At 67.0% G+C, this 57671-nt stretch carries 51 protein-coding genes, 2 tRNA genes and 1 pseudogene (2 of these 54 running past the window's edge); 34 read left to right on the plus strand and 20 right to left on the minus strand.

The window, feature by feature from the left end; all coding sequences use genetic code 11:
• A protein-coding gene (locus DFQ14_RS11625; protein WP_246195794.1) for a GAF and ANTAR domain-containing protein crosses the window boundary here: on the plus strand, nucleotides 1-673 show its 3' portion. It extends 29 nt beyond the left edge of the window; only the last 673 of its 702 coding nucleotides appear in the window; its start codon lies beyond the left edge, outside the window; its stop codon occupies nucleotides 671-673.
• A 308-nt stretch (nucleotides 674-981) separates the two neighbouring features.
• Here the strand turns inward: DFQ14_RS11625 and DFQ14_RS11630 are convergent, their stop codons facing one another.
• The 3 genes from DFQ14_RS11630 to DFQ14_RS22645 form a co-directional block, all read right to left on the minus strand.
• A complete protein-coding gene (locus DFQ14_RS11630; RefSeq protein WP_114453245.1) occupies nucleotides 982-1221 on the minus strand; it encodes a PIN domain-containing protein in 240 nt (79 codons plus the stop codon).
• Nucleotides 1218-1466 (minus strand): FitA-like ribbon-helix-helix domain-containing protein, encoded by a 249-nt coding sequence (locus tag DFQ14_RS11635; protein ID WP_114453246.1) that lies wholly within the window; start codon nucleotides 1464-1466, stop codon nucleotides 1218-1220. The genes DFQ14_RS11630 and DFQ14_RS11635 overlap by 4 nt, the downstream gene beginning before the upstream one ends.
• A gap of 488 nt (nucleotides 1467-1954) precedes the next feature.
• The gene (locus DFQ14_RS22645; RefSeq protein ID WP_114453247.1) at nucleotides 1955-2206 is read right to left on the minus strand and encodes a YDG/SRA domain-containing protein; all 252 of its coding nucleotides are present in this window, start codon (nucleotides 2204-2206) and stop codon (nucleotides 1955-1957) included.
• 754 nt (nucleotides 2207-2960) lie between these two features.
• Here DFQ14_RS22645 and DFQ14_RS11645 point away from each other — a divergent pair.
• The 3 genes from DFQ14_RS11645 to DFQ14_RS11655 all read left to right on the plus strand — a co-directional run bounded on the left by DFQ14_RS11645 (nucleotide 2961) and on the right by DFQ14_RS11655 (nucleotide 7292).
• A complete protein-coding gene (locus DFQ14_RS11645; protein WP_114453248.1) occupies nucleotides 2961-5279 on the plus strand; it encodes a glycosyltransferase in 2319 nt (772 codons plus the stop codon).
• Nucleotides 5280-5561: 282 nt separating this feature from the next.
• On the plus strand, nucleotides 5562-5960 hold the full coding sequence (locus DFQ14_RS11650) for a hypothetical protein (RefSeq protein ID WP_141921392.1): 399 nt from the start codon (nucleotides 5562-5564) through the stop codon (nucleotides 5958-5960).
• 222 nt (nucleotides 5961-6182) lie between these two features.
• Nucleotides 6183-7292 carry a hypothetical protein gene (locus tag DFQ14_RS11655; protein WP_114453250.1) on the plus strand — a complete coding sequence of 370 codons (1110 nt, stop codon included), beginning with the start codon at nucleotides 6183-6185 and terminating at the stop codon, nucleotides 7290-7292.
• An 822-nt stretch (nucleotides 7293-8114) separates the two neighbouring features.
• Here DFQ14_RS11655 and DFQ14_RS11660 read toward each other — a convergent pair.
• The 3 genes from DFQ14_RS11660 to bluB all read right to left on the minus strand — a co-directional run bounded on the left by DFQ14_RS11660 (nucleotide 8115) and on the right by bluB (nucleotide 10561).
• A tRNA-Arg gene (locus tag DFQ14_RS11660) sits at nucleotides 8115-8187 on the minus strand.
• Between the two features lie 98 nt (nucleotides 8188-8285).
• Nucleotides 8286-9794: a GGDEF domain-containing protein gene (locus tag DFQ14_RS11665; protein WP_114453251.1), complete on the minus strand. Its 1509-nt coding sequence runs from the start codon at nucleotides 9792-9794 to the stop codon at nucleotides 8286-8288.
• An 86-nt stretch (nucleotides 9795-9880) separates the two neighbouring features.
• A complete protein-coding gene (gene bluB / locus DFQ14_RS11670) occupies nucleotides 9881-10561 on the minus strand; it encodes a 5,6-dimethylbenzimidazole synthase (RefSeq protein WP_114453252.1) in 681 nt (226 codons plus the stop codon).
• Nucleotides 10562-10685: 124 nt separating this feature from the next.
• On the opposite strand from bluB, the gene DFQ14_RS11675 reads away from it, so the two are divergent.
• The 7 genes from DFQ14_RS11675 (at nucleotide 10686) to DFQ14_RS11705 (ending at nucleotide 17398) form a co-directional block, all read left to right on the plus strand.
• The gene (locus DFQ14_RS11675; protein WP_114453253.1) at nucleotides 10686-11378 is read left to right on the plus strand and encodes a response regulator transcription factor; all 693 of its coding nucleotides are present in this window, start codon (nucleotides 10686-10688) and stop codon (nucleotides 11376-11378) included.
• Nucleotides 11375-12799 carry a sensor histidine kinase gene (locus tag DFQ14_RS11680; protein WP_114453254.1) on the plus strand — a complete coding sequence of 475 codons (1425 nt, stop codon included), beginning with the start codon at nucleotides 11375-11377 and terminating at the stop codon, nucleotides 12797-12799. The genes DFQ14_RS11675 and DFQ14_RS11680 overlap by 4 nt, the downstream gene beginning before the upstream one ends.
• Nucleotides 12800-12927: 128 nt before the next feature.
• Nucleotides 12928-13743, plus strand: a complete 816-nt coding sequence (locus DFQ14_RS11685) for a DeoR/GlpR family DNA-binding transcription regulator (RefSeq protein WP_114453255.1) — start codon at nucleotides 12928-12930, stop codon at nucleotides 13741-13743.
• Entirely contained in the window at nucleotides 13740-14822 is a 1083-nt protein-coding gene (galT, locus tag DFQ14_RS11690; RefSeq protein ID WP_114453256.1) for a galactose-1-phosphate uridylyltransferase, read from the plus strand. The genes DFQ14_RS11685 and galT overlap by 4 nt, the downstream gene beginning before the upstream one ends.
• A gap of 120 nt (nucleotides 14823-14942) precedes the next feature.
• Nucleotides 14943-16433 carry a S1C family serine protease gene (locus DFQ14_RS11695; protein ID WP_170206386.1) on the plus strand — a complete coding sequence of 497 codons (1491 nt, stop codon included), beginning with the start codon at nucleotides 14943-14945 and terminating at the stop codon, nucleotides 16431-16433.
• A gap of 197 nt (nucleotides 16434-16630) precedes the next feature.
• A complete protein-coding gene (locus DFQ14_RS11700; protein ID WP_114453257.1) occupies nucleotides 16631-17131 on the plus strand; it encodes a MogA/MoaB family molybdenum cofactor biosynthesis protein in 501 nt (166 codons plus the stop codon).
• Nucleotides 17132-17209: 78 nt separating this feature from the next.
• Nucleotides 17210-17398, plus strand: coding sequence for a hypothetical protein (locus DFQ14_RS11705; RefSeq protein WP_114453328.1), 189 nt, complete (start codon nucleotides 17210-17212; stop codon nucleotides 17396-17398).
• A 24-nt stretch (nucleotides 17399-17422) separates the two neighbouring features.
• Here the strand turns inward: DFQ14_RS11705 and DFQ14_RS11710 are convergent, their stop codons facing one another.
• The 3 genes from DFQ14_RS11710 to DFQ14_RS11720 all read right to left on the minus strand — a co-directional run bounded on the left by DFQ14_RS11710 (nucleotide 17423) and on the right by DFQ14_RS11720 (nucleotide 19381).
• Nucleotides 17423-18109: an SAF domain-containing protein gene (locus DFQ14_RS11710; RefSeq protein ID WP_246195793.1), complete on the minus strand. Its 687-nt coding sequence runs from the start codon at nucleotides 18107-18109 to the stop codon at nucleotides 17423-17425.
• A 144-nt stretch (nucleotides 18110-18253) separates the two neighbouring features.
• Nucleotides 18254-18649 carry an FmdB family zinc ribbon protein gene (locus DFQ14_RS11715; protein ID WP_114453258.1) on the minus strand — a complete coding sequence of 132 codons (396 nt, stop codon included), beginning with the start codon at nucleotides 18647-18649 and terminating at the stop codon, nucleotides 18254-18256.
• Nucleotides 18650-18784: 135 nt separating this feature from the next.
• Nucleotides 18785-19381 (minus strand): 5-formyltetrahydrofolate cyclo-ligase, encoded by a 597-nt coding sequence (locus tag DFQ14_RS11720; RefSeq protein ID WP_114453259.1) that lies wholly within the window; start codon nucleotides 19379-19381, stop codon nucleotides 18785-18787.
• Nucleotides 19382-19420: 39 nt separating this feature from the next.
• On the opposite strand from DFQ14_RS11720, the gene DFQ14_RS11725 reads away from it, so the two are divergent.
• From DFQ14_RS11725 to DFQ14_RS11745, 5 genes are all read left to right on the plus strand, one after another.
• Nucleotides 19421-20359, plus strand: coding sequence for a UTP--glucose-1-phosphate uridylyltransferase (locus DFQ14_RS11725; protein WP_179951552.1), 939 nt, complete (start codon nucleotides 19421-19423; stop codon nucleotides 20357-20359).
• Between the two features lie 58 nt (nucleotides 20360-20417).
• Nucleotides 20418-21641, plus strand: a complete 1224-nt coding sequence (gene glp / locus DFQ14_RS11730) for a molybdotransferase-like divisome protein Glp (RefSeq protein ID WP_114453261.1) — start codon at nucleotides 20418-20420, stop codon at nucleotides 21639-21641.
• 39 nt (nucleotides 21642-21680) lie between these two features.
• A complete protein-coding gene (locus DFQ14_RS11735) occupies nucleotides 21681-22340 on the plus strand; it encodes a GNAT family N-acetyltransferase (RefSeq protein ID WP_114453262.1) in 660 nt (219 codons plus the stop codon).
• Between the two features lie 221 nt (nucleotides 22341-22561).
• Nucleotides 22562-23392, plus strand: coding sequence for a divisome protein SepX/GlpR (gene sepX, locus DFQ14_RS11740; protein WP_114453263.1), 831 nt, complete (start codon nucleotides 22562-22564; stop codon nucleotides 23390-23392).
• 142 nt (nucleotides 23393-23534) lie between these two features.
• A tRNA-Ala gene (locus DFQ14_RS11745) sits at nucleotides 23535-23607 on the plus strand.
• A gap of 499 nt (nucleotides 23608-24106) precedes the next feature.
• On the opposite strand, the gene DFQ14_RS11750 is transcribed toward DFQ14_RS11745, so the two are convergent.
• Complete coding sequence (locus tag DFQ14_RS11750) at nucleotides 24107-26173, minus strand: neutral/alkaline ceramidase (protein ID WP_114453330.1); 2067 nt, start codon at nucleotides 26171-26173, stop codon at nucleotides 24107-24109.
• A gap of 243 nt (nucleotides 26174-26416) precedes the next feature.
• On the minus strand, nucleotides 26417-27928 hold the full coding sequence (locus DFQ14_RS11755) for an acetyl-CoA hydrolase/transferase family protein (RefSeq protein ID WP_114453264.1): 1512 nt from the start codon (nucleotides 27926-27928) through the stop codon (nucleotides 26417-26419).
• A 756-nt stretch (nucleotides 27929-28684) separates the two neighbouring features.
• On the opposite strand from DFQ14_RS11755, the pseudogene DFQ14_RS11760 reads away from it, so the two are divergent.
• Nucleotides 28685-29554 (plus strand): annotated as a pseudogene (locus DFQ14_RS11760) (glycine/sarcosine N-methyltransferase); the annotation flags it as partial.
• Between the two features lie 145 nt (nucleotides 29555-29699).
• On the opposite strand, the gene DFQ14_RS11765 reads toward DFQ14_RS11760, so the two are convergent.
• The gene (locus DFQ14_RS11765; RefSeq protein WP_114453265.1) at nucleotides 29700-30485 is read right to left on the minus strand and encodes an IclR family transcriptional regulator domain-containing protein; all 786 of its coding nucleotides are present in this window, start codon (nucleotides 30483-30485) and stop codon (nucleotides 29700-29702) included.
• A 255-nt stretch (nucleotides 30486-30740) separates the two neighbouring features.
• Here DFQ14_RS11765 and lat point away from each other — a divergent pair, with 255 nt between their 5' ends.
• Nucleotides 30741-32126, plus strand: coding sequence for an L-lysine 6-transaminase (gene lat, locus DFQ14_RS11770; RefSeq protein WP_114453266.1), 1386 nt, complete (start codon nucleotides 30741-30743; stop codon nucleotides 32124-32126).
• Nucleotides 32127-32208: 82 nt separating this feature from the next.
• On the opposite strand, the gene DFQ14_RS11775 is transcribed toward lat, so the two are convergent.
• A complete protein-coding gene (locus tag DFQ14_RS11775; RefSeq protein ID WP_179951553.1) occupies nucleotides 32209-32811 on the minus strand; it encodes a response regulator transcription factor in 603 nt (200 codons plus the stop codon).
• Nucleotides 32808-34001 (minus strand): sensor histidine kinase, encoded by a 1194-nt coding sequence (locus tag DFQ14_RS11780; protein WP_246195792.1) that lies wholly within the window; start codon nucleotides 33999-34001, stop codon nucleotides 32808-32810. The genes DFQ14_RS11775 and DFQ14_RS11780 overlap by 4 nt, the downstream gene beginning before the upstream one ends.
• Nucleotides 34002-34146: 145 nt before the next feature.
• On the opposite strand from DFQ14_RS11780, the gene DFQ14_RS11785 reads away from it, so the two are divergent.
• Both DFQ14_RS11785 and DFQ14_RS11790 read left to right on the plus strand, forming a co-directional pair.
• Nucleotides 34147-35115: an ABC transporter ATP-binding protein gene (locus DFQ14_RS11785; protein ID WP_114453267.1), complete on the plus strand. Its 969-nt coding sequence runs from the start codon at nucleotides 34147-34149 to the stop codon at nucleotides 35113-35115.
• Nucleotides 35115-35843: an ABC transporter permease gene (locus DFQ14_RS11790; RefSeq protein WP_114453268.1), complete on the plus strand. Its 729-nt coding sequence runs from the start codon at nucleotides 35115-35117 to the stop codon at nucleotides 35841-35843. The genes DFQ14_RS11785 and DFQ14_RS11790 overlap by 1 nt, the downstream gene beginning before the upstream one ends.
• 72 nt (nucleotides 35844-35915) lie before the next feature.
• On the opposite strand, the gene DFQ14_RS11795 is transcribed toward DFQ14_RS11790, so the two are convergent.
• Nucleotides 35916-37496: a dolichyl-phosphate-mannose--protein mannosyltransferase gene (locus DFQ14_RS11795; protein WP_179951554.1), complete on the minus strand. Its 1581-nt coding sequence runs from the start codon at nucleotides 37494-37496 to the stop codon at nucleotides 35916-35918.
• Between the two features lie 23 nt (nucleotides 37497-37519).
• Between DFQ14_RS11795 and rsmI the strand changes: the two genes are divergently transcribed.
• From rsmI to DFQ14_RS11825, 6 genes are all read left to right on the plus strand, one after another.
• Complete coding sequence (gene rsmI / locus DFQ14_RS11800) at nucleotides 37520-38368, plus strand: 16S rRNA (cytidine(1402)-2'-O)-methyltransferase (protein WP_114453335.1); 849 nt, start codon at nucleotides 37520-37522, stop codon at nucleotides 38366-38368.
• 86 nt (nucleotides 38369-38454) lie between these two features.
• Entirely contained in the window at nucleotides 38455-39078 is a 624-nt protein-coding gene (upp, locus tag DFQ14_RS11805) for a uracil phosphoribosyltransferase (RefSeq protein WP_114453269.1), read from the plus strand.
• Between the two features lie 92 nt (nucleotides 39079-39170).
• Nucleotides 39171-40025 (plus strand): tryptophan 2,3-dioxygenase, encoded by an 855-nt coding sequence (locus DFQ14_RS11810; protein WP_114453270.1) that lies wholly within the window; start codon nucleotides 39171-39173, stop codon nucleotides 40023-40025.
• Nucleotides 40022-41083 (plus strand): amidohydrolase family protein, encoded by a 1062-nt coding sequence (locus DFQ14_RS11815; protein ID WP_114453271.1) that lies wholly within the window; start codon nucleotides 40022-40024, stop codon nucleotides 41081-41083. The genes DFQ14_RS11810 and DFQ14_RS11815 overlap by 4 nt, the downstream gene beginning before the upstream one ends.
• Nucleotides 41080-42309, plus strand: coding sequence for a kynureninase (locus DFQ14_RS11820; RefSeq protein WP_114453272.1), 1230 nt, complete (start codon nucleotides 41080-41082; stop codon nucleotides 42307-42309). The genes DFQ14_RS11815 and DFQ14_RS11820 overlap by 4 nt, the downstream gene beginning before the upstream one ends.
• Nucleotides 42310-42458: 149 nt before the next feature.
• Nucleotides 42459-43619, plus strand: coding sequence for a glycosyltransferase family 2 protein (locus DFQ14_RS11825; protein ID WP_246195791.1), 1161 nt, complete (start codon nucleotides 42459-42461; stop codon nucleotides 43617-43619).
• Nucleotides 43620-43677: 58 nt separating this feature from the next.
• Here DFQ14_RS11825 and DFQ14_RS11830 read toward each other — a convergent pair whose 3' ends face one another.
• The 5 genes from DFQ14_RS11830 to DFQ14_RS11850 form a co-directional block, all read right to left on the minus strand.
• Nucleotides 43678-44016 (minus strand): hypothetical protein, encoded by a 339-nt coding sequence (locus tag DFQ14_RS11830; RefSeq protein ID WP_114453273.1) that lies wholly within the window; start codon nucleotides 44014-44016, stop codon nucleotides 43678-43680.
• Between the two features lie 217 nt (nucleotides 44017-44233).
• The gene (locus tag DFQ14_RS11835; RefSeq protein ID WP_114453337.1) at nucleotides 44234-44686 is read right to left on the minus strand and encodes a flavodoxin family protein; all 453 of its coding nucleotides are present in this window, start codon (nucleotides 44684-44686) and stop codon (nucleotides 44234-44236) included.
• 11 nt (nucleotides 44687-44697) lie between these two features.
• Nucleotides 44698-46458: a phospho-sugar mutase gene (locus DFQ14_RS11840; RefSeq protein ID WP_114453274.1), complete on the minus strand. Its 1761-nt coding sequence runs from the start codon at nucleotides 46456-46458 to the stop codon at nucleotides 44698-44700.
• Between the two features lie 79 nt (nucleotides 46459-46537).
• On the minus strand, nucleotides 46538-47353 hold the full coding sequence (locus DFQ14_RS11845; RefSeq protein WP_114453275.1) for a purine-nucleoside phosphorylase: 816 nt from the start codon (nucleotides 47351-47353) through the stop codon (nucleotides 46538-46540).
• Between the two features lie 28 nt (nucleotides 47354-47381).
• Nucleotides 47382-49100, minus strand: a complete 1719-nt coding sequence (locus tag DFQ14_RS11850) for a serine/threonine-protein kinase (protein WP_476702819.1) — start codon at nucleotides 49098-49100, stop codon at nucleotides 47382-47384.
• Nucleotides 49101-49815: 715 nt separating this feature from the next.
• Between DFQ14_RS11850 and mbhE the strand changes: the two genes are divergently transcribed.
• The 8 genes from mbhE to DFQ14_RS11895 form a co-directional block, all read left to right on the plus strand.
• On the plus strand, nucleotides 49816-52251 hold the full coding sequence (gene mbhE / locus DFQ14_RS11860) for a hydrogen gas-evolving membrane-bound hydrogenase subunit E (protein WP_114453339.1): 2436 nt from the start codon (nucleotides 49816-49818) through the stop codon (nucleotides 52249-52251).
• Nucleotides 52248-52799 carry an MnhB domain-containing protein gene (locus DFQ14_RS11865; RefSeq protein ID WP_114453277.1) on the plus strand — a complete coding sequence of 184 codons (552 nt, stop codon included), beginning with the start codon at nucleotides 52248-52250 and terminating at the stop codon, nucleotides 52797-52799. Before mbhE ends, DFQ14_RS11865 begins: the two co-directional genes overlap by 4 nt.
• A gap of 23 nt (nucleotides 52800-52822) precedes the next feature.
• Entirely contained in the window at nucleotides 52823-53218 is a 396-nt protein-coding gene (locus tag DFQ14_RS11870; RefSeq protein WP_114453340.1) for a Na(+)/H(+) antiporter subunit C, read from the plus strand.
• The gene (locus DFQ14_RS11875; RefSeq protein ID WP_114453278.1) at nucleotides 53215-54750 is read left to right on the plus strand and encodes a Na+/H+ antiporter subunit D; all 1536 of its coding nucleotides are present in this window, start codon (nucleotides 53215-53217) and stop codon (nucleotides 54748-54750) included. Before DFQ14_RS11870 ends, DFQ14_RS11875 begins: the two co-directional genes overlap by 4 nt.
• Nucleotides 54743-55366 (plus strand): Na+/H+ antiporter subunit E, encoded by a 624-nt coding sequence (locus tag DFQ14_RS11880; RefSeq protein WP_246195788.1) that lies wholly within the window; start codon nucleotides 54743-54745, stop codon nucleotides 55364-55366. Before DFQ14_RS11875 ends, DFQ14_RS11880 begins: the two co-directional genes overlap by 8 nt.
• Nucleotides 55363-55629, plus strand: a complete 267-nt coding sequence (locus DFQ14_RS11885; RefSeq protein WP_114453279.1) for an MrpF/PhaF family protein — start codon at nucleotides 55363-55365, stop codon at nucleotides 55627-55629. Before DFQ14_RS11880 ends, DFQ14_RS11885 begins: the two co-directional genes overlap by 4 nt.
• Nucleotides 55626-55985, plus strand: coding sequence for a monovalent cation/H(+) antiporter subunit G (gene mnhG / locus DFQ14_RS11890; RefSeq protein WP_246195787.1), 360 nt, complete (start codon nucleotides 55626-55628; stop codon nucleotides 55983-55985). Before DFQ14_RS11885 ends, mnhG begins: the two co-directional genes overlap by 4 nt.
• Nucleotides 55986-56234: 249 nt before the next feature.
• Nucleotides 56235-57671, plus strand: partial view of a BCCT family transporter gene (locus DFQ14_RS11895; RefSeq protein WP_246195786.1) — the 5' portion only. The gene runs 210 nt beyond the window's last position; the window shows 1437 of its 1647 coding nt (coding positions 1-1437); its start codon is at nucleotides 56235-56237; its stop codon lies beyond the right edge, outside the window.

Here is a 57671-nt window from a genome sequence, read left to right on the forward strand (position 1 = left end):
GGCGACCTCGTTTGCGCATATGGCTCGTCATCTGCTCGCACAGGATTCGGTGGGCAGCACGTTGGATCGGATCGCCGCCCATGCGACGCTGCGGATCGATGGATGTCAGGAAGCCAGCATTGTGGTGTTGGACGCCAATCGGCAGCTGAGCACTGTGGCATCGACCGGTGATCTGGGCCGGGAGTCGGATCGGATTCAGGCCGAGCTGGGCGAGGGGCCGCATTTCGAGGTGGCCGAGAACTACCAAGAGGTTTACCGGATCGCCGACATGGGCGGCAGTGGGGATCGCTGGCCGCGCTACGCACCGAAGGCTCGTGCTCTCGGCATCGGCAGCATGATGGGGTTCCTGCTGTTCACCGCGTGGGACCGCCTCGGTACTCTGAATCTCTACTCCTCGCGCCCCAACGCGTTCACCAAGCGTTCCGAACAGGTGGGGTGGATTTTCGCCTCGCACGCCGCGGTGGCGTTCGCCGCTGCCCGCAACGACGCGCAACTGCACGAGGCGATCGCGACCCGTCAGGGCATCGGTGAGGCGATGGGCATCATCATGAATCGCCACAAGACTTCCGAGGAGCAGGCGTTCGAAGTGCTGAAGAAGAGCTCGCAGGAGCACCACGTCAAGCTCCGCGACATCGCCCGCCAGGTGACCGAAACCGGTGAGATCCCGGAGTGAGTGGCGCGCCCTTCGCCTCTCTCGGCGGCCCCGGAGGGGGCGCCCTTGACGGAGAGAAGAAACTCTGCACCCGCGCACTCAGCCGATGAGGGCAGGTTCAACCGGTCATCGCAACTCGCTCAGCCTCGTCGAGGACGACACCAGCCACGCTGACCGAATGCTCGGACGTCTGCGACATACCGTTCTCCGCAGTGCTGCCACCGGATGACGGCGATGGCTTTGTCATCGTGGTGCTTCGAGCGGGGAAGAGCTTGGCCGTTCGGGTCCTGTTCGGTCAGAACCGGCTCGTGAGCATTGTGATCGTGGAGTTACTCGCCGCTGACGGCGCGCCCTTGGAAGTCTTCGTTGATCAGTGCTCGGACTGCTTCGGTCAGGAGAGTTTTCCTGCGCCCGTCGGACAGGCGGGTCACGCCGTGGAGTAGCTCCGCTGCGGTGATCGCTGTCGTGGCCACCTCGTCGGTGGGCAGAGCGTCCAGCCACGACAGCACGTTCGTGTCAGGAGTCTGCCGGGTCAACTCCGAGAGAACGCTGGTGTCGAGAACGATCATGCGTCGAAGGCCGCCGCGCGGGGTGCCTCGCTGCGCGAGGGCAGATCGAGTTCGGCATCCTCGATGGTCGCGAACCGGGCGTGAATGCGACTGCCCAGTCCCCAGGCAGGCAGCGGAGAAGAAGACAGCTGATCCTGCAGGATCGCCCGAACCTCGGCCTCCATGGAGCGCCCATGTTGGGCAGCGCGGACACGCAGTCGTGCGTGGAGCTCGTCGTCGAGCCCGCGAATCGTCAGTGTCGCCACTGCGTTCACCTCTTTCCGCTGCCGTTGACAGCAATGCTGGCAAATGTCTTACCGGGGTCGAAGCTGATCAGCAGCACGTGCGGTCAAACCTCCGGCTGCCCGAGAGCGGGCGAGGTCTTCGGGGCACGGTCGCTGGTGATCGTGTGGGGACGTGCGATCCGTTCGATGGTGCAAGGTCGCCGTCCGGCGGCAGGTGGTAACAGCTTTGGATCACCGGAGTGCGTGGCCGTGTCCGCGCATTGCCCGCGAGTACCTGTAGGTAGCTGGGTGCTGATGGGCAAGAGGTCATCAGCAATGATGAGGGCTCCTGCGTTGAACAGGACGTGGCAGTTCGGGCATAGGCACAAGACGTTGGTGGATATCGGGACCCTCGTGGGGACGTCCAAGTGCCTGGATGTGGGCGTCTTCGGAGTAGCCGCAGTTGCCGACAGTGAGGCGTACGTGGCATGTCTGGGAGGTGTGGTCGTGGAGGTCCTTCACGTGGTTAGCTACCACGGTCGACCGTACGAGCCGTTGTGTCGTTGCGGTACGTCGGGTGGAGGAGTGGTTGCCATCTGGTCGACTCGTGGTCTCGCGAGCGGTGGACGGTTCTCTGGGCTGAGTACCGTGGTGTCGAGCTGTGTCAGCCGGTAACGGCAGACTTGAAAGCCGCTTCGGCCGGCTTCGCGCCATGCGCTCTCGACTCGGAATAAACCGCCGTAGCGGTAGCCGGTGGCTGGTGCGTGTGGCGGCTTGATCACCGTATCCGCCCCTTGATTTTATTCAGCTTGTCACGCAGCAGGAGCGCCGCTATGTAGCCGATGTCTTTGAGTGGTTGATAACGTCTCCTTCCTGTTGAGGTAGCTTGATCCCGCTTTTCCGGACGTGGATGTTTCGCTCGCATCTCTTCGATTCTCCGTTCGTATTCGGCTTGGGTGTGTTTTTCCACAGGACCGTGTCGAAGACAGTCATTGGCGACAAGGTGGGACATGCACTATCATTGATCGTTCTATGGACGTAGTCGAGTTGCCGGCGCGGTTGCCGACACGTCGATCAGTCGTTGGCATGGAAAACCGCACCTAACTCCTAGTCCAGTACACGCATCGTGACTCAGCCCGGGGTGGCCTCACGAATGTTCACCGATACGAGTCAACCAGAGCGAACGGAAGGAACACTCCGTGGCATCCTTACGGCTCGCCGAATGGAGAAGCAATCCAGCGTCTCGCCGACCCGAGGTCACGAAGGAGTTATATCATACGTTTGAGCGGAGATCACCCTCGTCGAGATGTACAAACGTGCACGTTAGCTGGGTGGTGCGGAGATTGTTAACAGCAACCAGATCGTGACTATTCCCATGTTGATTTGTAATCCTATCGAAATCTTCGGAGTTGGTTGCCACCCCGGCCAATCCGTAGGGCCCAGCAGTGCGATCCTGGGGACGGTCTGATTTGATGAGTATCCGGTTGTGCCGTGCGGCGATGCACACGTCTTACCGCCGCAGCGAGAGGAGTAAAAATGGGGCCGCTGTCTGACCAATTGACGCAGAAGAGCATGAACGCCTGGTATTTCTCCTTTGAGTTTCCGCCCGAGTTTGGTGGCGGCCTGAGCAGCTACATGGGCGTGGTGGCAGAAGCATACGGCCGGCGTAACGACGGATTCTTGGTAGTCTTCACGTTGTCGTTCGACCAGTCCGGTCTCATGACAACCCGATACCTTCACGACAACGTTCTGTTGGTTTCCCTGAATCCCCGGCGCTCACTGGAAGCTAACAGCTTGGGCTGGTGGGTCAACGTCTCCCGTCTGTTCGAGCGCTTTGCTGACCTGCTGATGGTACAGGTCGAATCTGGAGCTCTAAATATACCCCGGCCAAATTATATCGAATTCGCTGACGGATTTGGTATTGGTACGCTCACCGTTCAGCAGAAACTCTGCGGGAACTCACGATTCGCTCAGATTCCTATTGTTGTCAACGCCCATACGCCGACGTACATCATCAATCGGATGAATCAGGTCCCCGTCTATCGGTTGCCGAACTACTGGACCGGGAAGATGGAGCTGCAAGCCCTCGCTGGTGCTGACCTTGTGATTGGCCCGTCACAGGCGATCCTCGATGTGCTCCAAGATGAACTCCAAGAGACCGGGGCCCGATTCCGTCGCGCAGAGGTCCTCCACAATCCGTTCTTCGTCGAAGAGTATGAGTCCGAGGAGCAGCCAGCAGATTTCGACCACTTCTACATGGCGTCTCGCTTGACCCACTGGAAGGGGCCGGAGCAAGCCATCCAAGCTATGCAGGTCCTGTGGTCCGCAGGAGTCGAGGTTCCTCTCCTGGTCTACGGTGAGGACAAGTACTTCGAACCTGCGGACTCGATGTACAGCGCGTACATCGAGAAACAGTACAAGCGGTGGGTCGACAGGGGACTGATCCAACTGATGGGTAAGGTGCCGCGCGAGGAAATCAAGGCACGCGCCAGAACAGCCTTCGCGCAACTTCACCCATCGCACTTCGACAACTTTCCCTACAGCGTCGTCGAGGCAATGAGTGAGGGACAAGTCTGCATCGCAGGTGTTGACGGCGGTATCAAGGAGATCGCGACCGACGGATACAACATCATTCTCGCCGATGTGAACGACCCGAAGTCGTTCTCTTCCGCACTGGAACGAGCCATGGGCTTGAACTCCGAAGAGCGTGCAAAGTTCGCGGAGAACGCCATGCAGACTGTTCGTAGCAGTTGCGATCCCGATTTCTACCTCACTAAGAAAGAGAAGATCGTCAGCGAGTTGGAGCACACAGAGGTCGATGGTGGGCCGTCCCAGGCCAATGACGGAGGTCTTCCTGAAAGCTTTCCTTTCCTATCACCGCCTGACGAGGCATGTGTTTTTCCGGTAGCTGAATCTGACGAGGGCCCTGCGTTGTCGGTGGTGATCCCATATTTCAACATGGGCGAGTTCGTAGACGAGACAATCGAAAGCGTTACCTCCTGCACCATCCAGAATCTTGAGATCGTTCTCGTGAACGACGGGAGCAATGACCCGGCGTCGATTGCCCGTCTTGACGAATTACACAAGACCCACGGCCTCGATGAACAACGGCTACGGATCGTGAACATTCCCAACGGAGGAGTCGCGAACGCGCGCAATACGGGAGTCAGGGAAGCCCGGGCGCCCTTGGTCACGCTGCTGGATCCCGATGATCTTGTTGCCTCGCGCTATTACGAGAAAGCGATACGGATTCTCCGCCACTACGCGAACGTGTCTTTCGTGGGCGCCTGGATCGAGGACTACAACCAGGAAGGTCGGATTCGTAACTGGGCGACCTGGAATGCTGAGCCACCGATCCAGCTGCTCATGAATCAAACCAATTGCCAGTCACTCGTGTACAAGCGAGAGGCGTTCTTGCAGGATGGCGAACATGACTCGGATCTTCGCATGTTTCTGGACGATTGGGAGGGCGTAATCTCGTTGTTGGCTGGTGGCCACCGCGGAGTAATGATTCCAGAGCCCCTGTTCCGGTACCGAATTCGCGGTGATTCGATTTTCCGGACGAAGACCGGCTTGTGGAGCCTGAACAATGAAAAGATAGTTTCGAAGCATCGTCATCTGTACAATACATGGGGGGCCGAGATTGCGGCGTTTCTCAACGCGAACGGCCCCAACAATTTTTACCACGTTGCTGGCAAGCAGAGTCAATTGCCGCCAATGAGAGCCGAAAGGGATCGTCTCGCTGCGTCCGTCAGGAAACTCAAGAAGACGATTGATACTATGCGAGCTTCGGAAACGTGGCGAGTGGGAACCGCGATCACGCGACCATTGGCGGTTCTCACTCGGAGGCGGTGACCAGTGTTTTGGTCCCTTCGCGATAGTATTAGGTGCGTTGCGCTGGGCTGACAGTGCGATTGGATGAGTTGATCGACAGTGAAAAGAAGAACCTCTGGCAGAGAAGTGTCGAATCGGACTTCCGTAAGTCTTGGTAAGCATGTGACAAGTACTGCGGACCCACAGTTCGAAGAGTGGCATACTAATCCCCATGTGTCGACACAGCCGTTCCATTTGGGAGGCATGCTTTGGGTTGGGTCCGCCTTGGGTCAGGGCACTGTACGTGTGTCCACGGTAAAACCGGTGGATGACAATCCTTTCTACCGAATTACGCCCGTAGGAATGGGAGCGATACACTGGTTGGCGATAGAGCAAGAACTCGATGTGTCTAATGTGCGCGCCCTCGGCGAGATAACTTCGGTACTGGATGCTGCGGCGCCCCAGTCCGCGTCGCTGTTCGCTCTGCTGCGACTCGGTCTTCCCGCGGGTGGGCATGTCGACGCGAGTTCGGGCCAGATCGAGCTGCGCGGAGAGCGATGCTGTGAATCGCTTCCGATAGACCTGCACGACCTTCCTCAGGGGGCGCTGGGGAAGGCCACCTCTGCCAAGCTTATCCTCCTCTTCGAGGCACGCGACGTGGACATTGACTTCTATGGCCTCGAAGTGCGGGGAATCGTCCGGTCGAATCAGGCGATCACCTAGGAGGGAAGGATGCGGTCGGCGGCGTGGACACATGGTGGCTCCTTCGATCATGGGGTAGGCCACAGATAGCGTCCGGCGCTTGCTTCGCCACACTGAGGTACCGGGCTCGAAAGTTGGAATACTATACCAGATAGGTTCGGAGTTATAGGATGTACGCTCTCGTGTGTGTTCGGTCAACATACGGCGCTGTCCTCAAGTGACTGACAGAAGAGGTGAGTTCCGATGAAGCTTCTCCTGCACATTGGACTCGGGAAGACCGGAACTACGGCGTTTCAGCGGTTCTGTGAGGTCAATGAGGACGTGTTGCGTAAAAGTGGCTACCTGTACGGGGGGACACTTCTGGAGAACGTCGTGCAGCCCGGGCTATTGGAGGATCTCGGTCAGGTGCAGCGACCGCAGGAATTATCCTGCACGCTGCAGCGTCTTGACAGCGTCCTGCGGGACCATCCGAGCGAGGCTAGGACACTGATATGGTCGAACGAAGCCTTCTCGATGGCCCATGACCCCTTGGTGGTCATCCGAAATCTCGATGAGTATGTACGAGAGTCGCGGGTTTTCGATAGCTGGGAGGTCTTCGTTGTATTCCGCCGGCAGGACCAATGGTTGGAGTCGGCTTACAAGCAGTGGGCGTTAAAACATAAGACGTACCGAGGGCGCCGGATCATGTCAGCGAGAGAGTACGTGGACTCGGTCGACTACTTACTCGACTACCACGAACTGGTCTCGAAGTGGCGGGACTCGTCCGCCATCGTGCATGCGTGCTCGTACGATAGCGCTATGCAGGCGGGTGGAATCGTTGACTACCTCGTGCAACGTATGGGCCTACGCCTGCCCAGCGACCAGCTCATAAACCCTGGACAGGTGCATGGATCGCTCGACCACGACCTCAGCATGCTGATGGCGATGTACAACCAAAACTTCGAGACACCTCAGGACCCGCAGGACTTCCTGTGGGTCCTGAGGGACAATGGTCTCACCAAGAACCTGCATCCCTCGAACTCGTGCTTTGTTTCGACAGAGCTACGTCAGGAGGTCCTGGATCGCTGCTCGGACAGCAATGGGCGACTGGAGGCGGAGCATTTCGAAGTCGGTGAGGCATTCACACGGGATCCTGTCGCCGATAAGCCGCTGTACGAGGCTGACCCGGTGCAACTGATTTCCCGGGCCCTGCCAATCCTGGTGAACCAGCAGCGCCGGCTTGAGCGCCAGAATCAGAGGATCAAGGCTCTCGAGCGCCGACCGGGAATTCCGAAGGTTGTCCTCAAAACCGTTCAGAAGCTTTTTCGAACAGCGAAGCAGCACCACACACTCCGTCGTCGACCGTCTCGATAAGGCGCCCGACCCGAAGTCAGGCCAGCTTACCCTGGCAGACAACGGATGGCTGCGTGTGTGTCCGCCTCATTGCAAGAACGGGTGGACACTGGCCTGCCTGCGTTCACGGTGGTTCGTCCTGGATCAGGAGCGCTCACCGTCGCAGCAATCATGATCTGGCTTCGTGACACCATCCAAAAGCCACCAGAAGCACCCTAGTGCCAGGTGTGCGCCCTTGACACGGCCTGATTGTCCTGGAGGAGGCCTGACGGGATGAGGACACCCGGCAACGCCCGCCACCGCACCGATCTCATCTCCCCTCCATCCAGATGATCAGCCCGTCCGACGAGGACATCTCTTCTGCCGGTGGCTGGTAGCGCGGTCTGATCGGCTGGTGCGTGACTTTCACGGCCTGATGCTCGCCGCTCGTTCGGACATACGGTGACCGATGTCCTTCTGGGGCAAGGCTCTGGTCAGCGCGGCTCGCCCTGCGAGCCCCGGTGTCCATGGCCGCGGCAGCGGATCGCCCGGCCTCGCGGCTTCCCGGGTGACCACCTCGGCGATCCTTCCTCGGTGCGCAACGTGCTCGACTTCTACTCGGCGGCCCCGGAGGGGCCGCCGCCCTCGGTGAAGCCGGCCTGTCCGCGTGCGAGATCGCCGACTATCTCGGGCACGAGCGGGTGAGCATGACCCAGGACGTGTACATGAACCGCAAGACCGTGGGCACCTCGGCAGCCCAAGCCCTGGCCGAGCTGGAAACCGGGCAATGAGATCAAGTGTGGGGATAAAGTGGGGATCGATCTTGCTCGAGATCGCTCTCCACTGCTGTGCCCTGGGATGATGCGCCCCCGGCAGGATTCGAACCTGCGACACCCGCTTTAGGAGAGCGGTGCTCTATCCCCTGAGCTACGGGGGCATGTGCCGGTAACGGCCACTCGCTACGGCTGTGCCTTGCACAGTACCGGGCGAGGAAACAGCGCCGACACCCGGCCGGGCACGTCGCCGTGTGCCGTGTCAGGTGGTTGCCTGCCGCCCCGGATCGAGTGGCTGCCGGTCGACCTCGACACGGTTGCGCCCCGCTTGCTTCGCGCGGTACAGCGCGATATCGGCCGCCGCGAACAGGTGATCCAGCGATGTGGGGCCGGCGGCGGCGCCGATGCTCGTGGTCGGCGGTTGAGGCGTGTGGCCGAGAACGAGCTGCCAGTCGTGATCGTCGACGGTGCTGCGGATTCGTTCCGCGACGATCGGCCCTGCTTCCTGCGATTCCTCGGACGTGTCCACCAACAGGACCACGAACTCGTCTCCCGCCCACCGGCAGACCAGGTCGTCGGTGCGGCACGCCTGGCGCAGCAACTGCGAGATCTCCTGGAGGACGATGTCACCGGCGGTGTGCCCGGCATCGTCGTTGACGTCTTTGAACCAGTCCACATCGATGAGCAGCAGCCACGGAACCCGCCCCTGGGCGAGGGTCTGCTCGAGCAGAGCCGGAGCCTGGCGTTCCAGCCCGAAGCGGTTGGTCAAACCGGTCAGCGAGTCCCGGAACGCCGCCGCCCGCGCGGCGGTGGCCGACCGCTGGGCCTGTACCGCGATACGCCGTTGCTCCAGGGCCTGCCCCAGTCCCTCCTGCAGCAGCCGGACCGCCGAGCGGCTCGCGGCCAGTGATCGCCGCAGGGCCGCGGCCTCGCCGACGGGATCGCCGAGCTGCTCGCAGATCGTCGCCAGGTCCAGCCCGAGCCGCGTCATCAACAGCCTGTCCCGGATCTTCTCCGCGCAGTCCAGTGCGCGGCTGCCGAATGTCCGGGCCTCTTCCAGTTCCCCCTGCTGGTGCCGGATCCCGGACAGCACCCACATGGCCAGTGCGGCACTCGACCAGTCCTCGGCCTCGTAACTGAGCTGCAGTGCTTCCGTCGCCCGATTCTCGGCTCGCGCGGTCACCCCGAGCCCGGCCAGTGACCGTGCTCCACCCGAGAGCAGGCCTCGGCGGATCAGGCCGGAATCGGCCAGGGACAGGCCTTCCTCGTACAGCTTCACCGCGGCCGAGAACTGCTCGTGCACATCGGTTTCCTCGGGGCGCGCGACCGCCCAGAACAGCAACGCGTGGGCGTGGCGGAGCAAGCAGTGCGCGAGTGTGCCGGGGTCGTCGGCCTCGCGAGCCACCGCCACCGCCCGCGACATGAGTTCCAGCGCCGAGGAACGATGCCCGATCGTGTCCAGCAGAGAGCCGACCATGCTGATCGCCTGGGCCGCTGCCGTTCCGGACGGCCGGTCGATGTCGAGTTCGCTCCAGCCTTCGGCAGCCAGCTCCAGCGCGGTGGGGATCCGTCCGAGCCGCCAGGCGTTCAGGGCGCGGTGCACCAGTACCGTGGCGCGATTCCACGCGCCTTCCACCGCGTTCGGTGCGGTGGCTGTCACCTGGTCGAACAGCTCGGCGGCTTCCTCGAAGCGAGCTGAGTCCAGCAGGAGTCGCACCTCGCGGTCCTGCTGGGGGATCCACCCCGCCAATATCTGAGCATCTTGCAGCACGGCACCTCGCAGTGGCTTGTCATGGCGGCCGTTCCGGAACCCCGTACGGCCGGTTACGGGGAAGCCACGGATTGTCCAGGTACAGGCTACCGGCTGAAGTCGTGTCTGTACTTCTCGTCGTGCACGACGTCATCGAGTCGGAGGCGTTTGCGCCAGCCGTGGCGCTCCAGATCCGGCGTGTCGGCCAGGGAGCGCACGGGCCCGAGGCACAGCCAGGCGACCGGACGCACACCGGTGGGGATGTCCAGCAGCCGCCGCAGGAACTCCTCCCGGTAGAAGCTGACCCAGCCCACTCCGAGCCCTTCGGCGGTGGCGGACAGCCACAGGTTCTGGATCGCCAGACAGACCGAGTAGAGCCCGGCGTCGGCGATGGCATGCCGTCCGAGTACCGCCGGGGCCCCGCGCTGCGGATCGTAGGTGACGACGATGCCGAGTGAGGACTCGACGACACCTTCGACCTTGATCTTGGAAAACGTCTCGGCGCGTTCGCCGCTGAGCTGTGCCGCGAAGACACTGCGCTCGGCGAGCACGTGCTCGCGGAAGGCGCGGCGGGTGGACTCGTTGCGCACCACCACGAAGTCCCAGGGCTGCGACAGTCCCACGCTGGGCGCGCTGTGGGCGGCGGTCAGCACACGTCGCAGGACGTCCGGTGCGATCTCCTCGCCGGTGAACTCCGACCGCACGTCCCGGCGGCGGTTGATGGTGTCGTAGAGGTCGGCGGAAGGTGCTTCGGGAGTGCCTCGTGGTGTTGCTCCGGCGGTGTTCATCGCATACATCCTGCCCCGTGTGCTCCGGCCCGCCACAGCGGCCCGGAGCACACGCGACCGGGCTCACTCCTCATCGGAGGGTGGCTCTCAGCCGGTTCTCAGGGCTTCGGGTGACACTGGGGGCATGCGCATCCTCGTCGTCGACGACGACCGGGCCGTACGGGAGTCTCTGCGGCGGTCGTTGCAGTTCAACGGCTACCAGGTCGAACTCGCGGCAGACGGTCAGCAGGCGCTGGACCAGCTGGTGGACCAGCGGCCGGACGCGATGGTTCTCGACGTCATGATGCCCAGGGTCGACGGTCTGGAGGTTGCCCGCAGGTTGCGCAGCACCGGCGACGATCTCCCGATTCTGGTGCTCACGGCCAGGGAGGCGGTTTCCGACCGGGTCGCAGGACTCGATGCCGGGGCCGATGACTACCTGCCCAAACCGTTCGCTCTGGAGGAGTTGCTGGCCCGGGTCCGGGCTCTGCTGCGCAGGGCGGGGCCACCGGAGCCCGGTGAGCAGCGTCCCGAAGCGCTGCGTTTCGCGGACCTGGAACTGGACCCGGGCACCAGGGAGGTCCACCGTGGCGACCGGGCGATCAGCCTGACGCGCACGGAGTTCTCACTGCTGGAACTGCTCATGGCGCATCCCAAGCAGGTCCTGACCCGCAGCCGCCTGCTGGAGGAGGTCTGGGGCTACGACTTTCCCACGTCCGGAAACGCCCTGGAGGTCTATATCGGTTATTTGCGGCGCAAGACGGAAGCCGAGGGCGAGACACGCCTGATTCACACCGTCCGTGGTGTGGGCTACGTGCTTCGGGAGACGCCACCGTGATCGCGCCCGCACCACCTCCCCCCGACCTGATCAGTGTTCCCGGCGGGGAGCGCGAAACCGGCCGGTGGCAGCGGGTCTCCCTGCGCAATCGAGTCACGCTGCTCGCCGCGATCTGCGTGGCCGGGGCGGTCGCGCTCGTCTCGGTCGGCGCCTTCTTCACCGTGCGCGACAGCCTCTACCAGCAGGTGGACAACAACCTCATGGAGCGGGCGACCCAGGCCGTTTCGGGACCCCGCGTGCTCGGTCCGGACCTGCAGTCCGTCCCCGCGGCCTTCTACGCGGCGGCGAATCTGCGGATCAGCCTGGTGCGGGCCGACGGTACGGAGATCACCGGGCCGGGGCAGGAGCCGCCCTGGGGTGCGGCCGAGCTGGCAGTCGCGCGGGGCCGGGAACCCTGGTCCCTGCGTACCGACCAGCAGACCAACAGCAGGGTGGTGGCCATTCCCGCCGCCGACCGGACGGCGTTGGTGATGTCGCAGTCACTGCAGCCCACCAAGGCGACCCTGGCCCAGCTCAGTGCGGTCCTGGTCGTCATCGGCGGCTCGGGGATCCTGCTCGCCGCGGCGGCGGGCACGGCCGTGGGGCGTACCGCCCTGCGGCCGGTGCAACGCCTGACGGCGGCGACCGAGCGGGTGGCACGTACCGGTGAGCTGCGGCCGATCCCGGTCAGCGGTGACGACGAGCTGGCGCGGTTGACCACGAGCTTCAACAGGATGCTCGGTGCGCTGGCCGAGTCCCAGGAGCAGCAGCGTCGCCTGGTCGCCGATGCCGGGCACGAACTGCGGACACCGCTGACCTCGCTGCGCACCAATCTGGAACTGTTGATGGCCTCGGACCGGCCCGATGCCCCGACGCTGTCCGAGCAGGATCGCGACGAGATGTTCGCGGATGTGCGGGCACAGCTGACCGAACTGTCCGCGCTGGTGGGTGATCTCGTCGAGCTCGCCCGGGAGGACGCGCCGAATGCCGTGCACGAGCCGGTGGAGCTGGTGGACGTGGTCGAGCGGGCGCTGGAACGGGCGCGGCGGCGCGCGTCCGGGGTCGAGTTCGACGTACGGCTGCAGTCGTGGTCGATGTTGGGGGATGCCACCGCACTGGAGCGGGCAGTGCTGAACCTGCTGGACAACGGCACGAAGTGGAGCCCGCAAGGCGGTACGGTCCGGGTCCGGCTGCGCCCGTACGACTCGGGTTTCGCGGTGCTGGAGGTCGCCGACAGCGGCCCCGGAATCTCCCCGGAGGACAGACCGCACGTGTTCGAGCGTTTCTACCGTTCCACGGACGCGCGAACGCTGCCCGGTTCCGGCCTGGGACTGGCGATCGTCAAGCAGGTCGCCGAGCGGCACGGGGGAAGCGCATGGGCGGGTGAGGCGCCCGAGGGTGGTGCCCTGCTGTGGGTGTACCTGCCGGGACGGCCGGGCTGAATGTGCACATCGAAGCCAACATCAACGAACATGGGCTATGCGAACAACCGCGGTATGTCGGAATTATCCGAGCTATATTGAGCGTGTATTGTTGTTTTGTGTTGACTTGTGTCAATTAGGTGGGTGGAGTGCTCGCACGACAACGCCAGGAGCTGATCCTGGAGGAGGTACGCCGGACCGGTGCGGTCCAAGTCAGTGATCTGGTCCTGCGGCTGGGTGTGTCGGATATGACCATCCGTCGGGATCTCGATGCGCTGGCCACGCGTGGCCTGGTGGAGAAGGTCTACGGTGGCGCCACGTCGAAGGTGGGACGCAGCACCGACGAACCGGGATTCGAAGTCAAGTCGATGCGCCAGCTCGCCGAGAAGGAAGCGATCGCGCGGCTGGCCGCCGAGCGGGTGCGGCCGGGCACCGCGATCGGCCTGTCGGCGGGAACCACCACCTGGACGCTGGCCCGGCATCTCGACGACGTGGCCGACCTGACCGTGGTGACCAACTCGGTCAAGGTCGCCGACGTACTTCAGCAGCGTGGTCGCACCGACCGCACCGTGATCCTGACCGGAGGGGTGCGGACTCCCTCGGATGCGCTGGTCGGCCCCGTGGCGGTGCAGACTCTGCGCTCCCTGCATCTGGACGTGGTGTTCCTGGGAGTGCACGGCGTGGATGCCCGGGCGGGATTCACCACCCCGAACCTCAACGAGAGCGAAACCAACCGAGTCCTGGCCGAGGCCGCGGAACGTCTGGTGGTGCTCGCCGACCACGCCAAGTGGTCCACCGTGGGAATTTCCACCATCGTCGGTCTGGAGCAGGCCGATGTGCTGATCAGTGATGACGGGTTGCCGGCAGAGGCGCGCCAGGTCCTGGTCGAACGCGTCGCCGACCTGGCCATCGCGGAGGTCTCCGATTGCGAAAAGGCCGTATCGGGACAGGGGAGCGAGCTGTGAGACGTACTGTGCGGAGCCTGGCCGACGGCCGGGAGATCCTCTACTTCGACGCCGATCCGCACGCTCCGCCGCGAGTGGCCGAGGACACCCGCGACCTGCCGGATCAGGCACCCGCTTCGGAGATGAGGCGTGATCCGCTCACCGGGGAGTGGGTGGCGATGGCCGCGCACCGGCAGTCCCGGACCTACAAGCCCCCGGCCGATCTGTGCCCGCTGTGCCCGAGCGCTCCGGGGCGCCCCAGCGAGATTCCGGAAGCGGACTACGAGGTGGCCGTGTTCGAAAACCGGTTCCCCTCGTTCGCCCGGGACGTCGAGGGCGACACCGGCTCCGTGGACGGGGCCGGACTGATCCCGGCGGCACCCGCGCGAGGCCGCTGTGAGGTGGTGTGCTTCACCTCCGAGCATCGCACCTCGTTCGGCAGGCTGACGCCGGGCCGGGTGCGCACGGTCGTGGACGCGTGGGCCGACCGGACGTCCGCGTTGTCGGCGACGCCCGGAGTCGAGCAGGTTTTCTGCTTCGAAAACCGCGGCGAGGAGATCGGTGTCACGCTGCACCATCCACACGGGCAGATCTACGGCTACCCGTTCGTCACGCCCAAGACCGAGCGCATGCTGCGGGTGGCCGAGGACTACCGGGCCGAGCACGGCAGGCACGTGCTCGGTGACGTGCTCACCGCCGAACGCGCCACGGGCGAGCGGGTGATCGTGGACTCCGAGCACTGGACGGCGTTCGTTCCCGCCGCGGCGCGCTGGCCCGTGGAGGTGCACGTGATGCCGCGCAGGCAGGTACCGGACTTTCCCGCGCTGACCGAGGCCGAGCGCGACGACTTCGCGGTCACCTACCTGGAGGTCCTGCGCCGCCTCGACGGCCTCTACGACCGCCCATTGCCCTACATCGCCGCCTGGTACCAGGCTCCGGTTCGTACGGGTCGGGACCTGTCGTGGCTGCATCTCGAGGTGTTCTCGGTGCTGCGCTCGCCGGACAAGCTCAAGTATCTGGCCGGCTCCGAGTCCGGTATGGGGGTGTGGATCAACGATGTGACGCCGGAGCAGATCGCCGCACGACTGCACGCGATCTGACGGCTCGCTCGTTAGGATGAGACGGATACGGTGAGTGATGAATCGCATGCGTTCAGGGTGGAGCTTGTCTCCACAGCTTGATCTCAGGCGGCTCTCAGACCCATAACGCAGAGTGGAGCCATGACGGAAAACACCCCGGGTTCCTCCGACGATACGTCGAGGGATCCTGACCAGCAGGCAGAGAACGCTGCACAGCAGAACACGTCCGGCGAGATGCCGCCTGCCGGGGTGCCCTCTCCCTCGACGGAGCAATCGACCCCCTCCGGCGAGCGTCAGCAGCAACCGCCGGACCGGCCGGAATGGACAACGCCGGACCGGAGCGCGTATGCGGCGCAGCACCCGTCCACATCCCAGCAGTATCCGCAGGGACCGTACGGACACCCCCAGTACGGATCTCCCCAGTACCAGGGCCAGTACGCGCAGGGCCAGTACGAGCAGGCCCAGTTCCCCCCGGGGCAGTACGAACAGGGGTGGCAGCAGAATCAGGGCGGGTATCCGCCGCCCATGAACGCGGTGCAGACGTCTCGGAACAAGCGTGGCGGCAGAGGCAAGTTCGTCGCGGGTGTGGCCGTGCTGGCTCTGCTGGCCGGCTTGGTCGGCGGTGGCGTCGGCAGCTTCGCCTGGGACCGGCTCGGTGGTTCGAACGGTTCCGCGGGGACCGCGCTCGATGCGCCGCCACCGGCTCGCAACACCTCCGATGCCCCGCCGGGATCCGTCCAGGCGGTTGCCGACAAGGTCCTGCCGAGCGTGGTGCAGATCCAGGTGCAGAGCATGCAGGGACAGGGGTCCGGCTCGGGCATCGTGATCAGCCAGGACGGCTACATCCTCACCAACAATCACGTGGTCGAGGGCGCGCAGCAGGGCCGGATCGCCGTGCGGCTCAACGACAGTCGCGTGCTGCCCGCCGACGTCGTCGGCACCGCCCCGAAGTCCGACCTGGCGGTTCTCAAGGTCGACGCGACCGGTCTGAACCCCGCCGAACTGGGGCGTTCGGACGACCTCGAGGTGGGGGCGCCGGTGGTGGCCATCGGCTCGCCCTTCGGGCTGTCCGGAACCGTCACCAGCGGCATCATCAGTGCCAAGAACCGACCGGTGCGGGCAGGCGGCCGCCAGGGCGACCAGGCCACCGTGATCAACGCGCTGCAGACCGACGCCGCCATCAACCCGGGCAATTCGGGTGGCCCTCTGGTGGACATGAACGGCCGCGTGGTCGGGATCAACTCGGCGATCTACAGCCCCAGCTCCGGCCGGGGCAGCGCGGGTTCGGTCGGACTGGGTTTCGCGATCCCGATCGACCACGCGCGGCGCATCTCCCAGCAGCTGATCGAGACCGGATCGGCCCAGCAGACCACGCTGGGCGTGCGGATCACTCCCGCGCAGGGCACTTCCGGGGCTCGTGTGGTCGAGGTCGTCCCCGGTAGCCCGGCGCAGCAGGCCGGTGTTCGTACCGGCGATGTCATCACCAGGGTCGGCAACCGAGCGATCACCAGTGCCGACGAGCTGGTTGCGACGATTCGTTCCCACGCACCGGGCGATCGGGTGACGTTGACGCTGACCAACAGGGACGGAAACAACAAGCGCACCACCCAGGTCACCCTGACCGGCCAGTGAGGGCTCGGGCATCGGCTCGCGGCAGTACGAGCGACAGGAGCGACAGGTATGCGGCATTCCACGTTCCCGGAACAGGAGAGGCGGACAGCATGGTGGAGAAGTCGGGAAGTGTGCTCTCCCACCCGACGCGGAATGGTGAGGCTGCTTCCGCTTCACCGAATCTGACCGCGGAAACATTGGCGACTACGGTAAGCGGTATGGAACGCAGCGCGCAGCGGTTGGGGCGAGCTCTCGTGGTCGTCGTGGACGACAGGGCCGCGCAGGGTGAACAGGAGGACAGCACCGGTCCGCTGGTGACCGAGTTGCTGGAGGAGGCCGGCTTCATCGTCGACGGCACCGTCGCGGTGGCCGGTGAGACGGTCGACATCCGCAACGCGTTGAACACGGCGGTCATCGGCGGTGTCGACGTGGTGATCACGGTGGGCGGAACCGGCGTGTCTCCCCGGGATGTCACGCCGGATGCGACCTCGGGAGTCCTCGACCGGCCGATTCCGGGGATCGCCGAGGCGCTGCGTGCTTCGGGGCTGGCAGCCGGTGCGGTGGATGCCGGCGTTTCCCGCGGCCTCGTGGGCGTGTCCGGTAGCACTCTGGTGGTGAATCTCGCGGGCTCCCGGGCCGCGATCCGGGACGGCATGGCGACGTTGACGCCGCTGGTGACGCATGTGATCGAGCAGTTGTCGGGACTGGAGTCGGGCTGATCCGGTGCCGCTCGTTGCCGGTGTGGCGGGCAGGGCGGTCTTGGGCCCTGCCCGCCACCTTCGGGAACAATGGTGCTCGTGACGGAGCATCGATACGGAGGCCGGTCCGAAAGGGAGACCGAGCACCGCAGCGCGCGCAGACTCGCCGAGGTCTTCGGGGATCTCCTTCCGGAGACCACCTCGGACGAGCGTTCCTCGGGGGAGAGGTCCGGGAGTGATCCGGAGGAGTGGTACCGCGAGAATCGTCCGCCGCACCACGGTTCCTGAGTGGCGCGGAATCGGGAGCAGGTGTCAGCGCAGGGTCACGGTCACTGCCTTCGTGAGTGCGGCCGAGGCGACCGCGGCGGCCCGGTCCTGCGGGAGTCCCACCACGATCACCTGCCCCCGCGCGCCGGGGCGCGTCCCTGCGGGCTCGTCCGCTGCGGAGTGCACTACGAGCACCGGTGCCCGTTCGGCCAGGATGTCGGGCTGACCGGAACGCGCGGCGGCAATGACGTCCACCTCGCGACCCGGATGAATCAGCCCGGCCACAGCGGGGTCGGCGGGCCGGATCGCCACGGCGGCATGGTCGTCGTGCCCGGTCGTGATCCGGGTCGATGCCTCGCCCACCAGGCGCACGTCGGTCAGGAACTCACCACGACGTGTCGCAGCGGCGAGCATCCGCCCTCGGACCGCGTCGGTGTCGCTCAAGGCGCCGGTGGGGACGAGCTCCTTCGGGACCGTACGCGTGCGGACGTCCTCCGGGGTCAGCTCCGTGCCCGCTGCGAGATCCTCCGCCGCGACCAGGATCGACACTTCGGTGCGGGCGGAACCGGGGTGGGGACGAAGAACCGTCACTCCGGCGATCAGGATGAGAGCGACCGCCGTCACCCGCCGGAGGAACAGCATGCGGACACCGTGCCTGCTGTGCAGGAGTTCCCGCAGCCGGTCCCGCAGGGTCGCGTTGAGCCGCCGTCCGTTTCGGGTGTTGCGCGACATGAGTTCTCCCGCCTCGTCCGATGCTGCTTCGGATCCGAATGTAGGGCGGGAGAACTCTGCTGCGGGGGTCCGCTGGGATGCCTGTGGACAACCCCGCTCCCTGTGGAGGAGCGGTTGTGTCCGCCGGGGAGGTCGCGCGGTCGCTCAGGAGGCGGCAGCAGTCGAAGCCTGCGAGCCCGAGGACCCGGACCCGGACGAGCCGGAGTTCGGGGAGCCGGAACTCGATGTGCCGGAACTCGAGGAACCGGAGGACTCCGAACCGCTCGAACCGCTCGAGGTGCCCGAGGAGTCCGCGGACCCCGCCGAAGCCCCGGCCGAGTCACCGGAGGAGCTCGACGAGCTCGACTCGCCGGCCGTGGAGCCGGAGCGACTGTCGGTGCGGTAGAAGCCGCTGCCCTTGAACACGATGCCCACGGCGGAGAACAGCTTGCGCAGCAGTCCGGTGCATTGCGGGCACTCGGTCAGCGAGTCCTCCTTGAAGGACTGCACCGTTTCGAAGTTGTGCCCGCACTCGGTGCAGGCGTACTGGTAGGTGGGCACGGCCGCAACCTCCGGAAATCACATGGGCACTCGTACCGGCGCCACTCGTGCTGACATTCACGGTTGGCACTCACCCCGTACGAGTGCCAAAGCCATCATGCGTCACATCGGGTGGCCAGCGCAAACAAATGTGCGTCACAGTGGCAGTGCCACGGCTCCCCGCTCCGGGGTGATCACGGCATTCATGCGCACGTCGTGTTCCTCCCCGGGCAGCTGTGCCACGAGCTCGTGCTCGCCGACCAGGGCGATCAGCTGTGCCCGCGCGGACGCCAACGGCAGCGAGCGGTCGTAGTGCCCGCCGCCGCGTCCGAGCCGGACACCCTGATGATCCACCGCCAGCGCGGGAACGAGCACGATGTCGGCCTCTCCCAGTGCCGCCGGGCCGAGGCGTGTCCCCGCCGGCTCCAGCAGTCCGTACCGGGCGGAACGCAACGAGTCCGGGCCGGTGTACTCGGCCCACTCCAGCGGCTGCGCACCGGTCACGATCGGCAGCAGGACCCGGCAGCCGCGGGTCCGGAGACCGTCGAGCAAATCCGGCGACCCCGGCTCGGAGCCGGTCGGAACGTAGGCGCCCACGGTGACCGCACCGCTGCGGGTGATGTGTTCCAGGACCGAGTCCCGCAACGCCGTGTCCTCGGCCGCACGGGTCGACTCCGCCTTCTCGGCACGCGCGGCCAGCAGCCGGGCACGCCACTGCTTCTTCCGGGCAATCTCTTCGGGTGAGAGCGTCACAGCGACGAACGATAGTCAACGTCGCTAAGCTCGCGGACTATGAGTAGCCCGACAGCGATGTCCCGGCCCGGTGAGTATCCCCCGGCCGCGTTCCGGACCGCCATTGTGCCCGCAGCCGGTCTGGGTACCCGGTTCCTGCCCACCACCAAGGCCGTGCCCAAGGAATTGCTGCCCGTCGTCGACACGCCGGGCATCGAACTCGTGGCGGCCGAGGCGGCCGAGGCGGGAGCCGACCGCCTCGTCATCGTCACCTCGCCGGACAAGCAAGCCGTCACCGATTACTTCACCCCCCAGCCGGACCTGGAAAAGACGCTGGAATCCCGCGGCAAGGAGAAGTTGCTGGACAAGGTGCGGCGGGGACCGAGCCTGATCTCCGCCGAGACCGCGCTGCAGGAGCGCGCGCTGGGACTGGGGCACGCCGTGGGGTGTGCCGAGCCGAACCTCGCCGACTCCGAGGACGCTGTCGCCGTCCTGCTGCCGGACGACCTGGTGTTGCCCGCTGAGTCGGGGCGTGGCGGGGTGCTGTCGCGCATGGCCGAGGTACGTGCCCGATACGGCGGCAGCGTGCTGTGTGCGTTCGACGTGCCGCCCGAGCAGACCCGCTCCTACGGGATCTTCCGGGTCAGCGACACCGGCGAGGACGACGTCAAGGCCGTGCACGGCATGGTCGAGAAGCCCGCGCCGGAGGATGCGCCGTCGAACCTGGCCGCCGCCGGTCGTTACCTGCTGGACCGGGCGGTGTTCGAGGCGCTGCAGCGGATCGGGCCGGGTGCCGGAGGAGAGTTGCAACTCACCGACGCCGTGGCCTTGCTGATCTCGGAAGGACATCCGGTGCATACCGTGGTACATCGAGGTGGGCGACACGATCTGGGAAATCCTGGAGATTTCCTGAAAGCTGCGATGGACTTCGCGTTGGAGAATCCCGAATACGGGCCCGACCTGCGGGACTGGCTGAGCCGGCGGTTGAACGAGAGGTGAGGCCGCGCCGGTTGCCGCACGGTCACGGTTCGATGTGCGCCGGAAGAGGTCGACATCCATGAGATCAGTGGACGAGCAGCTCGCACGCGTTCTTCGGGCCGCGGTGCGGCCCTCGCCGGTCCGCGTGGCGATCTCCGAAGCGCAGGGATTGCTGTGCGCGGAGGAAGTCGTCGCCGAGCGGGCGCTGCCGGGGTTCGACCAGGCAGCCGTGGACGGCTATGCGGTGCGCAGCGTCGACGTGCAGCACGCGGCGGAACAATCGGTGGTGCTTCCCGTCGTGGGGGAGATCCCCTCGGGGTCGCGGCAGCCGCGCCGCCTGCAGCCCGGCCAGGCGGTGCACGTCGTCACCGGTGCACCGATGCCCACCCTGGCCGATGCGGTGGTGCCGCTGGACCACACCGACGAGCACCCCGCCAAGGTCACGGTGCAGGACCCGGTGCCATCGGGGGCGTTCGTGCGCCGCACGGGAGAGGACGTGCAGGCCGGAGACGTGGCCGTGCGCCGGGGCTCCTCCATCGGCCCCGCCCAGGTGGGGCTGCTCGCGGCCGTCGGACGCAGCAAGGTACTGGTGCATCCGCGACCGAGGGTGTCGGTGATCTCGGTCGGTGACGAGCTCGTCGACATCGACCGCACACCGGGGCAGGGGCAGGTCAGCGACGTCAACTCCTACGCGCTGGCCGCCGCCGCACGCGACGCCGGAGCGGAGGTGACGCGGGTCGGTGTCATCGGCACGGAGGCGAAGCGGCTGCGTGAGGTGGTGGAGGGACGGCTGCTGCTGTCCGAGATCGTCGTGATCGTCGGTGGGGCGGGCGGATCGGATGGTGCCGATGTCCGTGCGGCCCTGGCCGAACTCGGTGATCTCGACACCACCCGGGTGGCGATGCATCCGGGGTCGGTGCAGGGACTGGGGCGCCTGGGGCCGGACGAGGTGCCCACCTTCGTGCTCCCCGCAAACCCGGTGAGCGCCCTGGTCGTTTTCGAAGTGCTGGTGCGCCCGCTGATCCGTTCCGCGTTGGGGAAGCAGAACCCGCAGCGACGGATGATCTCGGCCGAGCTGCTGTCACCGGTCGATTCCCCGCACGGGCGCCGTGCCTTCCTGCGTGGCCAGCTTCTGCGTGATCCGGACAACGGCGCCTACCTCGTCCAACCGGTCGGTACTTCGGGTACGCACCTGCTCGCCTCGCTGGCCGAGGCGAACTGCCTGATGGTGATCGATGAGGAGGTCACCGAGGTCGCCGCCGGTGAGAACGTCCGGATCAGTTTCCTGTCCCAGCGAGTGTGACCGGCGGTGCGGAACTGACAAGGCGGGTGCGGTGAACCTATGGATGTGCTGTCTTCGGAGTCGGGCGGGCGCCACCCGGGCTGGCCCGCCAAGCTGGGACCGCTGGTGGCCCCGGCGGGTGAGGTGATGCTGCGCCCTCCCCGGTTGCGCGATGCCTCGGCCTGGAGCAGCACCCGGATGCGGGACCGGGAATATCTTCAGCAGTGGGAGCCGACCCCCTTCGGCGACTGGCAGGAACGCAATTCGGCTCTCGCATGGCCGGGCCAGTGGAGTGCCCTGCGCGGCCTCGGACGCAGGGGGCAGGCGCTGTCTTTCGTCATCACCGTCAACGGGCGCCTCGCCGGGCAGCTCACCGTCGGCAACATCGTGCGCGGAGCGTTGCGCTCGGCCTGGATCGGGTACTGGGTCACCGAACGGGTTTCCGGGGGAGGAACGGCCACGGCAGCGGTGGCCCTCGCCGTCGATCATTCCTTCGGGCTCTGCGGGCTGCACCGCCTGGAGGCCACGGTGCGTCCGGAGAACGCTCCCAGTATTCGTGTTCTGGAGAAGGCGGGTTTTCGGCGGGAGGGCCTCTTCGAGCGGTACCTCGATGTGGCGGGGGCGTGGCGGGACCACTACGTCTACGGCCTGACGGCCGAGGACGTTCCGGAAGGTGTGGTGCCGGTGCTGGTCCGTGCCGGGCATACCAGCCGCCCCTGATCGAAAAGGCGGGCGGGGACCGGTTGCCTTGCCTGCCCTCCGGTGGCCCTGCCGGGGCCGGCTGCCGCGGACGGTGCGATCGGATGCCGCCCGCCGACGGGATCTCCGTCACGATCCGGAACCTCGCGCATCCGGCGTGCCTCCAAGACAGACGTGATCGATGTGGCTAGCGTGGTGATCGCAGGTGTGTGCTGCCGTCGGCCAGGGGGAGGTGGCGAGACGTGCTCAGCTCGTTGATCTTCGTCGCCCTGGCGGTGGCCTGGCTGGTCGTTCTCGTGCCGATGTTCGCCCGGCGCCGGCAGGAGGTCGCGCACACCACCGACTCCGCGCTGGGAGCGCGTGTGGTGCGGCGAGGTGGCGCCCGGCGGCGTCCGACGACGCCCGCCACAGCGAGAACCAAAAGGGTCAAGGAGGTGTTCGCGATGCCTGACACCGACCGGGATGACACGCGCGAGGACGAGATGATCGACGATCTCGATCCGGAGGTCGACGCGGAGGACGAGTACACCGAGGACGGTCAGTGGCGCCGGGTCTACAGCGACGATGCTCGGGCGGGTCGCCGGTATCGCCCGGGACGCGGTGGTTTCGACCCGGAGGCCGCCGCCCTCGCCGCGCGGGCGAAGTATGCGCGCAGGCAGCGGACCGTGTTCGGCATGCTGCTGGTGGCCGTGGTCACGGCGGTGCTCGCCGCGCTGGCCTGGCCGGTCGTGTGGTGGGTTCACGCGCTCGTCGATCTCGCGCTTGCCGGCTATCTCACCTACCTGCGCAGGCAGGTGAAGATCGAGGAGGATGTCCGGGCCCGCCGGTTGGCACGGCTGTCGGGCGATGCCGATCCGGAGTCCGGCGAGTACGAGGACTCGGATGACCACGGCGCTGCCGATGAGTGGGAACACCTCCCCGAGTTCGCAGGGCAGCACGGTTACGGCTCCTCTGCGGAGTCGCCCGGGGCCTCGCCCCAGGCGGTCGCGCTGGACATCGACGACGAGGATCCGATGTTCGACGAACTGGACGAGCGGACCTGGCAGCCCTATCGCCGTGCCGCCGGCGATTAGGGGGAGTGCGCGGGCCTTGTGCAGGCTTGCGTACGTAGTTGCCGCCGGACTTTCGGAGTCACTCGCCCGGGGCGGCGCTCGAACCGAGGGGGGTGTCATCGGGCGCTGTCGGGACTTGCTAAGCTGGGTCCGCACTCGGCAAGGGGCTGTAGCGCAGTTGGTAGCGCGTCTCGTTCGCATCGAGAAGGTCCGGGGTTCGATTCCCCGCAGCTCCACAACAGTGGGACTACTGGAAGTGGGCCCGAGTGAAGGCCCCGGAGTAGCACCGCAACACCGGAGATCGACAAAAGGCCGCCCGCCAAGCGGGTGGCCTTTTTGCTGGCTCGGGGCTGCGGATTCCTCGGCGGTCGTCGCCGGATCGTCTCTCGGTGCGTCCTCCGCGGGCATCGCCGCGTTGACCTGTTCGACGAGCCGATCGAGATCGTCGTTGGTCATCTGCCCGCCGCTCATGGTGACGAGTCGGGTCATCGGGAACCGGCGGACGGCCGTGAGGACCTCGGGACTCTGACCGTTGTCCTGCAGCAGACGACGCAGCGTCGGACCGCCCACAGGATGGTCGAGCCATTCGCCCACCGTGGAGTCAGGCGTCAGTGGAGCAGGCATGTACCTCTTCCCTCTCGTTGTGCTGAACTCAGTCTGGCAGGGCGGTGCTCCCGCGGTGCGCCCGAGATGGTGCCGACCGCGATCATGCAACGGCACCACTCGCGCGTGGCCTCATCCGGACACGGTGAATGTCCGGGTGGTGCCGGTGAACGGTCTGATGTGCCCGGGAGGGGTGCGCGCGTCTCCGTGGTAGCGGATGCGGTAGCTGCCCGGCACGGTCCCCGGCGGGATGTCCCACGTGATCGTGACGCGGGAAGCGGAAACGCCCTGGCGGGCCCAGCGGAACTTCGTCGACCAGTCACCGTCGTCGGCGACGGTGCGCCACGCTGTTCCGACCCGTCGCTGCACTTCGAGATACGTGTCACCGCGATGCAGGTCGTTGCCGGGGTGGGCACCGGCGAACTCGGTGACGACCCGCTCCCCGGACCGGTGGAACGAGCGCGGTTCGGCCAGAACATCGCCGAATTCGCGCGACGGGGGCGGCGTGTCCAGCACGACCGGCGGTTGCAGGGACAGCTGCTCGCCGGAGAGATCCGGTGCCACCGGTCCGAGCGGGAGCTGGCGCCCGTCGCGCATCGCGGTGGCCAGCCGTGCCGCGGTCTGCTGCAGCGCGGGCAGCTGCCAGCGGCCGAACAGCGTGCTGCCACCCTCGTAGTGCTGAGCGTCGTACTCCTCCGGGGTGGTGACGTAGTGGAAGTAGGAGTTCGCGTAGCCGGCGACGAGGACATCGTCGTGATCGGCCCCGACGATGTCGGCGACCGTGCGGCGCAGCCGGAGACCGGCGGCGATGGTCACCTCCCCCGGGATGCCGATCAGATACAGCCGTCCGATGCGGACGAGCTGCACGGGAACCTGCTCCTGCACCCACGGGTGGACGCGGTTCATCTCGCCGATCGGCACGAAAATCCCCTTGGGGGCCTGGCAGTCCCGCAATCGGGGTGAGGCGGTGTAGAGCACCGAGTGCGACACCGCGTCCCACAGCGGGTTCTCCCCTTCGGAAAAGGTGGGGAAGGCGGGCCCGTCCTCGGTGCTCCCGGCGGCCATGGCCGCCCCGATCGCCGGTGTGCAGGTGGTGTGTTCCCGGCCGTCACCGGTGAACTCCGGCCGCACGGTGACCTCGGAGAGATCGATGTAGACCAGCCGGGAGTCCACTCCGCCGGTGAGCCGGTGTCCACGTTGGTCCAGTTGCCGGGCGGCCGCCTCGTACTGCCTGTGGCCGATCGTGCGGGTGTGGGCGAAATCCTCCGGAGTGGTCGACGGTGTGAGATCCAGGTTCGGTGACATGTCGCCGGCATTGGTCTGGGCGAATGCGGCGACGAAGCCGGGGCCGGATTCCGCGGAGCGATCGGCGTGGCCTGCTTCCCGCTCCCAGCGGTAGGCCGCGTAGCCCTTGTTGTCGGAGCTGATCAGCCTGTTGTCCCCGGACATGCTGGTGCCGTGGGTGGCGAACCAGTTGATCGCACCGACCAGGTGGCCGTCGCGTTCGATGCGCAGCACCGAGCTCTGCGGGTCGATGGCCTCGGGGAAGTGCTCCGTGATGTCGGCGGGATTGCGATCGAAGGCGGCACGGGAGCGGTTGACGCTGGTGTTGTGCAGTTCGCCGTGGGTGAGTGTGAGTTCGGTGGGGGTGAGATCCGCGTGTGCTCGCTCGATCGACTCGACGATGCCCGCGGTGACCGCCTCGAAAGTGGCGCGATGAAAGCCTTTCGTGGTCATGTTGTACAGGAGGTGATGCGCATGGCCGCCGGGGCCGGCGTGCGTGTGCGTCGCGGTGATGAGGACGTTGCGCTCGGTGTACAGGTCGCCGTGCCGTTCGCCGATCCGGCGCAGCACCTCCCGGTGCACGCTCTCGAAGATCATCGGTGCGTCGACCACGACGAGCAGCACCCGCTCGGTGCTCGCTCGGTCGGCGATGACGAACGCTCGCGACCACAAGCGCATGTGCAGGCCTTCGGCCTGTTGGTCCATGCGGCCGTAGCCCATCATGCCGACCTCGGCGACTTCGCCGGTGGCATCGGCGATCCCCCGGCCCACGAGGTACGGATTCGCCGTCGCCGCGCTCGCTCGCTGCGTGGCCGGGCCCGCCGAAGTCGAGTAACCGGCGATTCCGAATCCTGCGATGGCGGCACCCGCCCGCAGGAGATCCCGCCTGCCGGCTACCGCGTGATGGTGTGCCATGACCGACCGCACTCTCCAAACATGAACATTGCTCGGGTTCATGTCAACGTAGCGATCGGCTGTGACGGGGACAACACTGAGCGGATCTCGCGGGCGTCGGATCCGTATCGGGACCGGCGCCCGCGAGACGAAGCAGAAGCCCTGTGGGGACCCGCCTCTCCCGGATGCCGGGACTCGGCGCAGCGAGGCGCAGCCGGAGGTTCCGCCACCCGCACCGCCGAGCAAGCCGCCCCGACACACTCTTCAGACGCGCATGGTGCCTTCCTGGAGGTACTTCCGGTGCCAGGACAGGGACTCGTCGAGCAGGTGCGGGGTGTGCCCTCCGTAGGAGGCGGCCAGCGACCGCTCGTAGTAGTCCCGCAGTGCGGGCCGGAAGTCCGGATGGGCGCAGCGTTCGATGATCTGCTTCGCCCGCTGTCTCGGTGCCAGACCACGGAGGTCCGCCGCCCCCTGCTCGGTGACGATGACGTCGACGTCGTGCTCGGTGTGGTCGACGTGCGAGACCATGGGCACGATGGTCGAGATCGCACCGTCCTTGGCCGTCGAGGGTGTGACGAAGATCGACGTGTAGGCGTTGCGGGCGAAGTCGCCGGAGCCACCGATGCCGTTCTGGATCCGGCTGCCCATCATGTGCGTGGAGTTGATGTTGCCGTAGATGTCCGCCTCGACGATGCCGTTCATCGCCAGGCATCCCAGGCGGCGCACCACCTCGGGGTGGTTGCTGATCTCCTGAGGGCGCAGCAGGATCCGGCTCCGGTACTCGTCCGCGTGCTTGTTGAACCGGTCGACAGCCGAGGGGCTCAGGGAGAATGCCGTTGCCGAGGCCATGCGCAGCGTGCCCGAATCGATCAGGTCCAGCATTCCGTCCTGGATGACCTCGGTGTAGGCGGTGAGTCCGGAGAACGGGCCCTCCCGGAGCCCGGCGAGCACGGCGTTGGCGACATTGCCCACGCCGGACTGCAGCGGCAGCAAGCTCTCCGGGATCCGCCCGCAGCGCATCTCCGAGGTGAGGAAGTCCAGCACGTGTCCGGCGATGGCGCGGGAGATCCCGTCCGGCTCCTTGAACGCCGTGTTGCGGTCGGGAGCCTCGGTCTCGACCACGGCGGCGATCTTCTCGGGCGGACATTCCAGGTAGGGCACGCCGATGCGGTCGCGCGGATCCGTCAGCGGGATCGGCCGCCGGTACGGGGGCAGCGTGGTGCCGTAGTAGATGTCGTGCATGCCCTCGAGTTGCTCGCTCTGCCAGGCGTTGACCTCGAGGATGACCCGGTCGGCCTGCTCGATCCAGGTCTTGTTGTTGCCCACCGACGAGGACGGGATCAGCTTGCCGTCCTCGGTGATCCCGCTGATCTCGATCACGGCGACATCCAGCGGCCCGAGGAAGCCCTGCCAGACCCGCTGTGCGACGTGCGAGAGATGGATGTCGATGTAGTCCATCCGGCCGGAATTGATCTTTTCGCGACTGACGGGGTCGGACTGGTAGGGCAGCCGCAGTTCGATCCCGTCGGCTTCGGCGAGGGCCCCGTCGAGCTCGGGGGCCGTGGAGGCACCCGTCCACAGGCTGACCTTCATGGGATCGCCCTGGGCATTGGCTTCCGCCAGACGTTTGGCCAGTGCCCCCGGCACTTCCTTCGGGTATCCGGCCCCGGTGAACCCGCTCATACCCACATTGGCCCCTGCCGGAATCAGACGCGCTGCCTCATCGGCCTCGACGATCTTCGTCGCCAGCTGGCGGTTTCGAATTCTGCCGGGCATCAATGCCTCCATTCATCCGGACACCGGCGCCCTTCCCCGGCCGGGTCGACGAATTGCTCACACCACTGCCGCAGTGTCGACGCTTTTACCCGATGCTGTGCCCGGTGCGAAAAGCGCTGCCGAATTCAGCGGTGCCTGTGTGACGCAGATCGTATGAGCCATGCCTCAACACGGAAGCGTGACGTGTGCCACGCAGGCGTCGCTCATCGGTGCTGCCGGGGCCCGTGCAGTGCTCTCCGCCGGGCATCCCGGGGCCACCGAATCGTATTGCGCTGCTTAAATCCAGGTTACGGGCGGGGGACGAACGCTCCTCGGTCGCTCGCCGAGCGGGAGCGGTGACCGCGCGCGGCGGTGTTCGTACGGCGACACACGCGGTCGGCATGCGAACCGGCGACCGCTGGATTTTCTCCTCCCACCGGCTCTGCGCCACCGCGTGGAAGCCGCCGACTTGCCTGGTCAGCAGGCTTCCCCGGGTGGGTGTCGGAATGCCGCATCGCCGGTTGTGAACAGGGTCACGGGATCTTCCGCCTTGATCCGTGATTTCTGTGCCCTAATGTCGTGACCGGCGCACAGATCTGTGGCCGTAATACACCGGGCAAGGACGCCGCGGTGTTGGCCGCCTGCCGCGAAGAACGCACGTCGCATGCCGTGCGTTTGTCAGGGGCGACAGTTCCCGCGGAGGAACATTCCGCGCTGTCCGGCCCCGTACCGCGCATCATGGTGATGTGCGGTCGAAACGATTTCAGGGAACGGAGCATGACCAAGAGCGCGAATACGCGTCCTCACGAGGGCGGGAAGAACGAATCGACCGTCAGTTCCATCGAGTTGGAACAGCAGGTATTCGGTGACAACCCGACCGAGGTGCGCGACACCGACCACTACACCCAGGAGTACGTCGGTGGCATGGTGGACAAGTGGGACGAGCTGATCGATTGGAAAAAGCGTTCCGAGAGCGAGGGACGGTTCTTCATCGACCAGCTCAAGTCGCGCGGTGTGCACACGGTGCTCGACGCCGCGACAGGAACCGGATTCCACTCGGCTCGCCTCGTGGAGGAAGGCTTCGACACGGTCAGCGCGGACGGTAGTCCGCAGATGCTGGCAAAGGCTTTCCAGAACGGTATCGACTACGGCGGCAACGTGCTGCGCGTGGTCAACGCCGACTGGCGCTGGCTCAACCGCGACGTGCACGGTGAATTCGACGCGATCATCTGCCTCGGCAATTCGTTCACCCACCTGTTCTCCGAGCACGACCGGCGCAAGGCGCTGGCCGAGTTCTACGCGAAGCTCAAGCACGACGGTGTCCTGATCATCGATCAGCGCAACTACGACGCCGTGCTGGACAACGGTTCCGGCGGGAATCGCACCTACTACTACTGCGGTGATCAGGTTTCGGCGAAGCCGGATCACGTCGACGACGGACTGGCACGCTACAAGTACACCTTCCCGGACAACAGCGAGTACTTCCTGAACATGTACCCGCTGCGAAAGAAGTACCTGCGTGGTCTGATGCGGGACGTGGGCTTCCAGAAGATCGACACCTACGGCGACTTCCAGGAAACGTACGCCGAATCCGAGCCCGACTACTTCATCCACGTGGCGGAGAAGTCCTACAGGGACCCCGGCGAGCTGGACGCCGAGTGATCGATCCGCGTGGAACTCCACTGCGGTGATACCCGCCACAGGGATTTCGGCCCTGCGGGGCCGCGGTCGTCGCCGAGTCTCCGATCGGGGGCTCGGCGACGACTGTGTTCGCCCTCCCGCCGGAGCGCCGTCACATCGGTGCGGTCGGTTTCATCCGCAGGTCGGCCTCGATGCGTGATGCGGTCGTGCGGAGTCTGGGCACGACCTCCTTGCGGACCACGGACTCCGAAGCGCCGTTGGAGTGCAGGGACACGTTGACGGCCGCCGACACCCGACCGTCCTGATCACGGACGGGCACGGCGACCCCGCGCAGGCCGCCTTCGAGTTCGTCGTCGGAGATCACGAACCCCTGCTTGCGCACTGTGGCGAGTTCCGTGCGCAGGGCATCCCTGGCGGTGATGGTCCTGTCCGTGACGGGTCTGAGCTCCATCACCCCCAGCCTGGCCTCCAGGAGTTCGGGAGGCAGACCTGCGAGCAGCACCTTGCCCATCGAGGTCGCATGCGCGGGAAACCGGGTGCCGACGGGGATGGTCACGGACAGCAGCTTGGGGCTGGGCACTTGCGCGATGTAGCAGATGTCGTCGCGTTCGAGTACCGCCAGCGAGCTCGTTTCCTGCAGCTCCCCGGTCAGTCGCTGCAGGTGCGGTTCGGCGATCTGCGGCAGGGGGCGACTCGACAGATAGGCATAGCCGAACTCCAGAACCTGTGGGGTGAGGGTGAAATGCCGTCCGTCGTGGCGGAGATAACCCAAATCCACCAGGGTGAGCAGCAGACGACGCGCTCCGGCGCGGTCCAGGCCGGTCGCGGTGGCCACCTCGGTCAGCGTCAGCTCGGGGTGCTCGGGCGTGAAGGCGCGCAGCACGGCCAGTGCCCGCTCGACGGCTTGAATGAAATGCTCACCGCGTTCTTCGACCATCCCCACCTCGTGTGCTGTCGGTGTCCTCCTGACGTGGGATTTTAGTGGTCCTTGTTCCTCCACTGTCCGTGGTGGCGTTTGTGCGCTCGGCACTCATCACGCCGCGACCCTCCTGGGCGGAGGAATTTATCCTGCATTTGGTCGTTACTACGGGAAAATCTTGATTGAAGTCGGGGACTCGTGTAGCAATTTATCCAGATGAGGGTGTAGCCGCGGCCACAGGGCCGCGACCCGCGTAGTGCCAGGAGGTCGAGCATGACCGCACAGCGAGAGACCGCCGACTCCACCGGTACCGAGCTCCCGAGGCAGCGTGCACAGGCCGCTGCGCAGGACAGTGCAGCCGCCGCCGTCACCGAGCTGCGTGCCCACGTGGCCGGCGATCTGCTGGACATCGTGGTGGATCTGGACGGCGGCGAGGGTTGCCGCCTGCGTGACCTGCGCGATGGCACCGAGTACCTCGACATGACGATGTTTTTCAGCTCGGCGCCGCTCGGGCACGGGCATCCGGGGCTGCGCGAGCCGGATTTCGAAGCTGCGCTCGTTCGCGCAAGCCGGGTCAAACCCGCCAACCCCGATTTCGCCACCGTCGAGCAGGCCCGCTTCGCCGAAACCCTGAAACGCGTGTTCGGCGACCCGGAGCTGCCGTTGCTGTTCTTCATCGAGGGTGGCGGACCGGCGGTGGAGAACGCGCTGAAAATCGCCTTCGACTGGAAGACCAAGTGCAACGCCGCCAGGAGCATCCCCGTGCGCGGTTGTCGGGCCATGCACCTGCAGCACGCGTTCCACGGCCGCACCGGGTACACCATGTCGTTGACCAACACCGACCCGACCAAGGTCCGCGACTACCCCGTGTTCGACTGGCCACGCATCCCCAGTCCTGCCGTCGATCCGGACACCGGGTGGGACCACCCCGAGCTGCTGCCCGCCGAGCGCACCGCCCTGGAAGCCGCCGAGGCCGCTCTGCAGCGGTACGGCCACGAGATCGCCTGCTTCGTCTACGAGCCCATCCAGGGCGAAGGCGGCGACCGCCACCTGCGTCCGGAGTTCCTCCGGGCCATGCAGGAACTGTGCCGCGAGCACGGCGTACTGACCATCGCCGACGAGGTGCAGACCGGCGGTGGGATCACGGGGTGTGCCTGGGCGTACCAGGCGCTCGGGCTCGAACCGGACCTGGTCGCGTTCGGCAAGCGTGTGCAGGTGTGCGGGGTGATGGGCGGTCGTCGTGTCCTCGACATCGCCGACAACGCCTTCCGCGAGGGCAGCCGCATCAGCTCCACCTGGGGTGGTGGGCTGGTGGACATGGTGCGTGCCACCCGGATCCTGGAGACCGTCGAATCCGAGGACCTGCTGCCCCACACGCGCCGGATGGGTGAGATCCTGCTGGCCGAGCTACGCGGCCTTGCCGAGGAGTTCCCGTCCGTGCTCGGCCATCCGCGTGGTCGGGGGTTGATGTGCGCGGTTGATTTTCCCGACTCGGCGCTGCGCGACCGTGCGATCACCATCGCTCGCGAGCGGCATCACACGTTGTTCCTGCCGTCCGGTCCGCGCTCGCTGCGGTGGCGGCCGGCCCTGTCGGTGCGGCAGGAGGAACTCACCGATGCCGTGCAGGCACTCCGCAAAACCCTCGGCGAGCTGTCCTGACGACCACCTCGTGGAGTGAACGCCAACTTTCGCCCGGATAGAAGCAACGAAAGTTGGCGTTCACTCCTGGATGCCGCCGGCTTCAGATCCAGCCTTCCTCCCAGGCGTGTCGTGCCGCCTCGTGCCGCGTGCCCGCATCGAGCTTGTTCATCGCCGCCGAGAGGTAATTGCGGACCGTGCCGGGGGCGAGGTGTACCTCGTCGGCGATGGCGGCGATCGTGCTTCCGCGGAGCGTGAGCCGGAGGAGTTCGAGCTCCCGGGTCGTCAGCGGGCACGTGCCTTCGGTCAACGCACTCGCCGCGATCTCCGGATCGACGTAGCGTCCTCCGCTGTGGACATCGCGCAGGATGGCAGCCAGCCGGGTGGCCGGCGTCGTCTTCGGGACGAAACCGCGCACTCCCGCAGCCAACGCACGCTTGAGCACCCCCGGCCGGGCGTGGCGGGTGACGAGCACGACCGGTATGTCCAGCGTGCTCTTGATCTCCGTCGTGGCCTGAACTCCGTCCAGCTTCGGCATCTCCAGATCGAGCACGGCCACGTCCGGGCGGTGCTCCCGAACGGCCTGCAGCGCCTCGTCACCGTCACTGGCCTGGGCGATGACGCTGATGTCGCTTTCGAGGCCGAGCAGCGTGGCCAGGGCACCCCGGATGAGATCCTCGTCATCGGCCAGCACCACCTGCATCACGCTTCCGACCTCCCCGGCTCCTCGGCACGCCCGACCAGCTCGAACCAACCGTCGCGGTGCTCGGCACGCACCTGCCCGCCCAGTGTGGCGAAACGTTCCCGCAACCCGTCGATCCCCGAACCCGATGTGCCGTCGCTCGCGTACACGCCGTCGTTGCGCAGCACCACTTCGCTGCCGTGCTCGTCGGTGAGGATGCTCATTTCGCAGTGAAGCGCCCGACTGTGCCGCAGCACGTTGGTGGCCCCTTCCCGCACCAGGGCGCCGAACAGCGGTTGCAGCGGCGGAGCCACGGAGCGGGCGTGCCCGGAAACCGTGGTCGCGATACCCGCCGCTTCCAGGATCTCGCGGGCGTTGTCGAGTTCCGTGGCCAGGTCGCTGCGCCGGTACCCGTGCACAATCTCCCGGGTGTCCCGCAGTGCTGTCCTGGCGAGTTCGGCGACCTCGGCCGCCTGCGCCCGAGCCGCGCCGTCATCGGCTCCGACCAGCCGTTCCGCCAGCTCACCCTTCAACGCGATGGCCTGCAGGTGATGCCCCTGCACGTCGTGCAGCTCGGCGGCGAAGCGCAGACGCTCCTGCGCAATGGCGAGTTCCGCCGAAACCGAGCGTGCCCGATCGAGTTCGAGAACCACATCCCAGAACCACACCGCCACCACCAAGACGAAGATCGTGAATGCGACGACGGCGGCAGCGATCAGGGCGAACCTGATCGGAACCATCGGAGGGCCGTAGCGCCAGGAAGCGGTGGCGACCACGAATGCCGTCGAACCGCACGTGGCGAACGTCAACGGCCACCGCAGGCTTACGGTGGCGTTCGTGACGATCGAGGCGGCGAGGATTGCCGGAAGCAGCACCCAGATGAAGCCGTACTCGGGTTTGGTCGCGAGCACACAGCCCGCTGTCAGCAGCGCGGCGATGAAGGCGGCCGCCTGTTCGGCGCCGTGGTGACGCCCTTGCCCCAGACCGCGCATCGTGCTCGCGCAGAAACGCGTCGCCTCGACGGTGAGGACGAGCAGCACAAGACCGAGCACCAGAAGATCGGCCGCCGCATAGGTACCGTCGGCGAAACCGTTGACGAGGCCGGTGATCACGAGAATCGCGTAGAACGACGCCATCGGCACCACGGACCACCAGGTGTAGCGGCGCAGGCGTCGGACCCGCTTGGGATCGAACTCGGCAACTGGGGACGACACCCGTCCAGCATGGCCGATCGGCGTCGCGATATCCGCCACCGCCTCACAGCGCATGACATCTGTCATCGCGGTGCCTGACAGGAGGCTCTGATCCGTTGACGGACGGCACTACCGGATACCAGGCGGTGGCACCAGGCTGACGGACATGAACCAATCGGTGATCAACGTCAGCGAGCTGCACTGCTCGTACGGTGGGTTCGAAGCCGTTCGAGGGGTGGGCTTCGATGTCGGTCCGGGCGAGTTGTTCGCCCTGCTCGGAACCAACGGTGCGGGCAAGACCACCACGATGGAAACCATCGAGGGCCATCGCGCACCGACCGGGGGGAAGGTCCGGGTGTTCGGCATGGACCCGATGCGGGATCGCGCCCGCGTGCGTCCCCGTGTCGGGATCATGTTGCAGCACAGCGGTTTCGCCGGGGATCTCACCGTGGCCGAGACGGTACGACTGTGGCAGTCGATGGTCAGCCGCCCGTCGGCAGTCGATCCGGCACTGGAAGCGCTGGGCCTGAAACACCGCCGGAACGTGCGCGTCAAGCAGCTCTCCGGCGGGGAGCGACGGCGCCTGGACCTGGTTCTGGCAACCCTGGGGAACCCCGAGGTGCTGTTCCTCGACGAGCCGACGACCGGTCTCGACCCGGAATCCCGCAAGGCCACCTGGGAGATCGTGCGGAACCTGCTGGAAGCGGGGACGACAGTGTTGCTGACCACGCATTACCTGGAGGAAGCCGAGCGGCTCGCCCACCGCCTGGCCATCATGCACGACGGCCGCATCGCGGTGTCCGGCTCGCTGACCGACGTGCTGGCCACCCAGCGCGCCCGGATCGAGTTCGAGCTGCCCGAGGATGCCGGGAAACTCCCGGATCTTGCCGGGGAGATCCGTGGTGAGGCGAGCGGAAGGATCGAGGTCCGCACCGATCGTCTGCAACACGACCTGCACGCCGTGCTCGCGTGGGCGCGCGAACGGGATGTGCGGCTGTCCCGGCTTCGGGCGCAGCACGCCTCGCTGGACGATGTCTTCCACGCCGTCCAGCAGGGCGATCACCAGCAGGATTCCTCCCAGCAGGGCGATCACGCCGACATCGAGCACGAGACGCGGAAGGCGGTGGCCGGCTGATGGGTTCGGCGATATGGGCTCTGGCAACGGCCGAGACGAAACTGCTGCTGCGGAACAAGACCGTGGCCGTCACCGCGATACTGGTGCCCCTGCTGCTGGGGTTTTTCATGGCCACCGGCATCGGGGGCAGCGCTCGGATGTGGGCGCTGGTGTTGTCGATGCAGGTGCTGTTCGTCCTCGCATTCGCCGTCTACTTCACCGCGACCGCCGCGGTGACCAGTCGCCGTGAGGATCTGTACCTCAAGCGGTTGTGCAGCGCCGAACCACACCCCGCGGTGGTGCTGGCGGGCACGCTGCTGCCCGCCGTGGTCCTCGGTCTGCTCCAGGCCACCGCGATGATCGCGATCGCCGTGCTCGCGGGAGCTCCTGTGCCCGGCAATGTGGTGCTGCTGATCGTCGCGGTGGTGGGCGGGGCCGCGATGTGCGTCGCGGCCGGATTGGCCACCAGTGCGTACACGGCCACCTCCGAGCAGGCGCAGATCACGACGATGCCGTTTTTCCTCGCCCTGTTCGTGGGAGGCATCTGGGCGGTGAACGCGCAGGACTCACTGCCCGCGCTGCTCGTGCCCGGTGGCGCGGTCGCCGATCTGGTCCGCCGTTCGCTGACCGAGGGGAACTGGTTCACGCAGGTCGCCGGCGCTCTGCCCGCGATCGGGATGCTGCTCGTGTGGGTCGTCATCGCGGGACTCGTCGCGCGCCGCTGGTTCCGGTGGGAGCCGCGCTCCTGACCGGCAGGATGGAGTGAACGCCAACTTTCGTTACTTCTATCCGAGCGAAAGTTGGCGTTCACTCCGCAAGAGTCAGCGCCAGGAGGGCAACCAGAGCTCGGCATGCCAGCGGGCCTCGGTGATCGGCAAGCCGTTGAGGATCGGCCAGAGCCAGACGAAGTTCGCCACGACCAAGCCGGTGTAGAGCGCCACCACCAGCAGGCCGGTCTTGCGGCGCTCACCGTGGGCCCCGGCGGGCCCGAGCACCTCACCGAGCACCAGCACGATGCCCAGCACGAGGAACGGCGCCAGCGGAGTCGCGTAGAAGTAGTACATCTGCCGGTCGAGGTTGACGAACCACGGCAGGAAACCCGCGCAGTAGCCGACCAGCACGGCGGCATAGCGCCAATCCAGCCGACCGGCGGCGCGCCAGACGGCCCACCCCGCGACCGGCAGCGCCACCCACCACAGCGCCGGAGTGCCGAGCAGCATGGTCGCCTGCACACAGTCCGAACGCCCACACCCGGGCATACCGGATTCGTAGTAGTAGAGCATCGGGCGCAGGCCCATCGGCCAGGCCCACGGTTTCGACTCCCACGGGTGCGGATCGTTGCCGGTGGTCAGGTTGGTGTGGAACTCCAGGACGTTGAAGTGGTAGTACAGCAGCGAGCGCAGCGCGTCGGGCAGGAACGCGAAACCGACGTTCTCGGCCACGATCACCGCGTGCCGGTCGGTGGCGGTCTCACTGGCGAACCAACCCGCCCAGGTGGCGAAGTACACCGCCAGCGGCAGCACCAGCAGGGAGGCCAGCGCGGGCACGGTATCCCGCAGCAGGGCACCCGCCCAGGGACGCCGCACCCCGGCCGTCCGGCGCGCCAGCGCATCCCAAATAACGCTGAGCAGCCCGAACGCGACGACGTAGTAGATGCCACTCCACTTCACCCCGCACGCGAGCCCGAGCGAGACACCGGCGGCGAATCGCCACCAGCGAAAGCCCAGGCGCGGGCCCCACGGGGTGTCGCCGACACGGCCCTCGATGACCACCGTCCTGAACCGCTCCCGCATCCGGTCCCGGTCGACGAGCAGGAAGGAGAAGGCGGTCAGCACGAACACCGCGTGGAAGATGTCGAGCATCCCCACCCGGGACTGGACGTGCGTGAGCCCGTCGCAGATCAGCAGCACACCCGCCAGCGCACCCAGCAGGGTGGAGCGGGTCATGCGGCGGGCGATGCGGATGACCAGCAGCACCATCAGCGTGCCCGCCAGTGCTGCGCTCACCCGCCAGCCCCACGGGTTGTATCCGAACAGCCACTCGCCCACCGCGATCAGGTGTTTGCCGACCGGCGGGTGGGCGACCAACTCGTAGCCCGGGTTGTCTTCGTACCCACCGTTGCGCAGCATCTGCCACGCCTGCGGGACGTAGTGCTTCTCGTCGAAGATCGGCGTGCCCTCGTCGTCGGCATGCCCCAGCTTCCAGAACCGGATCACGCCTGCGAGCAGAGTGAGCACGAGCGTGACGATCCAGCCACGGAGCCGATCGGTGGGCATCAGCGGCTCGAGCAGCCGCTGCCGATCGCCTTCTCCCGGCGGCCTCGCCGGAGGTGTCGCGCCGACGGGAACCGTTTCGTCGTCGTCGGCGGCTCGGCCCACCGAGTTCGGCACCAGGACGCTCACACCCAAATCGTAGGGTGGAGGACGTGAATGCCGAATTCGGACCGGGCACGCTGGTGCTGGCCGCCACTCCGCTCGGTCGTGCCGGGGACGCCTCGGGGCGGTTCGTCGAGGCGCTCGGGACGGCCGGGGTCGTGGCTGCCGAGGACACCAGGCGGGTACGCGCTCTGGCCACAGCGCTCGGAGTGACCCCGGCAGGCCGCGTGGTCAGCTATTACGACGCCGTGGAGTCCGCGCGCACGCCCGTGCTGCTCGATGAGCTGCATGCGGGCCGTACCGTGCTGTTGGTCACCGACGCGGGCATGCCGAGCGTGTCCGATCCGGGCTACCGGCTGGTGGCGGCCTGCGCGGCCGAGGGCATCCCGGTCACCTGCCTGCCGGGCCCCAGTGCGGTGACCACCGCGCTGGCGGTGTCGGGACTGCCGTCGGACCGGTTCTGCTTCGAGGGCTTCCCGCCGCGCAAGCAGGGGGAGCGGCGACGCTGGCTCGCCCGCCTCGTGAGCGAGCAGCGTACGTGCGTGTTCTTCGAGGCACCGCACCGCCTCGCCGACACCCTGGCCGACGCTTCCGCGGTCCTGGGCGCCGATCGGCAGGCGGCGGTGTGCCGCGAGCTGACCAAGACCTACGAGGAGGTGCGTCGCGACCGGTTGGGTGAGCTCGCCTCCTGGGCGGCCGAAGGTGTGCGCGGAGAGATCACCGTCGTGCTCGCGGGGGCCGCGGCGGTGGAGCCGAGCGATCCCGCGGAACTGGTCGGGCAGGTCGAGCAGCGCGCAGCCGAAGGTCTGCGGCTCAAGGACGCGGTCGCCGAGATCGCGGAGGTCGGCGGTGTCCGCAAGAAGGATCTCTACGACGCGGTGTTGGCGGCCAGGAAGTAGTCCGGCCGCGGTGATGCCGCGACCTCGCCACAGCCGATGGGTTCCCGCCGGTGCGGGTCCCGCTCCAGCGGATACCGTGATGCCCCATGGATGTCCGGGTCGTTGATCACCCCTTGACGCAGGCAAGACTGTCCACAATGCGTGACGCGCGTACGGACAACGCGGCCTTCCGCGCCGCGCTGCAGGAACTCACGCTCATGCTCATCTACGAGGCCACCCGCGATGCCGAGGTGGCCGAGGAGCCCATTCACACCCCGGTCGCGCGCACCACGGGATACCGGCTGGCGAATCCGCCACTGCTGGTGCCGGTGTTGCGGGCCGGACTCGGCATGGCCGACCAGGCGCACCGGCTGATCCCGGAGGCCCGGATGGGATTCATCGGCCTGGCACGGGACGAGAGAACGCTGCAGCCGACGCCGTACATGGAGTCGCTGCCCGACGACCTGTCGAACGTGCCCGTGTTCGTGCTCGACCCGATGCTGGCCACCGGCGGGTCGATGGTGCACACGATCCGGATCCTGACCGAGCGTGGAGCCGGCGATGTCACCGCGATCTGCACCCTGGCCGCGCCCGAGGGGGTCGATCGGCTCGAGCGCAGCGGTCTGCCGGTACGGGTGATCACCGCCAGCGTGGACGAGCGGCTCAACGAGTCCGGCTTCATCGTTCCGGGTCTGGGCGACGCCGGGGACCGCGAGTACGGGCCGCGGTAGGCTCCGGCGAATGTCCGTCGCATGCCGCCACCGCGGCGTGTCGTCGGCAGACACTTCCCACAGCGGCCGATCGCCGCTTCGAGGAGGCCACCATGAGCGACGCTGCGAACCAGCGCCGGATCGAACCGGAAATCCACCGGGACCTTCGGGGCGAGCTGACCTACGGCAACTACCTGCAGCTCGACACCCTGCTGTCGTGTCAGAACCCGGTCAGCAGCACGGGGCACCACGACGAGATGCTGTTCATCATCCAGCATCAGACGACCGAACTGTGGCTGAAGCTGCTCATCCACGAGCTCGAGGCCGCGGTGGCCTCGATCGCCGCCGACGACCTGTCCGTGGCGCAGAAGTCCCTGGCTCGGGTGAAGCACATCCAGCGGCAGATGTTCGAGCAGTGGGCGGTGCTGGAAACGCTGACACCGATCGAGTACGCCAGGTTCCGCGACGACCTGGGGCCCGCTTCCGGGTTCCAGTCCGTGCAGTACCGCACGGTGGAGTTCCTGCTCGGGAACAAAAACGCCCGGATGCTCGACGTGTTCGCCCATGATCGGCAGGCATGGGAGTCGTTGCGTGCCGTGCTGGAGGCGCCGAGCTTGTACGACGAGTTCCTGCGCTACCTCGCCCGGCACGGTCACGACGTGCCCGCCGAGCTGCTCGAGCGGGACTTCTCGCAGCCCTACCAGCAGCATCCGGAGCTCGTTCCGGCCTTGAAGGCGATCTACGAGAACCCCGGTGAGAACTGGCCGGAATACGAGACCTGCGAGGAGCTCGTCGACATCGAGGAGAGTTTCCAGCTGTGGCGCTTCCGCCACATGAAGACCGTGGAACGCATCATCGGCCACAAGCGGGGGACGGGCGGTTCCAGCGGTGTCGACTTCCTCAAGGCGGCACTGGATCTCACGTTCTTTCCCGAGCTTCTCACGGTGCGGACCGAAGTCGGGCTATGACAGAAGGTTTGCTCGTCACGGCCGAGGCCGGATGGCTCGGCGGCTCGTCCCTGCGGCGCCCCGTCGCGGTGCTGGTGCGGGATGGTCACATCTCCTGGGCGGGGCCTCCGTCCGAAGCTCCGGCGGGGGTCGAGCGGGTCCGTGCCGACGGTGTGCTCCTGCCGGGCCTGGTCGACCACCACGTGCATACCGGCCTGATCGATATCGCCGCACTGCTGCGCCACGGGTTGACCACGGTTCGGGACCTGGGGTGGATTCCCGCCGAGATTCTGCCGAGAGCGCGGGCCTCGGCCGCAGCCGGCTTCGACGGCCCTCGCATCCTGGCGGCGGGGCCCTTCCTGACGGCGCCCGGCGGCTACCCCACCGACCGGAGTTGGGCACCGTCGGGTGTGGCGTGGGAGCTGAACAGTCCGGAGGAGGCCCGCGAGGCCGTGAACGTTCTCGCGGCACACCGGCCGGAAACCGTGAAGGTCGCGATGAACGCCGAAGCCGGTCCCGTCCTCGACGATCCGACTCTGGCCTCCGTGGTGACAGCGGCACACGAGCTGCGGCTCGGCGTGACGGCACACACCGAGGGTCCCGGCCAGGCCGCGCGTGCCTGGTATGCCGGTGTGGATCAGCTGGCGCACACGCCCTGGAGCGAAGAGCTCGACGACAGGCTGGTGGCGCGGTTGGCGAGCACCACGAGCATCGTGAGCACCGTGGACATTCACGGCTGGGGTGAGGACACCCCGCAGCGGCGCAGGGCGGTGGCGAACCTGCGCCGCTTCCACCGCTGCGGGGGCCGCATCCTGTACGGGACGGACCTCGGCAACGGACCGCTGCCGGAGGGAATCAACCAGCGGGAGATCACCGCGTTGCAGCAGGCGGGGCTGAGCCCGCCGGAAATCCTGCGTTCGATGTCGATGCAGGCATTGACGCGGGGAGCGCGGGCTGATCTCGTTGCGGTGCCGACCGATCCGTTGGTGGATCCGCGGCGGCTCGTGGAAGCAGCCCCCGTGCTCAAGGCGGGGGCGCCGCCGGGCGAGCAGAAGTCGACCGGGAGGGAAGGCCAGTGAGCGGTTCGAGCTCGCTCGCGCAGGCACGTGCTCTCGACGCCGAGGACGAACTCGCCGATTACCGTGGCCGGTTCCTGCCGTCCGGGGACGAGGAGCTGACCGCCTATCTGGACGGCAACTCGCTGGGCCGGCCGCCGCGGGCGACGCTGGATCGGATCACCGAGTTCGTGCGGCAGGAGTGGGGCAGCCGGCTGATCCGGGGGTGGAGTGAAGGGTGGCTCGACCTGCCGGAGCGGGTCGGCGATCGCCTGGGTGAGGTGGCTGTCGGTGCCGCTGCCGGGCAGGTGGTCATCGGTGACTCCACCACCGTGTGCCTGTACAAGCTGATCCGCGCGGCCGCGTCCGCGCGCCCGGAGCGGCGGGAGATCGTCACCGACGACGGCAACTTTCCCACCGATCGGTACGTCGTCGAGGGCATCGCCGAAGAGCTGGGCATGGTCGTGCGCTGGCTGGAAACCGATCCGCTCACGGGTGTGACGGCCCGGCAGGTCTCCGATGCGCTCGGGCCGGAGACCGCGGTGGTCACGCTCAGCCACATCGACTACCGCTCGGCGGCCATTGTCGACATGGGAGAGATCACCCGGGTCACGCACGCGGCCGGAGCACTGATCGTCTGGGATCTCTGCCACAGCGTCGGCTGTCTTCCGGTCGAGCTGGACGAGCTGGGGGCCGACTTCGCGGTGGGATGTACGTACAAGTACCTCAACGCCGGTCCGGGGGCGCCCGCGTTCATGTACGCCCGTTCGGACCATCACGGGCTCCGGCAGCCGGTGCAGGGCTGGCTCGGTCGGCACGACCCGTTCGAGATGGGGCCGGGCTACGAACCGGCTGCGGGGATACGTCGGTTCGTGTCCGGCACGCCGCCGATCCTCGGACTGCTCGGGGTCTCGGAGGGGGTCGAGCTGGTGGCCGAGGCCGGGATCGACCGGATCCGCAGCAAGGCGGTGGCGCTGACGGAACTCGCAGTGACACTGACGGACGAATGGCTCACCCCGCACGGCCTGCGGCTTGCCTCGCCCCGCGACCCCGCGTTGCGCGGTGCGCACATCACCGTCACACGTCCCGATGCGGCGCGGCTGGTCGATCGGATCATCGCGGCCGGGGTGCTCGTGGACCATCGTTCGCCCGACGGGATCCGTCTGGGACTCTCGCCCCTGACCACGGGGTTCGAGGAACTGTGGCGGGCCATGGACACCATCCGGCAACTGGCTGCCGAGCCGCTGTGACCAGGAGCTGTGGACATCTCGCGCACCGCTGCTCAACCGATGTCCCCGAGGTGTTGAACAAGAGTTCTCCCACCTGCGGGGCGCCCGTTTCGCCCGTTCCATGGCAAGCTGTGGCTGTGGCTTCACGACACACAGGCCTCCGGAATGCTGTGCTGGGCGCTGCGGTCCTCGGATCCGTCTACCGCAGCGTGCGCACGATCCGCAAGGCACGCACCATTCTTCCGCTGCACGAAGCACCATCCACCACCGTGCTGCCGCCGACCGTCACCGTCGTCGTTCCGGCCCGCAACGAGGAGGCCGTACTGGACGAGTGCCTGCGTGGGCTCCGGTCGCAGACCTACGCCTCCCGCGGTGGTGGTTCTGCAGAACCGTCCGGGCACGACCCCACACTGCGCATCATGGTGGTGGACGACGGTTCGACCGACGCCACCGGCGACATCGCGCGGGCTCACGCGGAGGCGGACCCGCGCGTTCGAGTGGTGCGCAGCGAGGGACCGCCTCCCGGGTGGAGCGGCAAGGTCCACGCCATGCACGTCGGTGTCGAGGCCGCGGGGCAACCCGAACCCGGGGAGTGGTTGCTGTTCGTCGATGCCGACACCGTGCTCGCGCCCGAGTTGCTGTCCAGGTTGCTGGAGACGGCCGAGCGGGCCGACGCCGACCTGGTTTCCACACCGGGAGGTCCGCCCGCCGAGCATTCCGCGAGCTGGCCGGTGCTGATGCCCGCCGGTCTGCAGATGATCGGGGAGAACGCCGATCCGGCCGGTCGGGGACGTAAGGCTTTCGCCATTGGCCACTGCATCCTGCTGCGGCGTTCCCACTACGAGAAGGTGGGAGGCTGGTCGGCCCTCGCGAGCAGACGCAACGAGGATGTCGCCATCGCGACCTCCGTGCGGGACCACGGTGGTACCACCCGAATCATCGACGGGCTGGACCATGTGACCACCAGCGGCATGGATCCGTTCGGTCAGGGCTGGGTGTCGTTCCGCAAGAGTTTCGTCGCAGGCACCCAAGGATCGCTGCCGGTCCTGCTCGGTGGTGGGCTCGGCCAGGTCGCGCTGTCGCTGTCCGCACCGGCTGCGGCGCTGGCCGGAGTGCGCCATCGCCGGCCGCTGCTGGTGGCGGTCGGGCTCGCGGGCTGGGCTGCACAGGGGGCCGCCCATACCCGCACGGCGCGGGTCATGCGCGCCGGGACTTCTCTGGCGCCGCTGGCGCCGTTCACCAATGCTCTGTTCGGAGGAGTGTTGCTCGACGGTGCCGTCCAGGTGCTGCGCCGGGCCACGGAGTGGAAGGGACGCAGCACCTGGTTCTGACTGTTGCGGAGGGACCGATTTCGCCGCGTGTCGTGCGGCGAAATCGGTCGGCGTTGTATCAGTCGGCGCTGTGCTCGGCCGCTGCCTTGCGTATCGCCACCGGCGCTCCCGCCAGATCCTCCTCGTTGCACAGCAGTTTCAGGTCGTAATAGGGCTGACCCTGGCGATCGTCGTAGTCGAGGTGGACGGCGATGACGTCCACGGGCTCTCCCAGCCATTCCTGGGTCCGACGTAGCCAGACGGCGGATCGTTCCAGTGCGGCCGGGAGATTGTCATCCCGAAACTCGACCGGCCGGTAGGGAACACCCTGAACTCGGTCCCTGTCGCCGCTGGGCTGGGGAAGGTCCACGGAGACGCCGGAATCATCGAGTTCGAGTTCGATCGTTTCCTCACTCACTGTGACAGCGTCTCCCACTATTGCTTTACTCGCAAGCCCGAACTCTGCCTGTACTGCGGAAAGTGACGAGATGGGTGACCGCCCGTGTCGGCGGTGGCCGAGGGGGTGGCGCACCGGTGCCGGTGGTCTGCTGTGTCGATGTGGTCGGCAACGCGGCACGGCGTCGGCCGGCACGGTGGTTCGGTAGCCACCTGCGCACGTTTCCCGAGCCCCGTCCCTACGGCATCAGGTTGGCGGCGAGGGTGGCCCCGAGTTCCCAGCAGGACTCCAGGGCCTGCGAGTCCGGCTGCCCGGAATGGGTGACGGGCTCGGCCGCGGCTTTCCAGCCCAGCCCGGAGGTGATGGAGCGGACGGCCTTGAGCGCCCCCTCGGTGCCTTCGTTGCCGTGCACGTAGAGTCCGTACGGTCGCCCACCGGTGGAATCCAGGCAGGGGTAATAGATCTGGTCGAAGAAGTGCTTCAACGCACCCGAGATGTAGCCCAGGTTGGCCGGGGTGCCGAGCAGGTAACCGTCCGCGGCCAGTACGTCGCTCGCGGTGGCCGACAGTGCGGCGCACCGAACCACCTCGACGTCTTCGATCTCATCGGTGGTAGCCCCTTCGACGACCTTCTCGAACATCGCCTGCATGCCCGGCGACGGTGTGTGGTGCACGATCAGCAGTCTCGGCATCGCCACCGAGTTTAATGCCCGTGGGCGGTGTCGTTGCTGTCTTCCGCCGGATTTTCCCGGTTGTCCACCAGCGCCCGGACAGAACTGTCCAATTCGGACATGAAGGTGCGTGCCCGCTGTACGGCGGCGTCGAGTTCACTGCGGCCGCCGGGGGCCGGGACACTTTCGACGACCTGCAGGTAGCACTTGATTTTGGGTTCGGTACCGGACGGACGCACGACCACCCGGAGGTTGTTGTGCCCGGTGGCGGCGCCCGGGGCGGAGCCAGGGGATGCCTGCCCGTGGAACACCAGAATGTCGGAGTCCGGCAACCGGTCGTGGAGTTGCACGGGCACGCCCACGAACTCCTGCGGGGGGTCGGTTCGCAGGCGTCGCATCGCCTCACCGATCCTGCCGGGGTCGGTGACGCGGATCGAGACCTGCCCGGTCTCGTGCACGCCGTGCTTGATCGCGAGAGCGTCGAGCCTGTCCTGCAGGCTCCGCCCGGAGGTTTTGTCGGTGGCGGCCAGGTCGCAGGCCAGCACGGCGGCGGAGATGCCGTCCTTGTCACGGACGTGATCGGGGTCCACGCAATGCCCGAGCGCTTCCTCGTAGGCGTAGACCAGCCCTCTGCCGGAACCACCTCCCGAGCGCACGAGCCACTTGAACCCGGTGAGTGTCTCGTCGTAGCGGGCATGATGCTCGGAAGCGATTTCCCGCAGCATGGTGGCGGAGACGATCGTGGTGGCCACCAGCGGGTCCGGATGCGCCTTTCTGTCCAGGGTGGACAGTACGTATTCCCCGAGCAGCACGCCGGTCTCGTCTCCTCGCAACATCCGCCAGGTGCCTTCCCCGGCGGGGATGCCGAGCGCGCACCGGTCGGCGTCGGGATCCAGCGCTACGGCGATGTCCGCATCGATCTCCGCCGCCAGGTCGAGCAGCGCGTCGGTGGCACCCGGTTCTTCCGGATTGGGAAAACCGACCGTCGGAAAATCGGCGTCGGGCTCGGCTTGCGAGTCGACCAGGTACACCTCGGTGAAACCCACCAGATGCAAGGCATACCGCAGCGGCTGTGCCCCGACACCGTGCAGGGCGGTGGCCGCGATCCGCAGGTTCCGGCTCGCTCCGCGCGGCAGGCAGGCCACCCGGGCCAGGTAATCGTTCAGTGCGGTGTCCTGCCATGCCCAGGAATGCTCGCGAGGGATCGAGGTCGCCGCCTCCGCTCCGGCGATCGCGGTTTCGATCTCGGTGTCGGCGGGATCGACGAGCTGGGTCCCTCCGTGCAGGTAGACCTTGTAGCCGTTGTCCCCCGGGGGGTTGTGGGATGCGGTGATCTGCACGCCCGCCACCGCGCCGAGCGAGCGCGTGGCGTGGGCCAGGATCGGTGTCGGCAGCGGCTCGGCGAGCATGCGTACCTCGAATCCCGCTGCGGCCAGCACGGCAGCGGTGTCCTCGGCGAACTGCTGCGAGCCGTGCCGGGCGTCGCGGCCGACGACGACCACCCCACCACTGCTTCCCCGCTCGGACAGCCACGCAGCCAGTCCTGCGGTGGTGCGTATGACGACCGCGCGGTTCATCCCGTTCGGACCGGCGCGCACGGGCCCGCGCAGGCCTGCCGTGCCGAACGTCAGCGACGTCGACATGCGATCGTCGAGATCCACGAGGGACTCGGGCGAGCCGGCCACGGCCGATTCGAGAACGCCCTGCAATTCGGCGCGGGAATCCGGGTCGGGGTCGTCGGCGATCCACCGGCGGGCGGCATCACGAAGGTGCGGGTCGAGTGAGTGCTGCATACGAACCTCGATCACGATAGTGCGGGAGGGGGTGCCGCTGTCGTCGTGTGGACGCTTCCCGATTCCCGGCCGGCGATGCTCACATTCGCTCGATCAGGGCACGCAGGAGTTTGCCCATGCGAGCGGCCGAGGCTTTGCCCGCTTCCAGGACCTCCTGGTGATTCAGCGGTTCACCGGTGATCCCGGCGGCGAGGTTGGTCACCAGCGACAGGCCGAACACCTCGGCCCCGGCTGCGCGCGCGGCGATGGCCTCCTGCACGGTGGACATGCCGACGAGGTCGGCACCGAGCGTGCGCAGCATGCGGATCTCGGCGGGCGTCTCGAAGTGCGGCCCCGACATTCCCGCGTACACACCCTCTTCGAGCGAGGGATCGATGTCGCGGGCGATGTCCCGCAGGCGTTGCGCGTAGAGGTCGGTGAGATCGGTGAAGCGGGCCCCGACCAGCGGGGACCAGGTGGTCATGTTCAGGTGGTCGCCGATGAGCACCGGCTGGCCGACCTGCATCCCCTCACGCAGGCCCCCGGCGGCATTGGTGAGCACAACGGTCTCGCAACCGGCCGCAGCGGCCGTGCGCACCCCGTGGACCACCTTCTCCACTCCGCCGCCCTCGTACAGGTGGGAGCGACCGAGCAGCACGAGCACCTGCTTGCCACCGACCGAGACGGACCAGACCTTGCCGCTGTGTCCGACGGCGCCGGGCGCGGGAAAGCCGGGCAGGTCGGACATGCTCAGCTCCGCGGTCGGGGTGCCGAGTTCCTCGGCCGCGGGGCGCCATCCCGAACCGAGGACCACGGCGAGATCGTGCTGGGCCGCTCCGGTGAGTTCGGCGAGGGTTCCCGCTGCCGCTCCTGCGGCCGCGGCGGGGTCGGAAGCGTCGGAGGGTGTCGAAGGCATCACGGGTAGCCAGCCTAACGAATCGGCCTCACGGTAGCGGCTCGAAACCGGGAAGCACCCTGTCGAACAGGGCCTTTCCCCGGGAAGCCCGGTCGCTGGGGACTGTGGCGCGCACGATCCACAGATCGCCGGATCGGGGCATCAATCGGGCGAACGTCGTCCGGTGCGCTGCGGAGTTCGCACTGGGCAGGACTCCTCTCGTCACCGACTCGTACGACAGGTACCGATCGCTGCCCGTGCCGGCCGACGGGCGCACCTGTCTGCTGATGGTGAGGCGGAAGGTCCCTTCCGGGCCCTTGGTGATCTCCGGGAGAGCGTTCAGATACCCCTGAGTGGTGTATCCCCGGGTGTAGTAACCGCCGAAGCGCTGAACCGCCAGCGCCGTCCGGCCGTCGGGGGAAACGATGTGGACGGTCATGCTGCGGGTGGGCGGGCCGCTGCGGTAGCCGTGGAAGACGGTCCAGCCCTCCGGCATGGTGATCCTGAACCGGCCTTCACCGCTGTCGCCGGGATGCCGGGCCCGGTCGACGTACGGCACCAGCCGGGGCCGCGGATCCGGCTGTGTCGTGGGAGTGGTGGAGGTGGGCAGGATCGTCCGCCCCGCCCAGGTGCGGCTTGCTGCGAAGCCCGCTCCCACCGCGAGCGCGAAGACCAGGAGCATGCCGACCATCAGAGCCACAACCGACCACGGTGACCGCCGCGGGGGTGTGGGCTCGCGGAGGGCGAACGGCAGCGGACCGGGATCGGCAGCCAGCCGTGCGGGGGAGTGGTCCTCCGGAGCCTGCTGTGCGGAGCCGGACGGTTCCCGTTCCGGCGCTTCCTGCCGTTCTTCCCGTCCCTGCCGATCCGGCTTGTCCCACTGGGCCGGCGCGGTGGCCGTCGGTGTGCGTACACGCACGGTGGGCACTTCCGGTGCGATCAGCTCTCCGAACGGTTGACTGCCCGGAGGTGGCAGCAGGGATTGCACGTGGCGGCGCACGTCGGGCAGGGACATCCGCCGGTGCGGGTCCTTGACCATGAGGGCGGTGATGATCTCACCGATCGGGCCCGTGCGAGTGGGTTCGGGCACCGGCCCGCGCACCACCGCGGACACGGTGGCCATCGGATTGCCGTCCTCGTCGTAGGGCGGATGCCCCTCCGAAGCGGCGAACAGCGTGGCGCCGAGCCCCCACAGGTCGGCAGCGACACCGACCGACTCACCGGCTGCGACCTCCGGTGCGATGAAAGCCGGTGTGCCCAGCATGATCCCGGTACGGGTCAGGGTCGCCTCGGACAGGTTGCGGGAGATCCCGAAGTCGCTGATCTTGATATTGCCGTACTCGCCGAGCAGCACGTTGCCCGGCTTGATGTCGCGGTGGATGATCCCGGACCGGTGCGCGGTTTCCAGTGCGGAGGCCACGCTGTCGGTGATGGTGGCGAGTTGCCTCTCGTCGAGCGGGCCGTGCTCGCGCAGGACCACCGCGAGGCTCTGCGAGGGCACCAGTTCCATGACGACGAACGGATCACCGTCGTCCCGGGCCACGTCGTACAGCGTCACGACGTTCGGATGGGAGACCACGGCAATGGCCCGGGCCTCCCGCAACGTGCGTTCGCGGAGTTCCTCGGCGTCGCGTTCGGGCATGCCGGGAGGAAGCCGCACCGCTTTGACGGCCACCGGCCTGCGGAGCAACTCGTCCGTGCCGGACCAGACGGTGCCCATCGCACCGCCGCCGAGCCGGGCCTCCAGCCGGTACCGGTCGGCGATCAGCCGCCCGATGTCCGGGTGCGAGGAGTCTTCCGGCGGCTCCTCGTGTGAGGGTTGCCCCTGTGGATCGGACACGCTGTCGTCATCCACCGTGTCACCGGCCTCCTGCTGTCACGTCTACTGCTCCTCGGTATCGAAGTCGTCGTCGTGGACGTCGGCGAGCTCACCGGACTCCGCGGCGGCTTCCAAGCGCCGAAGCCCTTCGAGCGGGGTGACCATGGCTCCATTGTGACCCACGGCGCCGAGGCCGGTCGAACACGCTTCGTCGCCCCCGGGCACAATGAGTGACGCGAGCGCGTTACCGGACGTGAAGTTTCCCACCTCACTCGATCGACCCGGTGAAAGCATGGGTGGCTCATGTTCTTTCGATGCAGCGAAAATGGTCTCTGCCCGGCTCGGGGATCGCTCGCCTGCCGCATCGAGGAGATGTGTGTCTGCGGAACGTTTCGGATAAGTTGGGCGTCACTCGGACCGTGCCGGACGTCCCCAGCGGACCCCGAGATCGAGCGGGAGTTCGACCGCCCGGCGGGGCAGCCGGGGGCGAGCACCCACCGGTCGGGATGCTCGTGTGAAGTGCCGTGGCCACCGCATCGCCCTGGGGAGGCGGTAGGCGCAGTGTGTTGTGGCCGCGTCGGTGTGGGTGACGAACCGTCCCGGTCGTCCGGCACTTTCGGATCCGTTCGCCGACCGCTTTCGTGCCGGTTGCCAGGAGGTGCTCTTGCTCGCGCTGGTCGTCTCGCACCTGCTGGTGGCGCTGGCACTGCCGTGGGTGGCCGCACGCAACACACGTGCCGCCTTCACGGTGGCGGCATTGCCGCCCGCGGCCGCGCTGGTCTGGACATTGGGCCACGCCGGGGCGGTTCTCGGCGGGCAGGAGATCGTCGAGTCGCTGGCGTGGGCTCCCCGGCTCGGGCTGGAGATCACCTTCCGGCTGGATCCGCTCGCCCTGCTGATGACGGTGCTCGTTTCCGGAATCGGTGTGCTGGTGCTGCTGTACTGCCCCGGCTACTTCGGTCCCGGCAGTGCGGACGGGAGACGTTCGGCGCCCCTGTTGCTGGCCTTCGCCGGGGTGATGCTCGGGCTGGTGCTGGCCGACGATCTCCTGCTGGTGTACGTCTTCTGGGAGCTGACCACGATCTGCTCGTTCCTGCTGGTCGGGCAGTCCGGTATCAGCCGCGAGCAGCGCCGTTCGGCGATGCAGGCGCTGGTGGTCACCATCTTCGGCGGCCTGGTGATGCTGCTCGGTTTCGTCGTGCTCGGCGAGGCCGCCGGGACCTACCGGATCTCCGAGCTGGTGGCGGACCCGCCCGGCGGCGGTGCCATGGCCGCTGCCGCGGTGCTGATCCTGATCGGGGCGTTCACCAAGTCTGCGCAACTGCCCTTCCACAACTGGTTGCCCGCCGCCATGGTGGCACCGACACCCGTCAGTGCTTACCTGCACGCCGCTTCGATGGTCAAAGCGGGCGTGTTCCTCGTGGCGAGGCTGACTCCGGTGTTCGCGGGGGTGGTGGCCTGGCCGGTACTGACCGCCGTGTTCGGTCTGCTCACGATGATCGTCGCCGGGTGGCGCGCGCTGCACGAATACGACCTGAAGATACTGCTCGCCTACGGCACCGTCAGCCAGCTCGGTTTCGTGATGGTGCTCGTCGGCGCCGGGACGCACACCGGCGCGGTGGCAGGCACGGCCATGCTGCTGGCCCACGGCCTGTTCAAGTCGGCGCTCTTCCTCGTCGTCGGCATCGTCGATCACGAGGCCGGTAGCCGCGACATCCGGGAACTGTCCGGCCTCGGCAGGCGATTGCCGTGGCTTGTGGTGATCGCGGTGCCGGCAGCGGCCTCGATGGCGGGTCTGCCGCCGACGCTGGGATTCCTGGGCAAGGAAGCCGCTTTCGAGGTGTTCCTGCACGGCGGTGCCGGGCAAGCGGCGATCGCGGCCGGGCTCGTGCTCGGTTCGGTGTTCACCGTCGGCTACAGCGCGCGACTGCTGTGGGGGGCCTTCGCGAACAAACCCGGCATCCCCGCCACCGCGGCGCACGCACCGGGTGCCGGGCTGCTCCTGCCTGCCGCGGTACCGGCGCTCGCCGGTGTCGTGCTGGGGGTCGTCTATCCCGCCGTCGACGAGCTCAGTGCCGCTTACGCGGCCGTGTTCGAGGCCGGTACCGATCCGTATCACCTCGCGCTGTGGCACGGGCTGAACCTGGCATTGCTGTGCTCGCTGATCGCGCTGGCCGGTGGTCTGGTCGTGCACGCGGCACGCACGCCGATCACGCGCGTGCGCGGGAGACTGGTGAATCCGCTGAACGCGCAGCGCGCCTACGAACGCAGCATGGCGCTGCTGGAACGAGTGGCCGTGGGCGTGACCGGGCGGGTCCAGGCCGGTTCACTGCCGACCTACCTGGGCATCATCCTGCTCACCGTCCTCGCCGTGTCGGGGACGGCACTGCTGACCCGGTCCACCCCCATCGAGCAGTTCCGGGCGTGGGACCGGATCCTGCAGGTGCCACTGGCGATCGCGATCCTGATCGCCGTGGCCGGTGTGGTGCGAGCGAGGCGACGCCTGACCGCTGTGCTGCTCGTCGGCGTGATTGGCTACGGCATCGGCGGGATTTTCATCATCGACGGTGCGCCCGACCTGGCGCTGACGCAGTTCCTGGTGGAAACGCTCACGCTGGTGGCATTCGTGTTCGTCCTGCGCCGGCTTCCCGTGCGGTTCACCCAGTCGGATCCGGCGCCGGGCCTGCGGTGGGTGAAGATGCTCATCGCGGTCGGCGGGGGCGTGTTCATGGCTTTCGCGTCGATGATCTTCAGTTCGGCCCGGCAGACCCCGTCGGGGGTCAGCGAGCAGTACATCGCCCGCGCCGAGCAGGGCGCGGGGGCGACGAACGTGGTCAACGCGATCATCGTGGACTTCCGCGCGTTCGACACCATCGGGGAGATCTCGGTGCTCGCGGTCGCCGCGACCGGAGTCGCCAGCCTGATCCTGACCTCGCGCCACGAACGCCGACGCCGGCGCGGCTCCCTTCCCATCACAGAGCGGTCCGCAGCGGACGAGTCCGCAGCACCGGGGAACGCCGGCGCTGCGGGACCGATTCGGCCGGGGACCGGTGAGGATCCGCAGGGCAGGGATCCGCGACAGGAGGAGGTGCGCGAATGACCGAAACCGAATCGCAGTCGCCCGGAGAGCAGGAGGCATGGACCACCTGGGACACACCGAGCGAGCGATGGTTGCTGTCCGGATACACCCGGGACCGGCGGGAGCGCAAGATACTCCTCGAGCTCGCCGCCCGGATCCTGTTTCCCACCGTGCTCGTGTTCTCGCTCTACCTGCTGTTCGCCGGGCACGAGCACACCGGCGGAGGGTTCAGCGGTGGACTGGTCGCCGGGCAGGCGTTCGTGCTGCGCTACCTCGCGGGAGGGCGAATGGACAGCAGCTCCACCGTATCCTTGCAACCACCGGTGCTCATCGGGGTCGGCCTGACCATCGCCACGTTCATCAGCCTCGTCCCCCTGGCGTTCGGCGGAACGGTGCTGGAAAGCGCCATCTACACATTCACCGTCCCCATGCTGGGACAGATCAAAATCGTCACCAGCCTGTTTCTCGACATCGGCGTGTACCTGCTGATCCTCGGGGTGGTCCTCGACCTGCTGCGCACGCTCGGCTCGGCCATCGAGGCCGATGTGGCCGCGGTCGAAAGGAGGTAACGGTGAGCACCGTGAACCTGACGATGGCCATCCTGCTCGGAGGGTTGTATGCCGGGGGCTTCTACTTGATCCTGCAGCGGTCGCTGATGCGCATCCTGCTCGGCATCGTGATCCTCGGGCACGGCGCCAACCTGATGCTGCAACTGGCCGGGGGGCCGCCGGGTAGGCCCCCCATGGTAGGGGACGCCGCCCCCGCGATGATGACCGACCCCTTTCCCCAGGCCATGGCGTTGACTGCCGTGGTCATCACCTTCGCCCTGACCACGTTCCTGCTCGCTCTCGCCTACCGGGCCTGGCTGCTGCTGGGACACGACGAGGTGCGCGACGACCTCGAGGACCGCAGGATCCGCAGGCTGGAGCGCAGGCTCGCCGAGTCCGAGGAGGACGAGGAGGAGATGGAAACGGAGGCCACGCAGTGACCGCTCTGGTGGCCCTGCCGGTGCTCCTGCCGCTGATGGCGGCGGGCCTGTCCCTGGCCTTCGGCCGCTTCGCCGATATCCAACGCGTGCTCGGCCTCGTGGTGCTCGGCGCGATCATCGTGAATGCGGCGTTGCTGCTCTACGTCGCCGATGTGCACGGCCCGATCGTCCTGCAGCTGGGTGGCTGGCCGGCCCCCCTGGGGATCACGCTGATCGCGGACCGGCTGGCGGCGCTGCTGCTGCTCGTGTCGTCGGTGGTGACCTTCGCGGTGCTGATCTACTCGATCGGGCAGCGCGTCGCCGACTACGGGCGCGGCACGTCCAGCACCACGTTCCACCCGATCTACCTGATGTTGTGTGCGGGGGTGTCGCTGGCCTACCTCACCGGCGACCTGTTCAACCTGTTCGTCGCCTTCGAGATCATGCTCTCGTCGTCGTATGTGCTGATCACCCGGCGCACCACGGCCACCCGGGTACGTCCCGGGATGACCTACACGATCGTCAGCCTGACCTCGTCGATCCTGTTCCTGACCGTGATCGCGCTGGTCTATGCCGCCACCGGCACGGTCAACCTGGCCGATCTGGCGCAGCGAGTGAGCGAACTGCCGGACGGGCTGCAGAGCTCGCTGGGATTGCTCATGACGATCGTGTTCGGGGTCAAGGCCGCGATGGTGCCGCTGCACTTCTGGTTGCCGGACAGCTACCCGAACGCGCCCGCGCCGATCACCGCCGTCTTCGCGGGCCTGCTGACCAAGGTCGGCATCTACGCGATGATCCGCACGCAGACGCTGGTTTTCCAGCACGAATCGACCTGGCAGCTGATGCTGGCGATCGCACTGCTCACCATGATCGTCGGTGCGCTGGGGGCGCTGGCGCAGGACGACCTCAACCGCATGCTGTCCTTCCTGCTGGTCAGCCACATCGGGTACATGCTGTTCGGGCTCGGTGTCTACGACATTGCCGGACTGACCGGGGTGATCCTCTATGTGGTGCACCACATCACCGTCCAGGCGACGCTGTTTCTGGTCAGCGGTCTGATCACCCGACATACCGGAACCGTGGCCCTGAGCAGGATGGGGGGTCTGGCCAAGGCCGCCCCCCTGGTCGCCGTTCTGTTCTCGATTCCCGCGCTGACCCTGTCCGGGGTGCCTCCCTTTTCCGGCTTCGTTGCCAAGCTCGCGCTGCTGCAGGCCGGGGTCGACGCGGGGACGTGGGCGGCCTACGGGGTCGCCGGGGGAGCTGTGCTGACCAGCCTGCTGACCCTGTACGCGGTGGCCCGGGTGTGGAGCAGGGCGTTCTGGGGGCGGCCTCAGGAGCCCGCCGGGGACCCCGACCCGAGCGACGAACTCGTGGTCGGAACCGGCACCACGTCTCCGGCGATGATGGTGGCCTCGGGTGTTCTGGCGGCGACGAGCGTGCTGATCGCCGTGGCCGCGGGACCACTGGCCGACATCAGCGGGCGCGCGGCGGTCGACCTGATGCACGGCGAGACGTACCGCACGGCGGTACTGGGGGGTGGTGCCGGTGGCTGACCGTGCCGAGAACGAGCGCGGCCCCGTCGAGCGCCGCCGGGCCGACCGCGTCGTCAGCAGGCGCCGTCCGGTCGCCCGCCTGCTACGCAGGTTCCCGCTGATGGCCTGGCTGGTACTGGTCTGGGTCATGCTGTGGGGCACCTATGACGTGGGCACCGTGTTCTTCGGGATCGTCATCGCGATGGGGGTGGCCGTGGTGTTTCCGACACCGCCGATCGCGACCAACATGGTGCTGCGGCCGGGGCGGTTCCTGTGGCTCGTGGGTTTTCTGGCCTGGGACATGGTGATTTCGAGCGTGCGGGTTTCCTGGCAGGCATTGCGCTACGGCCGGGAGACCCGGGCGGGAATCGTCGAGGTGCAGTTGGTGACGAATTCCGATCACCTGACCGCGATGGTGGCCAATGCCGTATCGCTGGCTCCCGGCACGTTCGTCATCCAGATCGACCGTGCCAATCAGATCTGCTACGTCTACACGCTCGGAGTGAGTGAGGGGGATGCCGCCTCGATTCGTCACGAGGTGCTGGCGTGGGAACGGCGTGTGGTCCACGCGGTCGGTTCCGCCGACGAGGTGACCATGGTGGATGCGCACGTGTCTGCGGGGAGGGAATCGCGATGAGCATCGTGTTCGGCATCACGTTCGGCCTGCTGTGCGTGGCCGGGCTGCTGACGGTTCTGCGCCTGCTGCGGGGGCACTCGACGCTGGATCGGATCGTCGCTCTCGACGTGTTCGTGAGCCTGATCGTGGCCGCGACCGCCGTCGGTATGGGAATGCGGTCGGACGGGTCGAACATCGCGCTGGCCGCGGCGTTCGCGCTGTTGGCCTTTACCGGTTCGATCAGCGCCGCACGTCTGGTGGAGCAGAAGGAGCGGTATCGGTGAGCCTGCTGGATGTGTTCCTGGATGTGTTCTCCGCGGTGTGTCTGCTCACGGGCGCCCTGTCCTGTCTGCTCGGGTCGATCGGGCTGGCGCGCTTTCCCGATGTCGGCGCACGCCTGCAGGCTGCGACCAAACCCCAGACATTCGGGCTGCTCCTCATTCTCGTCGGAAGTGCTGTGCACCTGGAATTGCGCAATGCCTCGGGGCTGATCCTCGTCGCGCTGTTCCAGTTGCTGACCGCGCCGGTGCTGGCTCAACTCGTCGGGCGCGCCGCCTACCGTGCGAACAGTATTCGTCGGGATGTCCTGGTGATCGACGAACTGGGACAGCGCCTCGACAGTGAGAAATACCACCGCTGAAACCGAGTCGTCGCCGATTCAGGTTTCAACTGTGTATCGATTCAAGCCCCGGTTTCCGTGTGCTCGTCTCCGGCGCTTATGGTCGAGCGCCGTGACATTCAAGTCGTACTGGAAAAACGACGTGTGTGCCGGAGCATACCGTTTACGGTCCTTCGTCGCACACAGCCAGGTCGGCGTTTCTGACGACCGTACGCACCGGGAAGGTGACACTCTGTGGTTCGATATCTGAAGGAGCATACGAATCCGCCGGTGTTCGTCATATCGGCGATCGTCGTCATTGCTTTCGTGCTGTGGGGCGTACTCGCGCCGTCCAGCGTCTCCGAGGTTTCCAGCCAGGCGAACAGCTTCATCACGAAGAATTTCGAGTGGCTCTACATCTTCTCGGCGAGCTTTTTCGTGCTCTTCGCGCTGGTGCTGATGTTCAGCCGCTACGGCACGGTCCGGCTCGGCCCGGACGACTCCCGACCCGAGTACAGCACGCTCGCGTGGTTCTCGATGCTGTTCACGGCCGGTATGGGCATCGGGCTCGTGTTCTACGCGGTCAGCGAGCCGGTGTACCACTTCGCCAATCCGCCCGTCGGCCAGCCGGGTACCGAAGAGGCGGCTCAGCGGGCGATGAACTTCACGTTCTTCCACTGGGGCGTGCACCCGTGGGCCATCTACATCGCCCTGGGGCTCGCGCTCGGCTACTTCGCCTTCCGCAAGGGGTTGCCGTTGCGGCCGGCCGCGGCGCTGTACCCCCTGATCGGTAATCGCATCTACGGTTGGATGGGCAATACCGTCGACATCCTCGCGGTGTTCGGCACCCTGTTCGGCCTGGCCACCTCGCTGGGGATCGGCGGGAAGCAGGTCGGTGCCGGTCTGGAGACGCTGTTCGGCGTCGAGAACAACGCGTACCTGCAGGTCGCCATCATTCTCCTGATCACCGCGGTCGCCGTCGTGTCGGTGATGGCCGGGATCGACAAGGGCATCCGCAACCTGTCGCTGATCAACCTGTGGATCGCCTTCGCGCTGATGTTGTTCGTGTTCTTCTTCGGACACTCGCTGGATCTGCTGAACCTGCTGGCCTCCAACATCGGCTATTACCTGCAGAACCTGCCGGAGCTGAGTTTCCAGACCTTCCCGAACGGTGGCAACGGCACCGCCCAGGAATGGCAGTCGGGCTGGACGCTGTTCTACTGGGCCTGGTGGATCGCGTGGTCGCCGTTCGTCGGGATGTTCATCGCCCGCATTTCCTACGGCCGCACGATCCGCAACTTCATCGCCGGTGCCCTGTTCGCACCGGTCGGTGCCTCGTTCGTGTGGCTGAGCATCTTCGGCAACTCGGCGCTGCAGCGGCTGCTGGCCAATCCGGAGAACCAGCTCGCCGATGCGAGCGCGGAAACCGCGATGTTCGTGCTGATCGAACAACTGCCGGTCGGCGACATTTTCGCGATGATCGCCTCCGTGATGGCCATCCTCGCCGTGACGCTGTTCTTCGCCACCTCCTCGGACTCCGGTTCGCTGGTGGTCGACATCCTCACCAACGGCGGGGATCCGAATCCGAAGTGGCAGCAGCGACTGTTCTGGGCGCTCATCGAAGGTGTCATCGCCGCCGTGCTGCTGGCCGCCGGTGCCGTCACCGGTGCGGACGCGCTCAGCGGGTTGCAGGCCGCCTCGATCGTGACGGGTCTGCCGTTCTGCATC

It is taken from the genome of Halopolyspora algeriensis (genome assembly GCF_003337235.1).
Lineage (GTDB): Bacteria > Actinomycetota > Actinomycetes > Mycobacteriales > Pseudonocardiaceae > Haloactinomyces > Haloactinomyces algeriensis.

Bases quoted from the DNA above. Each gene is read 5' to 3' on its own strand.
- DFQ14_RS11700 (WP_114453257.1), top strand. From the start codon at position 16,631: ATGGAACGCAGCGCGCAGCGGTTGGGGCGAGCTCTCGTGGTCGTCGTG.
- DFQ14_RS11675 (WP_114453253.1), top strand. From the start codon at position 10,686: ATGCGCATCCTCGTCGTCGACGACGACCGGGCCGTACGGGAGTCTCTG.
- DFQ14_RS11655 (WP_114453250.1), top strand. From the start codon at position 6,183: ATGAAGCTTCTCCTGCACATTGGACTCGGGAAGACCGGAACTACGGCG.
- DFQ14_RS11710 (WP_246195793.1), bottom strand. From the start codon at position 18,109: ATGTCGCGCAACACCCGAAACGGACGGCGGCTCAACGCGACCCTGCGG.
- DFQ14_RS11790 (WP_114453268.1), top strand. From the start codon at position 35,115: ATGGGTTCGGCGATATGGGCTCTGGCAACGGCCGAGACGAAACTGCTG.
- DFQ14_RS11750 (WP_114453330.1), bottom strand. From the start codon at position 26,173: ATGGCACACCATCACGCGGTAGCCGGCAGGCGGGATCTCCTGCGGGCG.
- DFQ14_RS11840 (WP_114453274.1), bottom strand. From the start codon at position 46,458: ATGCAGCACTCACTCGACCCGCACCTTCGTGATGCCGCCCGCCGGTGG.
- DFQ14_RS11870 (WP_114453340.1), top strand. From the start codon at position 52,823: ATGGCCATCCTGCTCGGAGGGTTGTATGCCGGGGGCTTCTACTTGATC.
- DFQ14_RS11865 (WP_114453277.1), top strand. From the start codon at position 52,248: ATGACCGAAACCGAATCGCAGTCGCCCGGAGAGCAGGAGGCATGGACC.
- upp (WP_114453269.1), top strand. From the start codon at position 38,455: ATGGATGTCCGGGTCGTTGATCACCCCTTGACGCAGGCAAGACTGTCC.
- DFQ14_RS11815 (WP_114453271.1), top strand. From the start codon at position 40,022: ATGACAGAAGGTTTGCTCGTCACGGCCGAGGCCGGATGGCTCGGCGGC.
- DFQ14_RS11845 (WP_114453275.1), bottom strand. From the start codon at position 47,353: ATGCCTTCGACACCCTCCGACGCTTCCGACCCCGCCGCGGCCGCAGGA.
- DFQ14_RS11735 (WP_114453262.1), top strand. From the start codon at position 21,681: ATGGATGTGCTGTCTTCGGAGTCGGGCGGGCGCCACCCGGGCTGGCCC.
- DFQ14_RS11755 (WP_114453264.1), bottom strand. From the start codon at position 27,928: ATGCCCGGCAGAATTCGAAACCGCCAGCTGGCGACGAAGATCGTCGAG.
- DFQ14_RS11785 (WP_114453267.1), top strand. From the start codon at position 34,147: ATGAACCAATCGGTGATCAACGTCAGCGAGCTGCACTGCTCGTACGGT.
- lat (WP_114453266.1), top strand. From the start codon at position 30,741: ATGACCGCACAGCGAGAGACCGCCGACTCCACCGGTACCGAGCTCCCG.
- DFQ14_RS11810 (WP_114453270.1), top strand. From the start codon at position 39,171: ATGAGCGACGCTGCGAACCAGCGCCGGATCGAACCGGAAATCCACCGG.
- DFQ14_RS11695 (WP_170206386.1), top strand. From the start codon at position 14,943: ATGACGGAAAACACCCCGGGTTCCTCCGACGATACGTCGAGGGATCCT.
- DFQ14_RS11765 (WP_114453265.1), bottom strand. From the start codon at position 30,485: ATGGTCGAAGAACGCGGTGAGCATTTCATTCAAGCCGTCGAGCGGGCA.
- glp (WP_114453261.1), top strand. From the start codon at position 20,418: ATGAGATCAGTGGACGAGCAGCTCGCACGCGTTCTTCGGGCCGCGGTG.
- DFQ14_RS11835 (WP_114453337.1), bottom strand. From the start codon at position 44,686: ATGCCGAGACTGCTGATCGTGCACCACACACCGTCGCCGGGCATGCAG.
- DFQ14_RS11645 (WP_114453248.1), top strand. From the start codon at position 2,961: ATGGGGCCGCTGTCTGACCAATTGACGCAGAAGAGCATGAACGCCTGG.
- bluB (WP_114453252.1), bottom strand. From the start codon at position 10,561: ATGAACACCGCCGGAGCAACACCACGAGGCACTCCCGAAGCACCTTCC.
- DFQ14_RS11725 (WP_179951552.1), top strand. From the start codon at position 19,421: ATGAGTAGCCCGACAGCGATGTCCCGGCCCGGTGAGTATCCCCCGGCC.
- DFQ14_RS11885 (WP_114453279.1), top strand. From the start codon at position 55,363: ATGAGCATCGTGTTCGGCATCACGTTCGGCCTGCTGTGCGTGGCCGGG.
- DFQ14_RS11630 (WP_114453245.1), bottom strand. From the start codon at position 1,221: ATGATCGTTCTCGACACCAGCGTTCTCTCGGAGTTGACCCGGCAGACT.